The following is a 57,671-nucleotide window of genomic DNA, read 5'->3' as shown; positions in this document are numbered from 1 at the left end:
ATCTGCAAGATCCGATCGCCGATGCGTCTCGGGCTATTTTGGATGGCCACATCGTGCTATCACGGGAACTTGCTGATGCGGGCCATTATCCAGCGATCGATGTCGAGCGTTCGGTGAGCCGAGTGATGCCAGCCATTGTGAGCGAAGAGCACCTGATGATGTCCAAGGCGGTGAGGCAAGTGCTGTCGATCTGCCGCAAGAATCAGGATTTGGTATCAATCGGCGCCTATAAGCCCGGTACCGATCAGGCCATCGATCAGTCGTTTGCCTTAAAGCCTCGATTGGATGGCTATATGCAACAGTCAATGAAAGAGGCCGTCCCCTACGAGATGTGTGTCAACATGTTGCGTTCCGTATTGAGTGGGCAATAGATAGCGATTACAACAGCGAACAGCCATTGCTAAATAGATGGTGGAAGAATTTGCCAGGAGAAAGTGATGGCAGCCGATAGTGCACTAGAGCTGATTTTAACCCAGAGCGCAGATGCAGAGCACAAAGCCTCGCTGGCACTGAACCAAGCCCGTATCGAGCGCGAAAACTACTTGCAGCAACTGCAGCAGATAGAAAAATACCGGTTGGATTATTGCCGTCAATTATCAGAACGGGGCCAACAGGGGTTAACTGCCAGCGCATACAACCATCTGCAAAAGTTCTTAAATCAGCTTGATGAAACCTTGGTTAAGCAGAGGAGTGCGGGTGCTCATTTCGACCAGCAGGTCGAACAATGCAGTCGGCATTGGCAGGAAATGCGCAAACAACGGCGCTCCATAGAGTGGTTAATCGACAAGAAACAGACAGAGCGGCAGCGCTTGCTGGATAAGCAAGAGCAAAAAATGATGGATGAGTTTGCCACTATGCAATATGCCCGTCGGCTAATGGGTCACTAACGGGGGGCGTGTTAGCCTGTTGCTCGAATGAGGGTTGAGCAAAGACTCATATATTGGCGCATTTTTTGCATTGTTAACCGCCATAGGCCACTGTCAAAGCGCGATCTTCATTATGTTTTTATCTCAAATATTCAAAACGGATACCGTTCCGGGAGCATCAAAGTCCTCTGCGGCGACTGAAGGCCAGCCGGGCGAATTGGACGCTGTGCCGGAAAAGGGCTTTAGCCAAACTCTGCAAGGGGCTATGGGTAAAGAGCCAACAGCGGAATCGGCTGCACTGGACTCCGAGGCGAAAACCACAGGTGAAGATAGCAAAGTGTCTAGCACACAAAAGCCATCGATGGGGACGAGTGAAACCATTGATGATGTAGCACAGCATATTGATAAAAAAGAATTAATTAAGGATGGCAGTCAGGAGATTGAAGGACTGGCTGAATCGGGTGGCAAAAAGGCCGGGGACCAAACCGGCAGCCAAGCGGACGATGCGTTATCCGGTGATGATGCGGTTGCAACCGCAGTAGCTGCTCAACTTGCAGGATCATCGATAGCCAACACTGATAACGCCAAGTCATCCATGAGCGAAGGCGAAGAGCTCCTTCAGCGTTTATCAGCATCACACAGTCAACTCGCGGGCACAGATGGCAAGTTGTTGCCGCCTGATGCAGAAGCGTTAACCAAAGAGGCAATGACCGACAAAGGCAGCGCTGATGGTAAAGAGACAATATTTGGTAAAGACGCGGTTAGCAAAGACGCGGTGGGTAAAGATATCGCCATGGGGAAAGACCCTGCTGGCAAAGCTGCCATTGGGATTGAAGGGCTGGTGGCACAAGAGAAAGATGGCGCGGTACTGGCCGATGGCAAGCCGGTAAAAGGCGAGCAGGCGGGTAAAGTTGCCTTATCAGGGATGGCGTTGACCAATGGCGAGCCTGCCGAGCTTAAAACCGTTCAGGGAAAGTCAGCATTTCATTCATCGCCGAACAGCGAACTAGCGGCTTTGATGGGGCAATCATCTTCATCCGAGACATTGAAAGGGTCGCAGCTAGCGAAAGGCAGTGTGGGGGTACTGGCTGCGGCTTCGCTCGATGATGCTTCAAGCACCAAGGGGGATGCCTTGAAAGACGGTTTAATCGCGAGTCAGGGTGAGATTCACGGGCCACATACCGCGCACCGAACGGCGGCGGGGATATTGGTGACCGAGGGTGAAAAGCCAGGAACGACTCAACCTCCTTTGCTGTTGAGCAAAGAGCAAGGCGGGGAACAATTGGCGGACAGGGTTCAGATGATGATGTCGAAGAACCTTAAGCATGTTGATATCCGTCTTGATCCGCCAGAACTTGGCAAGTTGCAGATCAAATTATCGATGAATAACGATCAGGCATCGGTGCAAATTACTGTTGCCAACCAACAATCAAGGGATCTGGTTGAGCAAGCGATGCCGCGTCTGCGGGAACTGCTGCAGCAACAGGGATTGCAGCTAGCGCAAAGTACGGTTCAGCAGGATAGCAGTCGTCAGTTTGCGGGTGGTTCGCAGCAGCAACCCAATGGTCAGCCAGGCTCTTCGCATCAGTCCGGCTCTTCTCATCAGAATGGTGAACAAGTCTCAGGCCAGGCAGCCGCCCATGAGTTGACTGCTGGCAACAACAACCCGGGCAGTAGTGCGGATTTGTGGATGACGGCACCAAAAGACGGTGTTGATTATTATGCCTAGGTGTTCTGTCTGTTAAACTGGCCGAGTACGAAAATGAATAAACACAAAGGACGAATTATAGATGGCAGATGAAGCACAACCAGGCGGTAAGAAAAAGCTCATTATTATTGCCGTGCTGGCCGTTGTTCTGCTTGCAGGAGGCGGCGCTGGAGCATGGTTTTTCTTCAGTGACTCATCGACGGAGCCTGAAACCGCGCAGTCCGGCTCGGCGACCCCATCAGCACCGGCGGTGGTGGAATCAGCCTACTATGTTATTTTGCCCCAACCTTTTATTTTCAATGTTAGTGGTGACGCGCGTGACAGGTTGGTGCAGGTCAAAGTTCAGCTTATGGTCAGGGGGGATAGCAATGAAGCTGTCGCCCGTCAGCATATACCGCTGATAGAAAGTACGTTGTTGCAGACATTTGGTGCTGCAACGGTTGAGCAATTGAGAACGCCGACAGGACGATTGGATCTTCGTAGCCAGTCGTTGGCGGCGGTCCAAGAGGCTCTGCTCAAGGTATCCGGGCGACAAGCTGTTGAGCGGGTACTGTTTACTGGTTTTGTAATGCAATAGGTTTTATGTGAGTGACTTATTAACTCAGGACGAAATTGACGCCCTCTTACACGGTGTTGACGATGTCGATGATGATGATGACGGTGGCCAGAATGAAACTGGCGTTATGGCTTTTGATTTTTCATCACAAGACAGGATAGTCCGTGGGCGGATGCCCACACTGGAGCTGATTAACGAGCGCTTTGCCCGCCATATGCGGATCAGCTTGTTTAATATGTTGCGAAAAACAGCCGAAGTTTCTATCAATGGGGTACAGATGCTCAAGTTTGGCGAGTATCAGAATACCCTGTATGTCCCGACCAGTTTGAATATGGTGCGCTTCCGCCCGCTGAAGGGCACTGCACTGATCACCATGGAAGCCCGACTGGTCTTCATTTTGGTGGAGAACTTCTTTGGTGGCGATGGTCGTTTCCACGCCAAGATTGAAGGGCGTGAATTTACGCCGACTGAGCGTCGCATTGTTCAGATGCTGCTGAAGCTGGTGTTTGAGGATTACCGCGAGGCATGGTCACCGGTGATGGGGGTCGAATTCGAGTACCTCGACTCTGAAGTGAACCCGACGATGGCCAATATCGTCAGCCCGACCGAAGTGATTGTCGTCAGCTCGTTCCATATCGAGGTTGACGGCGGCGGTGGTGACTTCCATGTGGTGATGCCTTACTCCATGGTTGAGCCGATCCGCGAATTGCTCGATGCCGGTGTCCAGAGTGACAAGATGGATACCGATGTCCGCTGGAGCAAGGCGTTGCGTGATGAAATCATGGATGTGCCGGTGAATATGCGGGCCAAGTTGCTCGATGTTGACCTGACCCTGCGTGACTTGATGGAGCTTCAGCCGGGGGACGTGATCCCGATTGATGTGCCGGAAGCGGCAACGGTCTTTGTCGAAGACTTGCCAACCTACCGCGCCAAAATGGGTAAATCGGGTGAGAACATCGCACTGAAGATCACCGAAAAATTAAAGCGTCCGGATATGGTAAAAAGCGATTTGGCTTTCCTCGATCGCGATGAACTAGGCTCGGCACTGTTGAACCTTCACAGTGACGATACAGACAATTAAGGACGAGATCCGAATAGGTACAAACATGTCTAATAATGATCAACAAATTGCCGACGATTGGGCGGCGGCTTTGGCTGAACAGGCCAGTGATGAAGGGGCGCAGCCGGCGCCGCTGGAAGAGCTGACCGATGAATCGGCTCCGATTGGCGAAGATGAACGCCGCAAACTCGATACTATCTTGGATATCCCGGTGACCATCTCGATGGAAGTTGGCCGGACGCAAATCAGTATTCGAAACTTGCTGCAACTTAACCAGGGCTCAGTCGTAGAGCTCGATCGTGTCGCCGGTGAATCACTGGATGTGATGGTTAACGGTACCCTGATTGCCCACGGCGAAGTCGTGGTGGTCAATGACAAATTCGGTATTCGCCTGACTGATGTGATCAGTCAGACCGAACGGATCAAGAAGTTGCGTTAATGGTGGCGCCTGAATTGAATTTGGCGACCACGCTCGCTTCGCTGTTGTTGGTCTTGGCGGTTATCGTTCTGTTGGCTTGGCTCATCAAAAGGATGAAGCTACCCGGTTTGCAGGGCGGTGATAGCGCCATTCGTATTTTGCGCCAGCTGCCGGTTGGCCAGCGTGAACGAATCGTTCTGTTGCAGGTCGGTGAAGAACAGATGCTGGTCGGGGTGACCCAACATAATATTTCGCTGCTTGGAAAACTCGATAATCCTATTGTTTCCGAGCAAGGTCAGGATGGCGGAGAATTTGCCAGCCAGCTGGGAAAGCTGTTGAGAAAAAATGATAAGAACTAATTTCATTGCCGCCTTATTGGCGGCTTTTTCGCTTTTGTTGGTGTTTCCTGCTGCGGCAGAAACGGCAGCGGGTTTGGCTGAAGGTGCTGCTGCTCAGCCGGGCGCGACATTGAGCGAGATGCAAAACGAAGCCGGTTCAACCGCGATGGCACTGACCCGAAGCGGGGGAAGTGGTATCCCGGCTTTCTCGGTGACGGTAAACCCAGATGGCAGCGAGGATTACTCGGTTACCCTGCAAATCCTTGCCTTGATGACCGCATTGGGATTCTTGCCGGCCATTGTGATCCTGATGACCTCCTTTACCCGGATCGTGGTGGTCATATCGATATTGCGTCAGGCGATGGGCTTGCAACAGACACCGTCGAATCAGGTCATTATCGGTATCGCTATGTTTATGACATTTTTCGTGATGTCGCCGGTGCTCGACAAGATCAACACCGAAGCGGTGCAACCTTATATCAACGAACAAATGAGTGCTGGCCAAGCGTTGGAAGCGGCTCAAGATCCGCTACGGCAGTTCATGCTCAAGCAGACTCGAGTCAAAGACTTGGAAACCTTTGTCGAGATGTCGGGCTCGAATGCCACCGATCCGCAGGAAGTACCGATGACGGTACTGATCCCGGCCTTTGTGACCTCAGAGTTGAAAACGGCGTTCCAGATAGGCTTCATGTTGTTCTTGCCCTTTTTGATCATTGATTTGGTGGTGGCATCGGTATTGATGGCCATGGGTATGATGATGCTCTCGCCGATGATCGTTTCTTTGCCGTTCAAGTTGATGCTGTTTGTGCTGGTGGATGGCTGGAACTTGATCCTATCGACCTTGGCTGGGAGTTTTGGTACGTGACGCCGGAGTTTTTTGTCGAAATCTTCCAAGATGCACTCTATATGGTACTGATCATGGTCTGCGCCATTGTCGTGCCGGGCTTGCTGATTGGCCTGGTGGTCGCGGTCTTCCAGGCAGCAACGTCGATTAACGAGCAGACCCTGAGCTTCTTGCCAAGGTTGGTCGTGACCTTGCTGGCCCTGATGTTCTTCGGCCATATGATGACCCAGATGCTGATGGATTATTTCCACCAGATGATTGATTATATCCCGCAACTGCTGCACTGATGATGAATTATCCTGCACCCCTGCTATTGGAGTGGCTGGCAACGATTTTTTGGCCGCTGACCCGGATCTCATCGATGATGATGGTGATGACATTTTTTGGTGCCCGCTATGTCGCACCTAAAATTCGTCTCTATGTTTCCTTGCTGTTTACCTTTGCACTGTTACCGGTCTTGCCGGTTGCCCCGGTCGATATTCCCTTGATGTCGCTGCAAGGCTTCATCACCACGGGTCAGCAGGTGATCATCGGTGTGGCGATGGGGATGGTGACCACCTTTGTCACCCAGACCTTTATTCTACTGGGACAGATCCTCGGTATGCAGTCAAGCTTGGGTTTTGCCTCTATGGTTGACCCGTCTAACGGTCAGAATACCCCGGTGCTGGGTCAGTTCTACATGTTCCTGGTGGTGATGATTTTCTTGGCCACAGATGGCCACTTAATGATGCTCAAGCTGGTAGCGATGAGTTTCCATACCTTGCCTGTAGGCAAGTCGATGCTCGAAGCCGGTGATTACTACCAGATGGCGCAGTGGTTCGGCCATATGTTCAAGTTTGCCCTTAGCATGGCAATTGCTGGTGTGGTGGCCTTGTTGGTGGTCAATATGTCGTTTGGTGTCATGACCCGGGCAGCGCCGCAGCTGAATATTTTTGCCCTCGGCTTTTCATTTGCCCTTTTGCTGGGTTTTGTGATCAGCTGGTTCTTGATTGCAGGTATTTTGCCGCACTACGAAACGATCTGGCAGGTAGGTGTCGAGCAAGTGTGTAGTTTAATTCGGCTAGATTGCTAGGCAGAGGCGCTAATGGCAGAGTCTGACGGACAAGAAAGAACCGAAGAGGCCACGCCCCGAAGGCGGGATCAGGCCCGCGAAAAAGGACAGGTTCCCCGGTCGAGGGAGCTGGCATCAATTGCTGTGCTGGTGGCTGGCGCCGTCGGTATGATGTGGTTTGGTGAGGCGCTTGGCCGCGGTATCGGTGAGGTCATGACAAGACTGTTCAGCCTAACCCGAGAGGAAGTCTTCGATCTATCACAGCTGTTTGGCTTGATAGTGTCGGCTCTCGGTAATGTGCTGTTTCCGTTATTCATCTTTTTGCTCTTTGTGTATGTCGCCGCTTTTATTGGCGCCACGGGCCTTGGTGGGATCCGCTTTTCGTCACAAGCGGCAGCCCCTAAGCTGTCCAAAATGAACCCGATCAGCGGCTTCAAGCGGATGATGGGCAAGCAGAGCTTGGTTGAGTTGATTAAGTCGATCCTCAAAGTTCTGTTGGTGGTTGGGGTCGCCTTCTTCCTGCTCAAGGCCAGCTTGACCGATTTCTATCAACTTAGCCGCGAGGTGTATCCACAAAATATTGCTCACGCACTGGATATTTTACTCAATTTCATTTTTTTGATCAGTTGCTCCCTGTTAGTTGTGGTTGCTATCGATATCCCGTTCCAGATCTGGCAGCACAATGAACAGCTCAAGATGACCAAGCAGGAAGTGAAGGACGAATTCAAGGACTCGGAAGGTAAGCCGGAAGTGAAGGGCCGTATCCGTATGCTCCAGCGTGAAATGGCACAGCGGCGAATGATGGCGGATGTCCCTCAGGCCGATGTGGTGATCACCAACCCGGAGCACTTCTCTGTCGCACTGCGCTATGACTCCAAGATTGACTCGGCACCGGTGGTCATTGCGAAAGGAACCGACTTCTTGGCATTGAAAATCCGTGAAATCGCCAACGAACACGAGATCGAAATTGTCCCTGCGCCGCCACTGGCGAGGGCCCTATATCACACCACCGAACTCGAGCAGCAGATCCCTGATGGGCTATTTGCCGCCGTGGCACAGGTACTGGCGTATATTTACCAGCTCAAGCAGTACCAGAAAGGGCGTGGGCGCAAGCCAGCCTTATCCAAGGAAGCGTCGGATATCCCTAACGAGTTTCGTTACTAACCTATCCAGGTTGATTAACCACCAACCACACATTTCTGCTAAAAAGGTCAAGAAAATGACACTAATTTAAGGCATGATAATTGCTAATCAATTAAATGTCGGTTGCTTTTTGTTTGCCGGTGAAAACGGTACAATAGAGATACCAAATTCTTATAACTACCCCTCGCAGATCCTACTAGATACAGTGTCGTCGCAGTGACTACCGGTATATTGAAGGTGTCTTGGTTTAGCGGGAACAGAACCATTACAGACATTGCATGAAGCTATCTTTACCCTTTACCGATAAGTTCAATCCTGCTCGTTTACAGTCGATGCCTGCGATAGGTGCGCCTGTCTTGGTATTGGCAACGTTGGCAATGATCATATTGCCGATGCCGCCAGTACTGCTGGATATGGCTTTTTCCTTCAATATCGCGCTTGCCCTCGTGGTACTGCTGGTGACGATTTATACCCGTCGTCCACTTGATTTTGCAGCCTTCCCGACAGTATTGCTGATAGCGACTTTGCTCCGCTTGGCATTGAACGTTGCTTCTACCCGAGTCGTATTGCTTTATGGCCACGAAGGACCGGATGCTGCCGGTCAGGTTATCGATGCGTTCGGCTCGGTGGTGATCGGGGGTAACTATGCGGTTGGTTTGGTGGTTTTCCTGATCTTGATGATTATCAATTTCATGGTCGTGACCAAAGGTGCCGGCCGAATTTCCGAGGTAAGTGCCCGCTTTACCCTTGATGCCTTGCCGGGTAAGCAGATGGCCATCGATGCCGATTTGAATGCCGGTTTGATTGACCAGGATCAGGCCCGTACCCGCCGTTCCGAAGTCACCAAAGAAGCGGACTTCTATGGTTCGATGGATGGTGCCTCCAAGTTTGTGAAGGGGGATGCCATTGCCGGTATCCTTATCCTGTGTATCAATATTATCGGCGGGCTGGTCATTGGTATGAGCCAGCATGGCCTTGGCTTTGGTGAAGCGATTGAAATCTACAGTTTGCTGACCATCGGTGACGGCCTTGTTGCCCAAATTCCTTCCTTGCTGTTGTCCATTGGTGCCGCCATGATGGTGACGCGTCAAAATACTGACGAAGACATGGGCCAGCAGATGATTTTCCAGATGTTCAACAACCCGCAGGCGTTGATCATCACCGGTGGGATCCTGTTTGTGATGGGGATCGTGCCGGGCATGCCACATATACCGTTCTTGTTATTGGCTGCGCTAATTGGTGGGGTCGCTTATTGGCGCATCAAGTCACAGCGTGAAGCGGCTGAAATCAAAGAGCAAGCAGCCTCGACCGATGTGGTGGCGCCACAGCAGCCCAAAGAGCTGTCTTGGGATGATGTCAAACCGATTGATGTCATTGGCCTCGAAGTGGGCTACCGGCTTATACCTATGGTCGACAAAGACCAAGGCGGTGAGCTGCTGGAGCGGGTGAAAGGGGTGAGGAAGAAACTGTCTCAGGACTTTGGTTTCTTGATCCCGGCTGTCCATATCCGCGATAACCTCGAGCTGCCACCCAATACCTACCGCATCAGCTTGATGGGGGTTGCCTGTGGTGAGGCCAATATCCACCCTAACCGTGAGTTGGCGATCAACCCAGGCCAAGTGTTTGGTAACGTGGACGGCGAGCGCACGATTGATCCGGCTTTTGGTCTTGAAGCGGTATGGGTCAACGACTCTCAACGCGAACATGCCCAAGCGCTCGGCTACACCGTCGTCGACTCTGCGACGGTGCTGGCGACCCACCTCAGCCAGATCTTGACTAACCGTGCAGCCCAGCTGATTGGCTACGAAGAAGTCCAGAATCTGCTCGACTTGCTGGCCAAGTCTGCGCCTCGCTTGGTTGAAGGCTTGGTGCCGGATCAGCTTAGCTTGGGGGTCATCGTTAAAGTACTACAGAACCTGCTTAATGAGGCGATTCCCATTCGGGATATTCGGACCATCGTGCAGACGCTGGCAGAATACTCCAGCAAGAGTCAAGATCCTGACATTCTGACGGCGGCAGTCCGCGTCAGCTTGAAACGATTAATTTGCCAGGAAATCAATGGTATAGAGCCGGAATTGCCTGTTATTACCCTCGTTCCAGAGTTGGAGCAAATCTTGCATCAAACTATGCAGTCTTCCGGCGGCGAGTCGACCGGTATTGAACCTGGCCTGGCTGAGCGCCTGCAGCGTTCACTGGTCGATGCGACCCAGCAGCAAGAACTGAAAGGCGAACCTGCCGTGTTGCTGACATCGGGTGTACTAAGGCTGACACTCGCGAAGTTTGTAAAAAACACAATTCCGTCATTACGTGTGTTGTCTTATCAGGAAGTACCTGATGAGAAACAGATCCGTATTGTCAATGCAGTAGGGAATTCATAATGGCGGTAACGGCGATGACGATGATGGAGATGGTCTTAGGGCTATCAACACCTCACGGCCTGAAATTACGGGAAGGTCACATTGAAAATTAAACGTTTTTTTGCCAAAGATATGCGTGCAGCACTCACCCAAGTTAAGGAAGAACTGGGTGCGGATGCGGTCATCATGTCGAATAAAAAGGTCACCGGTGGGGTGGAAATTGTTGCAGCGCTGGACAGTGAGGATCCTCGCGGCCAACTGTCGTCGGCTGCCAGCAAAACACGCGAAGAACTCGCCGAACGGCTTGATAGTGCCAAGCGCCAACTGGCTGATGATAAGGTCCAGCTCCAATCACCATCAAGCCGGTTTGCCAAAGTGCTAAACAACTTTACCGGCCAGTCTGGTGATGCCGAGCAGAACAGTGGCCAAGGCAATGAAGCCGATTCGTTGTCAGCACTGTTGCAGCGTCAATCCAAGCATTATGGTGATGAGCCGCGTTATGGTCGACACGAAGAGCCCCAGCGTCGTCAGCCTGACTCTTATTTCAATAATCCAGCTGCTCGTCAGCAACCAAGCCGACACGCAAATCACCAGTCAGGCCGTCAACAAGCGGGTCGTCAGCCCAGCCGCCATCAGCTCGATATCGGTGATTATCGTCGCCCGGCGGTACCTCAGGCTGAGCCTCTGCATGCCTCCCGCTCTACAGGCCGTAGCGCTGCTGGCCATAGTCCAGCAGAGAGCCCATTAGAATCACACCGCTCAGAATCTCGATTTGGTTCACCGCAGCAGCCGAAAAATCGTTTGGATCCAAGCCGCTACGATCCCAAAGCGCGCAACCATAGCACCGATGAAATCGATGCGATGCGTAATGAAATGGCCTCGATCCGTCGTCTGCTCGAGCATCAGGTTTCTGGCTTAATGTGGCAGGAAATGGAGCGTCGCGAGCCGATGCGAGCGATGATGATCAAACGGTTGGAAAAAATGGGGTTGTCGCAGGAGCTTTCTGATCAGCTGGCATGCTACATCCCTGAAGATGTGCCAGCGAACGAAGCATGGCCAGCCCTGCTGAACCTGCTTTCTGACCAGATTATTACCACCAAAGACAGTATTTTGGAAAACGGTGGCGTTGTCGCACTGCTTGGGCCAACAGGTGTGGGGAAAACCACCACGATAGCCAAGCTGGCTGCACGGGCAGCGATGGAGTTTGGCCCCGATCAAATCGCCATGGTGACAACCGATACATTCCGTATCGGTGCGCATGAACAATTGGCAACTTACGGACGAATTATGGGCTGTCCGGTCAGAGTGGCTAAAGATGCCGAGGAATTGGCCGATATATTACATCAGCTACGTCATCGTCGTCTGGTTCTGCTTGATACCGCTGGGATGGGACAACGTGATATCAGGCTATCGGAGCAACTCGACACCCTTATGCAAAACAGTGGGTCGCAAATCCGCAGCTATTTGGTGTTGCCTTCGACAGCACAGCGCCGGGTGCTGCATGAAACCATTGAGCATTTCCGTCGTATTCCGCTATCGGGCTGTGTACTGACCAAGCTGGATGAATCATTGAGTTTGGGTGAGGTGATCAGCGTGTCGATACAACACGCACTGCCAATTGCCTATCTTGCTGACGGGCAACGGGTACCGGAAGACATTAAGATCGCCACGGGGAACTATCTGGTTGCTCGGGCAAATGAATTACTTGAACAAGAGTTAAGCCAGCAAACCCACTTCTGGAGTAGCGAAAGCGCTGAGAACCAGGGGGCAGACTTTTATGACTGAGAGCGCCATGTACGATCAAGCTAGCGGTTTACGCCGTATGACCCAGCTAACCTCAACCAAAGTGATTACCGTGACTGGCGGTAAGGGAGGCGTGGGGAAAACCAATGTGACCCTGAACATGGCGATTTCAATGGCTCGCCAGGGTAAGCGGGTTATGGTACTCGATGCCGATCTCGGATTGGCGAATGTTGATGTAATGCTTGGCTTGCGTGCCGGGCGGAACTTATCGCACGTGCTGTCAGGGGTGTGCGAACTTAAAGATATCATTGTCGAAGGCCCATACGGGGTGAAGATTGTTCCGGCAGCTTCCGGTACCCAGAATATGGCTGAGCTGACCGCCGCCCAGCACATGGGGCTGATCCGGGCGTTCAGTACCCTTGAAGACGATATTGATGTATTGCTGGTCGATACCGCCGCAGGCATTTCGGATATGGTGCTGAGCTTTTCCCGCGCTGCCCAGGATGTGGTTGTGGTGGTTTGTGATGAGCCAACCTCGATCACCGATGCCTACGCCATGATTAAGATCCTCAGCCGCGAATATGATGTCCAGCGCTTCAAAATTGTGGCGAACATGGTGCGTAGCTACCGAGAGGGGCGTGAGCTGTTTATCAAGCTGACCCGGGTGACCGAGCGCTTCTTGGATGCCAACCTTGAATTGGTGGCGTGTATTCCACTTGATGATCGGGTTCGCCAGTCGGTGAAACGTCAGAAACTGGTGGTGGAAGCTTTCCCGCGCAGCCCGGCAGCATTGGCACTGGGGGCTTTGGCCAACAAAGCAGCCATGTGGCCGGTCCCGCAAAGTCCTGGCGGTCATCTGGAGTTCTTTGTTGAAAGGCTGTTGGTGAATACCCGACAGCCTCGGGAGGTGCCGCTCAGTGAATAAGGCATTAACCTATGGGCGCTACCAGCAGAGTCCACAGGCCTTTATCGAACGCTACTCGTCATTGGTTAAGCGGATTGCCCATCACCTTATGGGCCGTTTGCCGCCGAGTGTGCTGTTGGAAGATCTTATTCAGGCCGGCATGATTGGCCTGCTTGAGGCCCAGCAGAACTATGACCCGACCAAGGGCGCGAGTTTCGAAACCTTTGCCGGCATCCGTATTCGCGGCGCCATGCTGGATGATATCCGCCGCGGGGACTGGGTTCCCCGCTCTGTTTATAAAAACAACCGACGTATTTCTGAAGCCATTTCGGTCCTTGAAGGCACCCTCGGCCGGGATCCCAACGATCAGGAAATTGCGGCATATCTCGAAATGACGCTAGAACAGTACCACCAGGCCTTAAATGATGTTAATTGTGGTCGTTTAGTGGGTATGGATGATCTTGGGGTTGCGGAAGACACGGTCGCAAATGAAGAATCGGTTGAAGAAAATCTTCCCTTTCAGGGGGTTGTGGATGATAATTTTCGCCAATCCTTGGCCGGAGCGATTAAGACCCTGCCTGAAAGAGAAGCATTAGTTTTGTCCCTGTACTATGACGAGGAGCTAAACCTCAAAGAGATAGGGGCGGTTATCGGGGTGAGTGAATCCCGAGTTTGCCAGATTCACAGTCAGGCGATGCAACGTTTGCGGTCCAAGTTGACTGCGTGGACTTCGTAATAAACACACTATAAAACACTGATAATTCAGTGGGGGCAACTTTGAATAAAAACATGAAAATCCTCATTGTTGATGATTTCTCAACAATGCGCCGAATCGTAAAGAATTTACTGCGTGACCTGGGCTTCAACAATACCCAGGAGGCGGATGATGGATTGACTGCGCTACCGATGCTGAAAAAGGGCGGTTTTGACTTTGTCGTGACCGACTGGAACATGCCGGGCATGCAGGGTATCGATCTACTCAAGCATATCCGTGCCGATGCCGAACTCAAGCATCTGCCTGTGCTGATGATCACTGCGGAAGCCAAGCGTGAGCAGATCATTGAAGCTGCCCAAGCCGGTGTTAATGGCTATATCGTGAAGCCATTTACTGCAGCAACGCTGAAAGAGAAGCTTGATAAAATCTTCGAGCGTATGCAGTAAAACACTTTTCGGGCATCAAAGGACAATAATAACAATGATTACACTCGAACAGGCGAAACAGCTTGTCAGTCTGCTTGAATCCGGCGATCAGGATGGAGCAAATACACTATTTACCCGCTTGGTGTCAGATAGTCGTGATCCCGTCTTTGAAGAAGTGGGCAAATTAACACGCCAACTTCATGATTCGTTGGCTAATTTCCGCCTTGATCCCCGTGTTACCGATTTAGCAAAAACGGAAATCCCTGATGCACGCGACCGATTGTCTTATGTGATAGACAAAACCGAGTCCGCCGCCAATAAAACCATGGATGCTGTCGATAGCATCCAGCCTGTGGCAGATCAGCTCGGGGATACCTTACAGCAGGTTTATCCAAGATGGCAGCGTTTGATGGGCGGACAGATCGCACTGAATGAATTCAAGTCGCTCTGCCACGATATCAACGGGTTACTCACTCAGGTCGAGAGTGATAGCACGATACTGCGTACCCAGCTGACTGAAATTCTCATGGCTCAGGACTTCCAGGATCTGACCGGCCAAATCATCCGCAGGGTGATAGAGCTGGTTCATGAGGTTGAAGATCAATTGGTAGAAATTCTCAAAGCGTTTGGCATGGAACAAGAAGACCGAACCGACTCGCTGCGTGAAGAGCGGATCCTTGCTCCTGAAGGACCTATCGTCAACAGCGACAGTCGCGAGGATGTCATGTCCACTCAGGATGATGTTGACGATCTGCTGTCGAGCCTAGGATTTTAAGGGAACAATATGAGCTTTGATTTAGACGAAGATATCCTACAGGATTTTTTGATTGAAGCAGGGGAGATCCTCGAACTGCTCTCGGAGCAGTTGGTTGAGCTAGAACGCAGTCCGGAAGACTCGGAACTACTCAATGCGATTTTCCGTGGCTTCCACACCGTAAAAGGTGGTGCAGGGTTCCTTTCCCTGACCGAGCTGGTCGATGCCTGCCATGGCGCCGAGAATATTTTTGACTTGCTGAGAACCGGCAAGCGTAGCGTCACATCGGAACTGATGGATGTGATCCTCGAAGCGCTGGATACCATTAACGTGATGTTTGGCCAGGTGCAAGAGCGCGAACCTGTCGATCCGGCTGAGCCGTCGTTGCTCGAAGCCCTGCACCGATTCAGCCTGCCGCCATCAGAACAAGAGTTGGCCATGGCCAATGCTGCCCCGATGAGCGCCCCGGAAGTGGTTGTTGAAGCCGCGATCGAGTCTGCGGTGGCTGCGTCAAGCATAGAACCGGTCACGGCACCTGCCAGTGTGCCTGCTGCCGTATCGTCGAGTGACACGGCCATTGCCGGTGATTCGGTTGATGATATTACCCAGGATGAATTTGATCGTCTTCTTGACGAGCTACACGGTAAAGGGCGAGGTCCTTCTGATGCGGTAACCGATCAGGCGACGGCACCTGCTTCCCTTTCCCCTGTTGCGGACACGGATATCGTCAACCAAATTCAGTCAGAAAATGGCGACATCACCGATGATGAGTTCGAGCGTTTGCTCGATGAACTGCACGGTACCGGTAAAGGCCCCGGAAGCAGTGATTTCAGCTCGCCAGTGGCAAATGAGCCTGTCCAAGCTCCTGTAAATCAATCGCCTGTGACTCAAGCGCCGGTTAATAGCGGCAGTGACGACTTGATGACCGATGATGAGTTTGAACGTCTGTTGGATGAGCTTCATGGGGCGGGTAAAGGGCCGTCTGAAGATGAGCTCGAAATGGCCACCAAGTCGGTAGCCGATATGCTAGGTGATAGCAATGTTCAAGCGCAGCCCCAAGCGCAAGCACCGGTTCAGACTCTAAATCCAGTACCGAATCAAACGCAACCCGAGCCAGCTCCAGCCGCGCCTCAGCCCGTTGCTGAGCGACGCGCTAAACCGGCTGCAGGTAAAGAAAAAAGCAAGGCTGGCGACGCAACTGTACGGGTTGATACCTCGACGCTTGATACCATCATGAATATGGTCGGTGAGCTAGTCTTGGTGCGTAACCGTTTGGTCAGCCTCGGCCTGAATACCAACGACGAAGAGATGTCCAAAGCGGTTGCCAACCTTGATGTGGTCACTGCAGACCTGCAGGGTGCGGTAATGAAAACCCGAATGCAGCCAATCAAGAAAGTCTTTGGTCGTTTCCCTCGCGTGGTTCGTGACTTGGCGCGTAACCTCAGTAAAGACATTGTGCTGGAAATGCGCGGTGAAGAGACCGATTTGGATAAAAATCTGGTTGAGGCGCTTGCCGACCCGTTGGTCCACTTGGTACGCAATTCGGTTGACCATGGTATTGAAATGCCAGATATCCGTGAGAAAGCGGGTAAACCAAGGGTAGGGACGGTATTGCTGTCTGCTTCCCAGGAAGGCGACCATATCTTGCTGACCATTGAGGATGATGGCGGCGGTATGGATCCGGATAAGCTACGTGGTATTGCTGTTGAGCGTGGTGTGATGGATGCAGATGCTGCGTCACGCCTGACCGATAGCGAATGTTATAACCTGATTTTTGCTCCGGGCTTCTCGACCAAGAAAGAGATCTCCGATATCTCTGGCCGCGGTGTCGGCATGGATGTGGTGAAAACCGGGATCAGCCAGCTGAACGGCTCAATATCGATTGATTCCGCATTGGGCAAAGGCACGCGGATTGATATCAAGGTACCGCTGACGTTGGCGATTCTGCCAACGCTGATGGTGGGTGTGGCAGAGCAGCCATTTGCCCTGCCGCTGGCAAGTGTTAATGAGATCTTCCACCTTGATTTGCGCAAGACCAACACCGTTGATGGCCAGTTGACCATTATTGTGCGTGATAAGGCGATCCCGTTGTTTTACTTGCAAGACTGGTTGTCGGGTGTCGGCGTACCGCAGCGCGAGCGTGACCATGGCCATGTGGTGATTGTTCAGATCGGCCACCAGAGAATTGGCTTTGTGGTGGACACCTTGATTGGTCAAGAAGAAGTGGTGATCAAGCCGCTGGATGAGTTGCTACAGGGTACGCCGGGAATGGCGGGTGCAACGATCACCAGCGATGGTCATATTGCGTTGATCCTTGATGTGCCGAACTTGCTTAAGCATTACGCTGGTCGTTAATCAAAAAAACAATAAGACCTAAATGGCTTCCCTATGAACGGGAAGCCATTGCCGTTATAAAAAAACTCATAGAAAGCCTGTTCAAAGGCGCAAGGTTTGTCATCTACAGGATAAATTAACATGGCAGTAAAAGTATTGGTGGTGGATGATTCAAGCTTTTTCCGCCGGCGCGTTAGTGAAATTCTCAATGCTGATCCAAGGTTGGAAGTAGTCGGCAATGCTGTCAACGGCAAGGAAGCGGTCGAGATGGCGGCACGCATGCATCCTGACGTGATCACCATGGATATTGAAATGCCAGTGATGGATGGGATCACCGCTGTGCGTGAAATCATGCAGGCTAATCCGACCCCTATTTTGATGTTCTCCTCGCTGACTCATGAAGGGGCGAAAGCAACGCTTGACGCCCTTGATGCCGGTGCGCTGGATTTCCTACCAAAGAAATTTGAAGATATCGCCCGCAACCGGGATGAAGCGGTTGCCCTGCTACAAAAGCGGGTGTCAGAGCTTGCCCGCAAGCGGGTTTTGATGCGCCGTCCGGTACGTACGGCAATGACAGCAACAACAGGAGCTGGGCGCGAATCCTCTCGTGAGCCTGCTCGTGCGCTGTCGACACGCAATACGCTGACCGGCAGAAGTGTGCCGTCGCAGGATGGTGCAAAGCCTTCCGCTCAGCTATCAGCTTTGCGTCAGCCCGCCTCTCGTCCTGCTGCGGCCAAGCCCGCTGCCCGTTTCAAGGCTTCAGGCAAAAAATACCAGCTGATGGCCATTGGTACGTCGACCGGTGGCCCGGTCGCATTGCAGAAAATTCTTACTGCATTGCCAGCCAACTTCCCGTTGCCGATTGTACTGATCCAGCATATGCCTGCGACATTTACTGCCGCCTTTGCTGCCCGGCTCGACAACCTGTGCAAAATTGGTGTAAAGGAAGCGCAAGATGGCGATGTACTGAAACCGGGGATGGCTTACCTTGCTCCGGGTGGTATGCAGATGATGCTGGACGGCCGTCCAGGCTCGGCACGACTGCGTATTATCGATGGCGGTGATCGGATGAATTACAAGCCGTGTGTCGATGTCACATTCGGCTCTGCCGCTAAGGTCTATCACGACAAAGTACTGTCGATGGTATTGACTGGCATGGGGGCTGATGGCCGAGAAGGTGCGCGAATGCTCAAAAGCAGCGGTGCAACGATTTGGGCGCAGGATGAGGACAGCTGTGTCGTTTACGGTATGCCTCAGGCGGTAGCCAAGGCGGGGATCTCATCAGAAGATCTGCCGCTCGAGCGTATCGCCGAGCGTATTACGGTAGAGCTTGGGTTCGCGTAGGGAGTGTACCTTGATAGTCTGGAGTATTGCTAACCAGAAAGGGGGCGTGGGCAAAACCACGACCACCGTCGCTCTGGCTGGATTGCTGAGTGAACGTAACAAACGGGTGCTGCTGGTGGATACCGATCCGCATGCATCGCTGACAACATACCTGAACTTTGATGCCGATAGTGTGCCAGCTAGTTTGTTTGATTTGTTCCAGTTAACCGAAATCAAGCGCGATACGGTCAAACCGGTGATCCTGCGCACCCAGTTTAACAACATCGATATTATTCCTGCCCATATGTCGCTGGCGACTCTGGACAGGGTGATGGGTAATCGCGGCGGTATGGGCTTGGTCCTCAGAAAAGCGCTGCAGTGTTTGGCTGACGATTATGATTACGTGCTGATTGACTGCCCACCGATTCTTGGGGTCATGATGGTCAATGCACTGGCGGCCAGTGATCGTATATTGATCCCGGTGCAGACCGAGTTTCTTGCGATGAAAGGTCTTGAGCGGATGATGCGCACCTTGGAAATCATGCAAAAATCACGTCGTTCGCCGTTTAAGGTCACGATTGTGCCTACCATGTATGACAAGCGGACGAGGGCGTCGCTGCAGACCCTGCAGGAGCTGAAATTACGCTTCCCAGACCAGGTCTGGGCATCGGCAGTACCGATCGATACCAAGTTCCGAGATGCGAGTATCAAGCATATGCCACCGTCACTATACTCACGCAGTAGCCGTGGGGTTTTTGCGTACAAAACGCTATTGAATTATTTGGGGCGCCTGCAGCAGGATGACCGATAACAGCCGTTTATCCAGCACTCAGGCGCTGGAAGATTATTTTGTTGATTTACTGCTAGAGCCCGAGCTTGAGCCAGAGCCGGTTCCTGAAACAGTGTCACAGGAAGTAGAAGCCGACATCGCCGAGGCCGCTGCGGATGCTGTTTCAGAGCTAGATGACGAGGTAGCCGCTGAAGAGGATCCCAGGCCAGATTGCCAGATATCTCAAGATGCTGGGGTGCTGACAGCCCGTCCTGAGCCGCAGCAGAAACTCATACCTGTAGCCAAGCCGTTCGACTTTGCTAGCTTGGACGATAACGCTGAGCAGGCCGGGCGCAGTATGCCATCGCCAGTGTTGGATAACGTTCAGCGCCTATTGAATCAGGTCAGCCGGAATACCCAGCTTAGCGAAAGCGATGATGTAAAAGGCTATGTAAAAGGCGATGTAGCAGAAGGTGTGGATGCACCAACTGACGCTGAACACCGTCACATTGATGACGAGCTAGCCGATGAGTGGCAGCAGGTCATGGCGCACGACCAGGCGAATGAACTGACCCTTATTAAGCCCCAAGAGCAGGTAGAAGAGCCCGTTGTTTCTCACATCGAGGCTGTACATATTGAAACTGTGCACATTGAAGCCGTGCCTGTCACAGAGAGCACACTGGAGACCGAACCGGAGACTTTACCTGAGACGCAGACCGGAGAGGAGCTACCGCCTGATCTGTGGACCCAGCAAGTCCATCAGGGCAATGATTTTCAGGCCCTGTTCTTCGAAGTTAACGGGGTGACGTTTGCAGTCCCTTTGACCGAGTTGGGTGGGATCCACCAACTTGGCGAGATGAACCGCTTGCTAGGTCGGCCGGCATGGTACTTAGGACTAATGAGCAGTCGCGATCATCAGCTTGATGTGGTTGATACTGCATGCTGGGCGATGCCCGAAAAACTTGAGGGCGAAGAGTACCGCGAGCAGTATAAATATGTGGTGGTCTTGGGGGATAGTTCGTGGGGGCTCGCCTGTAATGCCTTGCTCGGTACCGAAACCTTATCCGAACACAGTGTCCGTTGGCGCGAGAAAGCCGGTAAGCGTCCTTGGCTAGCGGGCATGGTAAAAGAAAAAATGTGTGCGCTAATTCATGTTAGTGAGCTAATTACCATGCTCAAAGCAGGATTAGATGTTAATACCAAACTTAGGCAATCATGTTAGGCTCCTGTATCATTGCAGGTGCTAACGCGTTGAATGCAGAAAAATAGATCAAAGAGGAAACAGCATGTCACAGGTGAGTGTCGCTGAAATACAAAAAGAAGACAGCAATGATCAAGTCCTGCAGTGGGTGACCTTCCAGCTGGAAGATGAAACCTACGGTATTAACGTGATGCAGGTGCGTGAAGTGCTGCGCTATTCTGAAATCGCGCCAGTACCGGGTGCACCCGATTACGTGCTGGGTATTATCAACCTTCGCGGTAATGTTGTAACCGTTATTGATACTCGCTCCCGTTTTGGCTTGATGCCGGGTGAGATCTCAGACAATACCCGCATTGTGATCATCGAGGCTGAAAAGCAGGTGATTGGTATTCTGGTTGATAGCGTTGCAGAAGTGGTTTACCTACGCAGCTCTGAAATTGACAGCACGCCGAGTGTTGGCACGGAAGAGAGCGCCAAGTTCATTCAGGGTGTGAGCAACCGTGATGGCCAGTTGTTGATCCTGGTTGATCTCAATAAGCTATTATCAGATGACGAATGGGACGAGATGGCGTACCTATAATGCTTGAAGTGTTGTTGCAATGGCTACCGCTGGCCTTGTCGTTGTTGGCGATTGTGCTCGCATGGTTGATGGTAAGGCGTGAGCGTCTTGCGCGTCAGGCCCTTGAAGCCAAATTTGCAGCGACCGAGCTGGTATTGAAAAATGCCCGCCAGCAGCAGGAAAGTTTGGTGAAGCAATTTAACGAACTGCGCGCGGGGACCATGGGAATGAGTCAGAAGCTGGGTGATATGGCCCGGCATCTTGAAGAGCTATCTGATCGCCAAGGCGAATTGGCGATGCAGGATCCCGATAGCCGGTTATACAGCCGTGCCAGCAAAATGGTCGAGCTGGGCGCAGACGTCAACGAGCTGATGAATGAGTGTGATCTACCTAAAGCAGAAGCAGAGCTGCTGCTACGGCTTCAGCAGATGCATCATTCTAGACGCTAGGCGCCGTTTCACCATGACTAAAAAACCCTTCGATGACCGAAGGGTTTTTTTGTTTGGGGGAGAGGTTCTTGGAAGAGAAGGACCTAGGTACTGGGAAGAGCGAAAAGTAACAGCAAGAGCTTGATACAAGAGTGCTTTCAGAAAGGCAGGCACCCAGCACCAGAGTTAAGATGCTTAGAGAGTCTCGTTTAGATACTACTGTTCATAGATTTGGGTTTTGCTTTTTGTTATTTTCTCGAAACTAGGCTCTATCATCTAGGTTCTGCTCTTCTCTAGGAACTCGATTCAGCTCTTCCCCGCTTTTCCCAGGAACCAGGAACCAGGATCTAGACCCCGCTCCTAACTTGTAACCACTCTTTTCATAACTTACATAATTGTTAATAACGATAAAATTAGCCCGGTGAATAAAGTTGCTATTTTTATTGTCTTAAAAAATAGCAACTTGGGATGAAAGTGTGCGCCCCTGTACACCTTTTGCTATTTTTAAAACTTCTTATGGCACTTTTTTATGATTTGCTTGTCAATACGGATCGGTGATTGTTGGGGGCTGCGGCTGCTCAGTATGGAAGTCACAATTACAGCCCTTAGTCTCTAACAACAGGGAGGGGCGCTGTGATATTATGCGAGGCAAATTGTTACACCTAGGATGCATCATTTTTATGTTGTCTGTTGAAGAGTTAAGTTGTACCCGGGACGAAAGGGTATTGTTTGAAGACCTGTGTTTCTCGGTCTCGTCGGGTGAGCTGGTTCAGATCGAAGGCCACAATGGTGCCGGTAAAACGACCTTGTTGCGGATCCTGGCAGGACTTGGGCGTGCAGATGATGGGCGGGTTTGTTGGCTTGATGAAGATATCGAGTCGGCACGAGAAGACTATCATCAAGAACTTTTGTTCTTGGGTCACCAGACCGGCGTTAAGCGAGAGCTGACAGCGTTTGAGAACTTGGCCTACTTCCAGTCGATGCACCTGTGTAACGAGAAATCTGATTTAGCTGGCACGCCTCAGGTGTCAGGTGAAGACATTTTGTGGCAGGCATTGGCCCAAGTTGGTTTGGCGGGTCGTGAAGATGTACCCGCCGGGCAACTCTCTGCAGGTCAGCAACGCAGGGTTGCCTTGGCAAGGCTGTGGTTGAGTAATCATAAATTATGGATTTTGGATGAGCCGTTGACAGCGATTGATAAGCAAGGTGTGAAGGTACTGGAAGGTTTGTTCCTTGCCCATGCAAAACGCGGTGGAATTGTCGTTTTGACCACGCATCAGGATATGTTCACTGACAGTGATCAGCTACGAAAAATCAAGTTGGGGCGGTAACTGACGATGAGTGCGATATACCATGTTATACGTCGTGAGCTTCTGATCGCCTTTCGCCGTCAGGCCGAGATATTTAATCCGCTGTGGTTTTTTATTATTGTCATCACCCTTTTTCCATTAGGTGTTGGGCCTGAGCCAAATCTATTGGCACGAATCGCGCCGGGTATTGTGTGGGTTGCTGCGCTTTTGGCCGCTTTATTGTCGATGGAGCGTTTGTTCCGTGATGATTTTGTCGACGGTTCACTGGAGCAGATGCTGTTGATGCCAACGCCGCTGCCGATTCTGGCTTTTGCCAAAATGCTGGCACACTGGTTGCTGACGGGATTGCCTCTGATTTTGATCAGTCCGTTATTGGCAATATTACTCTCTCTCGAGTGGGAGACATGGAAGGCGGTGGTCCTGACCCTACTTATCGGGACACCGACGTTAAGCTTTCTGGGGGCGATTGGGGTCGCCCTAACGGTTGGATTGCGCAAAGGTGGCGTTTTATTGAGCTTGCTCATATTACCGCTCTATATACCTGTGCTTATATTCGCGACATCAGCGATTGATGCGGCCAGTTTGGGCGTGGCATATAACGGTCAGCTGGCACTGATGGGAGCGATGTTGGTGGCATCGGCGACACTTTCTCCCTTCGCTGTCGCAGCTTCACTACGCATAAGTGTGCAATAACTGATTACAATTAACTAAGATTTGTCCTGTCTCACGAGAATGGATCTCGTGAGACAATTTGAGCAAGAACAAGGAAGCTGACGATAGCCAGTTCTTTACCCCTTAAGGAGTATTTAGGTTGGCGCAGCATTTTGGATGATGGGGGTTATAAAGCCCATTGAGACCAGATGCTTATGCCTAGGAAGCCTAGGTAGAGAATCGTCAAAACGATAAGCAACGCCTTAGGCGAGCCAGAATTGGAATTTGAGCCAAGTGTTGTTTTGATAATTATTCTTATTAAATGAGTTGAGCAGAATTATGTGGAAGTGGTTACATCCCTACGCGAAAGCTGAGAACTGCTACCGTTTGTGCGGTACTTTACTGCCTTGGTTTTCAATCATCGCTTTGTTATCTATTCTGATTGGTACGGTCTGGGGGCTGATGTTCGCCCCGACGGATTATCAGCAGGGTGACAGTTTCCGTATCATCTACCTGCATGTACCTTCGGCTATCTGGTCGATGGGCGCCTATATGTCGATGGCGATTGCTGCCTTTATCGGCTTGGTGTGGCAGATCCGCCTCTCGAATATGGCAGCCCTTGCCATGGCACCGATTGGCGCGGTGTTTACCGCCATTGCATTGTTAACCGGTGCAGTTTGGGGTAAGCCGATGTGGGGCGCATGGTGGGTGTGGGATGCCCGTTTGACTTCAGAGTTAATTCTACTGTTCCTTTACTTAGGTGTGATTGCGCTTTACAACGCTTTCGATGATGAGAAGACGGCAGGTAAAGCAGCCGGTATTCTGGCGATTGTCGGTGTGATCAACCTACCTATTATTCATTTTTCGGTAGAATGGTGGAACACCCTTCACCAAGGCGCCACAATCACCAAATTTGCTAAACCATCGATTGCGACCACCATGTTGTGGCCGTTGTTGCTCAATATTCTTGGTTTTGCCTGTTTCTTTGGTGCGTTGACCATGGTGCGTCTGCGTAACGAAATTATTGCCCGTGAAAGCCACCGCCCTTGGGTGCGTGCCCTGATGAAGTGAGGCCATTATGCATTTTGACTCTTTTAGTGACTTCTTGGCGATGGGCGGGTATGCCCAATATGTTTGGAGTGCCTACGGGATCTCTTTTGCCGCCTTGCTGTGGCTGATGATTTCGAGCCTGACTACCAAACGTCGCCTAGCGGCCGAGATCAAGAATAAGATTGCGCGTGAAAAGCGCATTAAAGAAGCTGAAAAACTGGAGAACACATTATGAACCCGAGACGTAAAAAGCGCCTGACGTTGGTGTTGGCGCTGGTCGTTGGCCTCGGTGCAACCGTTGGATTGCTGCTGTATGCATTGAACCAGAATATGGATCTTTTCTATACCCCAACAGAGCTTGTCCATGGCAAGAAAGATGGTACAAAACCTGAAGTGGGCCAGCGTTTGCGCATCGGCGGTATGGTCGTTGAAGGTTCAGTCGTTCGTGATCCTCAGTCTTTGCAGGTAACGTTTGATGTGGCTGATGTTGGCCCGGCAGTAACGATTAAATACGATGGTATCTTGCCGGATCTATTCCGTGAAGGGCAGGGTATCGTGGCTCAGGGTGAATTGGTCAATGCGACGACCATCCATGCTCATGAAGTATTGGCGAAGCACGATGAAGAATATTTGCCACCCGAAGTAGCAGAAGCGATGGAGAGAACTCACGCACCGCTTCAGTATACCGACGAACAATTGCAGGGTAGTGCTCAATAATGATTGCAGAAATAGGCAACTTTAGCCTGATTGTTGCACTGGGATTATCCATCCTAGTCAGCATCTATCCCCTATACGGTGCTGCCGTGGGGAATCAGGCGCTCATGCGAATGGCCCGTCCGCTAACGTATGGTATTTTCGGCATGATCCTCGTGTCGTTTGTCATCCTTAGCTGGTCATTTTACATCAATGACTTTACCGTAGTGTATGTCGCGAGTAACTCAAACTCGTTGCTGCCTTGGTACTACCGTCTATCGGCAGTGTGGGGTGGCCATGAAGGGTCATTGCTACTTTGGGTACTGATCCAAGCTGGTTGGGCGGTTGCGGTTGCAGTATTCAGCCGTGGTATGCCGCTGGAATCATTGGCACGCGTACTGTCTGTGATGGGAATGATCGCGATTGGCTTCTTGCTGTTTATCATCGCGACCTCAAACCCGTTTCTGCGTACTCTGCCTTTCTTCCCGGTTGATGGCCGTGACTTGAACCCGCTTCTGCAAGATCCGGGTCTGATCATTCACCCACCATTGCTGTACATGGGCTATGTTGGCTTCTCGGTCGCGTTTTCTTTTGCAATCGCTTCTCTGATGACTGGCCGTCTGGATACCGCTTGGGCGCGTTGGTCTCGTCCTTGGACAATCGCTGCATGGTCATTCCTGACCTTGGGTATCGCACTAGGTTCTTGGTGGGCTTACTATGAACTTGGCTGGGGTGGCTGGTGGTTCTGGGATCCAGTTGAAAATGCGTCATTTATGCCATGGCTTGCCGGTACAGCGTTGATGCACTCGCTGGCCGTGACCGAAAAACGCGGTACGTTCAAAGCATGGACGGTACTGCTGGCGATTTCAGCGTTCTCATTGAGCCTATTGGGTACTTTCCTTGTTCGCTCAGGCGTACTGGTATCGGTACACGCGTTTGCGTCCGATCCGGCTCGAGGTATGTTCATCCTTGGCTTCTTGGTTGTGGTCATCGGCGGCTCACTGCTGCTTTACGCACTTCGCGGCGGACAAATCCGCTCTCGTGGTAACTACAGCCTGTTCTCCCGTGAAAACTTGTTGCTGGCTAACAACCTATTGTTGGTAGCAGCACTTCTTGTGGTACTGATTGGTACCTTGCTTCCTTTGGTTCACAAACAAATTGGTTTGGGCTCGGTGTCGATTGGTGTGCCGTTCTTCAATACCTTGTTTACCTGGCTGATGATCCCGTTTGCTTTCATTCTGGGTATCGGTCCGCTGGTTCGCTGGAAGCGCGATCAGCTTTCTAGCGTCAGCAAGCAGATGACTATCTCTGCCATTGTAACCATCCCGTTCGCCTTCCTATCGGTATGGTTGTTCACTGAAGTTGTTGAGCCAATGGCGGTTCTTGGTATGGCAATGGCGGTGTGGATCATTGTTATGCACTGCTTCGAACTGTACGAGCGAGCGACTCACCGCCACACCCTGTGGAAAGGTTTGGGCAAGCTTGGCCGCAGCCACTGGGCGATGGTACTGGGCCATTTAGGCTTGGCAGTGTCTGTTATTGGTATTGCCTTGGTGTCGAATTACGATATCGAGCGTGACGTACGCATGGCACCTGGTGAGACCGTACAGGTTCAAGGGTATGACTTCCATTTTGCTGGCCTGCGTGATGCTGACGGTCCGAACTACGACGGTTACATTGCCGATTTCAACATTACCCGTAACGGTAAGCGTGTAACGACCTTGCATGCCGAGAAGCGATTCTACTCTGTTGCTGGCTCGATGATGACTGAAGCGGCGATTGACAGTGGTGTTACCCGTGACCTATATGTTGCGATGGGTGAGAAGCTAACCGACGGTGCTTGGGCTGTACGTATTTACTTCAAGCCGTTTGTTAACTGGATTTGGTTCGGCTCAGCCTTGATGGCGCTGGGTGGCGCATTTGCTATCAGTGATAAGCGTTACCGCTTCCGTAAAAAAGCCGAAAAGGGGCAGCCAGCTGATGCAAAGGCTGAGAAGTTAGCGAAGCAGGAGGCGAAGGCAAACTGATGAACAAGAAGTTACTTTTTATTCCACTGGTCCTTTTCCTTGGCCTGGTTGTGATGTTCATGATCCAGCTGAGCCGCAATGCTGACGGCGACGATCCAACTAAGTTGGAATCGGTATTAGTCGGTAAGCCTGTACCTCAGTTCAAGCTTGAAGACTTGGTTGAAGCCGGCAAGCTCTACGAGCAGGACATCTTCAAGGGTGAACCATTACTGCTGAATGTCTGGGCGACCTGGTGCCCTACGTGCTATGCCGAGCACACTTACCTTAATCAGCTTGCTAGTGAAGGCGTGAAGATTATCGGCCTCAACTACAAAGATGAGCGCCTAAAAGCGGTTCGTTGGTTGAACGAGCTGGGTAATCCTTACCTGCATAGCCTGTTTGATGGTAATGGTATGCTAGGTATGGATTTGGGGGTTTACGGTGCGCCGGAAACCTTCCTGATTGATGCCAACGGTATCATTCGCTACCGCCATGTTGGTGATGTCAACAACCGTAACTGGAACGAGACATTAAAGCCGATGTACGAAGCGTTGATTGAGGAGGCGCAGGGATAATGATTATTTCTTGTCGAATGACCCGTTTCTTCACTGGGCCGATTTTAGCTTTGGCGATGGTGCTTGGTGGAACAGCGTTGATCACAACGTCCACTCCGGTCCAGGCATTTACTGATGTATACGATTTCGAGTCGGCTAAGCAGGAAAAAGATTTTCAGGATCTGACTGCAACGCTGCGCTGCCCGAAATGTCAGAACAACAACATTGCTGACTCCAATGCGGCGCTGGCGCTAGATATGCGTCAGAAAACCTACGAATTGCTTCAGGAAGGTAAGAGTAAGCAGGATGTGGTGGATTACATGATTGCCCGCTATGGCAATTTTGTGACTTATAACCCACCGGTGATGGCGTCTACCTTGATCCTATGGTTAGGACCTCTGTTCTTTATCGTTGTTGGTTTCACTATTTTGGTGATGCGTTCGCGCAAAAGCACTGAAAAAGTGACAGACACCGATCTCCAAGGCGATGAAGAAGATCGTCTGAAAGCCCTGATGACTGAACTGGGGACTGAAACCGGAACCGATGCTGATGATGTTTCTAAGCAGACTAACCAAGACGGTAAGGTGAAATAATGACAATGTTTTGGGTAATTTCCGCCCTCTTGGTACTGGTTGCGATGGTCATTTTTGTCGTGCCAATGTATACCGGCAAAGAGCAAGATGAAGTCGCCAGCCGTGATGAGCTGAACAAAGCTTTCTTCAAAGATCGTATGGACGAACTGAAAGAAGAAAGCAGCGAAGGCTTGGTCGAAAACAAAGATGAACTCGTGGTTGAACTGCAACAGTCGCTACTTGATGATGTGCCAGCCAATACCGAGCAGACTAAAACCCAGGTTAGCACCACCATGCTGATCCCGGGGCTGATTCTGCTAGTCGGTGTGAGCTTCGGTATGTACATGAAGGTAGGTAGCCTGGACAAAGTGCAAGCATGGAATGAAACGGTAACCCGCCTACCGGATCTATCTCAGCGCTTGATGGATGAATCAAATCCGCTTAGTGATCAAGAGATGGACGATTTGACATTGGCACTGCGTACCCGTCTTCACAGCAACCCAGATGATGCGACAGGCTGGTTGCTGCTGGGCCGTATTGGCATGGCGAACCGTGATGCTGAAACTGCTCAAGATGCGATGAACCGCGCTTACCGCCTTGACCCAAGTAACCCTGAAGTGATGCTGAGCTTCGGCCAGACACTGATGATGATTGGGGATCCGGCACAGAGTGAGCGTGCGCGTCTGCTGCTTCGCAGCGTACTGCGTGTTGACCACACCAACATCCGAGCGTTGTCGCTATTGGCTTTCGACTCGTTTGAAAGCGGTGACTTCAAGCAGGCGATCAACTACTGGAGCATGATGCAGCAGATCATCGGAACCGATGACCCGCGTGCAGAAATGCTGGATCGCAGTATTGCCCGTGCCCAGTCTCAGCTAGATCGCAGTCAAAATACCGCAACGTCGGTTTCGGTTACTGTCGATTTAGACCCGAGTGTTGAGTTACCTGAGCAAGGCTTAGTGTTTGTGTCGGTTCATTCTGCGGACGGCGCGCCGATGCCAGTGGCTGCACGACGTGTGCCTTTGTCAGCATTCCCGTTCACTCTGACCCTGGATGACAACGACAGCATGATCCCAGAACGTCCGATGACCTCGCTGCAGGATATGATCATCAAAGCCCGTATCGATACCGATGGCAATGTGATGACCCGCAACGGTGATTGGTACGGTCAGAGTGACGTCATTTCTTTAGGTGGCTCGACAAACGTATTGATAAATACAAAATACTAATAAAATCTACGACTTGAGGTGGTAGATATAATAAAGGCCAGATACTATTAGTATCTGGCCTTTTTTTTAGGCCGCAAAAGGATATTGCAAATATCAGCCCCTAACCAGTAGCGCATATCAAGCAGTGTTACCGGTTTTGTGTCAACGTTAGCTATTAACTTACGCTATCAATCAGTCGATAGCATAAAAATGCTAGATGTTTGCGGTTGCTGGTATTACCATTTAGCGCGGTTTTAGCCTGATATGCCATGGAAAGAACATTGAAAAAACACCTATTAACCCTTGCCATTTTATTAACCCTGACAGCGTGCGCCCAGTCTCCTGATGAACAGTCTCCTGAAGAGCTGACGCTAGACGGACAGGCATCGCAAGTGTCGAGTAACATTGAATCCTCAGCCACAGCAGATACTGCGGTTGATGGCTCGGCAATGGACGAATTCGCCGGTGCTGATGTCGATGCCGATTACGACGAAGATCTAGCCGCTGTACTAGAAGAAGTTGAGCAAGGCGAAGGCGAGTATGCGGTGCCGGGTGTTTATGATCCGTTTGAAGGCTTCAACCGTGCCATGTGGGATCTGAACTATGACTATCTTGATCCGTATCTAGCGCGTCCGGTGTCACTGGCTTACGTTGATTACACACCATCGTTCATGCGAACGGGTATCAAGAACTTTCTGGCTAACCTCGATGAGCCAGCCAGCATGGTCAACAGTATTCTGATGCTGAACGGCGAAGAGGCCGTGCGCCACTTCAACCGTTTTTGGATCAACTCTACCTTTGGTGTCTTGGGTTTGATTGATATTGCGTCGGCTGCTGATATTCGCAAACCGGCGGATAAACAGTTTGGCGACACCATGGGCAAATACGGCGTTGCGAATGGCCCATACTTTATGTTCCCAGTTTACGGTCCACTGACACTACGCGAAGGTGCCGGTGATATTGTCGACGGTCTATACCTGCCGTTAAGTGCGTTGAACTTCTGGCAGAGCCTAGGCAAGTGGATGTTCGAAGGCATGGAAGACAGAGCCGCCTTGGTTAAGCAAGAAGCGATTCTGAAAGACTCGCCTGATGCGTACATCTTCACCCGTGATGCCTACATCCAGAACAAGAATTTCCGCGCCACCGGCGGCAACGTCGAGGAGACGGAGCAGGAAGACGAAGCGTATCTGGATGATTTTATGGATGAAATAGACGAATATTAGAGTGGGATCCTAGAACCTAGATAGAGTGGCCCTGGGAAGAGCGGGTCCTAGGGCCTAGGAAGAGCGACCCTGGGAAGAGCAGGTCCTGGGGTCTAGGAAGGGCGAAAGCAGGGTTCTAGGAAAAAATGGCCCTGGTTCCTGGGAAAAGATTAAGAGCAAAAGAGCTTGAAAAGCTGTACATTCTCTCGAATCTGCTTGCAGTACCCAGTACCCAGTACCCAGTACCCAGTACCCAGTACCCAGTACCCAGTACCCAGTACCCAGTACCCAGTACCCAGTACCCAGTACCCAGTACCCATGGAGGGGGGGATGGAATACCAAAAACTCCATATTTGGCAGGAAAGTTTTCAGATAGCGGTGACCGTTCATCGATTATTTGTTTCATGCAAGGATTTTGGCTTCAAAGATCAAATAAGCCGGTCTTCTGTATCTGTTCCTTCGAATATCGCCGAAGGCGAAGAACGAGAAACACGTAAGGAATCTGTCCGTTTCTTATATTACGCTAAAGGATCATGTGGTGAGTTAGTTACACAGCTACTGTTGGCTAAGGAGTTTGGTTATATCGATAAAAGTGAAGCCGATGAATTGGTAGTAAGAGCTAACCTTGTTAGCCGCAAAATAGCTAGTTTAATCAAATTTCGAAGTGGACAGGTAAAAGAATCTAGCGGAATTTATGATGTCTCTGAGTTTGCTATCGCCGGGAAATATCAAGATTAGAAAAAACAGATTGTTCTTGATAATATCGCTGCATTCGTAACTAATACTACAGGACCCAGGACCCAGGACCCAGGACCCAGGACCCAGGACCCAGGACCCAGGACCCGCTCTTACCCTATGCCCCACAAAAACACAGACATTATCAACATCTTCAACCAAACCTTCATCGACTCATTCAACACCGAGTTGATCCTTGGTGGTGATGAGCCTATTTACCTTCCAGCAGATGAGCAGTATCCGCATCATCGGGTTATTTTCGCCCGTGGTTACTTTGCTTCGGCACTACATGAGATTGCCCACTGGTGTATTGCCGGTCAACAGCGCCGTTTGTTGGAAGACTACGGTTACTGGTACGAGCCTGATGGCCGAACCGCTGAAGTACAAGCCGAATTTGAAAAGGTAGAAGTAAAGCCCCAAGCCGTAGAATGGATCCTTGCCGCCAGCTGTGGTTTCCGCTTCCAAGTGAGCTGTGATAACCTAAGCGGCAATTGTGAGCCAGACCGAGTAGGGTTTACAAACAAAGTACGCGAGCAGGCGTTGGTATACCTCCAAGAAGGCATGCCAGCCAGAGCTAAAACTTTATCAGAAGCATTGCGAAGCCACTATGGCGTTGAACCGTTAGTCGCGGGGATGTTTGAATAGAAAGAGCGGGAACGGGGAATAACGGGTCCTAGGGCCTAGGAAAAGCAGAAAAGCTTGACTTGAGTACTTGATAAAGGAAACTATTTACCCAGTACCCAGTACCCAGTACCCAGTACCCAGTACCCAGTACCCAGTACCCAGTACCCAGTACCCAGTACCCAGTACCCAGAACTTAATACTAACTTGATTCTGTTATATATGGCGTAGTAATTGGGGCTTTGCTCTTCCTAGGCCCTAGGACCCAGAATCCCGGACCCAAAAAATATTATGATCCATCAATACGAAGAAACACTACTAACCCTCATCGACCAGATGGTTGAAACCGCATCAGACGATGAACTGTTTGCTGGCGGTTACCTGCGTGGCCACATTTCACTGTCTGCCGCGAACTGCGAGTTAGAAGGGGTGTCAACCATCGAGGCTATGAATGCCAAGGTTGAAACGAGCATGGCTGAAGCGCAGTCCGAGCTGAACCCAGCAGATCAGTTAATTGTCAAAGATATGTGGCAACAACTTCAACAGCAAGCTATCTAATTGATATTTAAGTTTATACAAAAAATCGGCATTTCAGTATGCCGATTTTTTTAATAAAAATAATATGCAATGTGACTATTATTAATTATTTGCGCTTAGATATTTGCGTTTGTAATCAGAGGATTTTGCAAAAACAATAATTGGTAGTGTTACAAACAAAAATCCAGCTGCAAAAATTAGATTCTCATTTGCTAATAGCTGATAACAGCTAATTGCAAATATTACCATAACAATCAATAGATTAGTTATGTGTATAATTGGATGGTTCACTGAAAAGTGAGCATATGTCCTAAACATGCCCTCTCCCTCTTAATTTGTCTTCTGTCGTCAAAAAAATGTATTTTTAAATATTTGCTGTCAATATATTGACATTTTTATTATTAATATATGATAGCTCATATTTCGAATTCATGTCGCTAAGCTAAAGAAATTTACGCACAGTGTCACACTTTTGAGACGATGATTAAGATTCTATAAGAATTAATAAGAACCAAATTGAGTAGCTTAAGAATAACTTAAATTGATTTTTACCTTTATTTTATAAACTTAATAGTAAAAATCCTGTTATATTTAATCCGAAAGCTAATAAATAAAACATCATAGGTTGAATTATTTTTATAGCGATAATTGATCGAGGCGAATAAATGCTGGTACGCCTATTGATGACTATGAACGGTGTTTTTTGATGGACTACTTTAGCTTTTCCTAGGTATTTGATTTCAGGTTCTGCTCTTTAGCTTCTGCTCTTTCGTGGAACTAAGATTTAGTTTCAAGGATTACAAAAAAGCGAGAGCATCACACTCTCGCTTTTGCTTTTCATACTAGGAACTAGGTTCCAGGATCTAATTTTCTGCCTTTCTCGAATACCATGGAGATCTCGCATCCGTTACACCAAACAGCTGGTACTTACGACTCAGCATCTGGCCACCATCGCGAGTCAGTGGTAACCAAGAAATAGTTGCGCGGTTGGTACTTGGCTTAACGGTCATCACATCGAACGGAATGGATATGTAGAAACCTTTGGTGTAGCTACCTTCACCGTATTCATCGGAAGACAAATCTGTAAAGGTAGCAAAGGCTCCTGCGGTAATACCGCTATCAAATTGCTTTGAGAAATCAACAGTGACACCGATATCTTCAGTCAGGTATTGGCCCGCGCTAACCTTGAATAAAGTATTTGGCAACCAATCCCATTGTGGCTGATAGTAGCCGGTAAAATGACCAGTCATCGCCCCCGTTTGAACTCGGTACGGACGATTAGTAATCGGGTCAAATTGATCTTCTTCAGTAAAGAACCCGAAGGCAGAATCAGGATCGCGCTGCACCACATAGTTAACATCCATACCGACTGCCCAGTTTGCACCTAATGGACGATACAACAACTCACCGCCGACACCACCAAACATCATTTCAAGGTAACCGCCATACGCTTGGCTGTACCAGTTATCGCCTAACTTATCCATCCAGGTAAGCTGTAGGTTATCAAGGCGAACAGGGTTATCACTGATATATTGGCGAACTAAGGTACGAACACGCTTCAAGTCAGTGCCATCAGGTGGCACGTCATATAAGAACTGGTCGTAATTGTCATAGATATTGAAGTAAACCGAGCCGCCGAGTTCAAGGTTATCAGTAAACCAGTAGTTTGCACCGGCATTGATACCGATATTGAACATGTAAAAATCTTCGGAGCCACCGATAGACTGCTGTAATGTTGGCGATAGGCTGACATCCCAGCGTCTGCTTGGCTCGGCGACCAATTGACCTTCCGGCTCATTTGGCACAGAAGCCGAACTGCTGTCTTCGACGGCCGCACCGATGTATTCTACATTGGCAACTTGGCTGAACTTTTCTGCATCAATTCGGGTTTCGGTAATCGCTTGATGATTGCTGGTTTCAATCAACCGATACTCAGCAACATCTGGGCCTCGGTTCGCTAATACGGTTGCAGCTCGTACATGTGCCTCATTTCGATCGCGGTATTTATTCTGATCGGCACTGACCGTAACACTCTCATTATCGTAGTGAATAGTCGGGTTCTTATAGCCCGCAATAGTATGCAGCTCGTCAGCAAGAACCTGCCATTCCGCATCGGTAAGCTCAGGCTCGTTTGATGGGCTTTGGCTTCGAGGAGCATAGTTCGGGGCTGGCTCATCTTGCCAGCCTGACTTCAGGCTGTTGAAGTTGGTATATAGATTGAAGCCAAATGTCCACGTGTTGCCGCGTTCATAACTTAGGCGTAAATCCCCCCAGTTACCGAGCCGGTATAGTGCGCCATAGTTAAACTTGCTGTCTTGCGGCATTTCAATATCGCCGCGTGTCACTGGGAAGTCACTTTCATAGTCGTTAGCGTCATATTCCAGTTTGAAGCGTAATGGCTCCCAGGGGCTTTGATACTCTAAGCCGCCATAAATAGACATAGGGCCACTGAAGAAATTATCAAAGTTTGCCGTACCCCATTGACCACCAGTTTCGCGCTCACAGAAACGGTCGGCTAAATCACAGAAGGGGTTGGTGACATTACCGCTGTTACCCATGTAACCCCAAGCAACACCAAGGGTGACATCTACGGGGCCAAATTGTTTGTTAGCGGCAATAAACTCACCATCAAATAAGCCTGTTCCCCCAAAGTCACGTACACCAACAGCGACTTCGGGTAGCCAGTAACTTTCTTCCCATAGGCGAACTTTAAAGTCGATCCCTTTATCCGTGTATTTACTGTCACCACTAAAGTCAGGGTTGTCACTATAAAGTAAGTCTTGGACTAAGGTGTAACGAATAGTGGCTTCAAACCAAGAGAAAAGTTGCAATGAGGCATTATAGTGATGGTATTCATTGTTATAGGTCGCACCGAAATTAAACTCACCTGCTGGATTCATGCGTGCGGTCGGCATTTGCATTAAGCCGACCCCACCAAAGTCGGATTGTGAGGGTTTAAATACCGGATAACTAAATTCATCGGCATTCGCTGAAAACACAGGCAACATAGCCAATGCAATGGCAGAAAGTGTGAAGTAGCCAAAAGGTGCTTTATGAGCGGTGTTGATATCCTTAATTGTCATGATTACAGCACCTTGTTCCTTAGCAAGTTAATCATTTCCTGATTGAGCGACATATAGTCACGCGGTAAATCGCTATAGCCGATAAAAATGGTTGCACCCGGGGCAATGTCCATATGATTTTGATTCCAGTAAGCAACCGGGTGTTGCTCGACAGTGCCATCTGGCTGAATAACTACTGCATAATCTTTTTGCTGATTGTCAATTAATGCGGTTTTATCTAGGTATTGCTTTGCCGACAAACGTGGCTGCCAACGGACTAAGGTTGGTTTTTGTGTGGCGCCAATGATCAAAACACTCTTGGGGCGATTCGGTAAATAGAGGTGATACTCACCACTAAGTAGAGGGTTTAGTTTTTTGTTTAACCGAATGGCATCAAAATCAAGCGGGATAAATTGCCTAGTGTATATGATGTTATCGCTTATCCATCGTTCATTGGCCCTAAGGCTCGCTTTTACTGCAAAGCTGGTCGGCTCTTTATCAACAAGCTGGTCGATGAGTTTAAGAACCCTTGATTTGTTCTCTGGTTCTGACGCAGAGCTTAGAGTACTCCCGAGCCAGAAAATGTTATTGGCGCGAAGGGGGTTACGTTGGCCACGACTATTATCTGTTAGCTGAGTGGCAATATTATCACTAATGACTTGGCTTAACCGTACAGGCTCTAAGTAGCCTAAAGACCATGCTTGAGCTTTATCAGGGCTGTAAATAGCGACACTCAAAGTTTTCTGAGAGCTATTCGCAGCAAAAGAAGGTGAAACAAACAAGGCTACCATTAATAGTGATGGTATTGCTCGTTGAATAAATCTAAAAGCACTCACGATATTATCCCTAGGCAAATGGTTTAAGCAGGATCAGTTCGATATAAGGCAGATTGGGAGCCAGTTTTTGTTTACTTTTAATGACTGCTCCGTTATTTGGATCTATCCACCAGTGGTTGTCGTACTTAATATCAAGCGTGGGGATAGAGACATGCTCGATATAATGCTTGGTTAGTTTTATGGTGTCGTTGATATCGAGGTGCTCGTCAGCAAAAAAGGTGAATTCACTTTTGACCGGATAGCCAAAATGATACCCAGGTTGCCAATCAATAGTATGCTGCCAATGGGGTGGGGTAGAGGCTAAGTGTAGCCCAAGTGCTAGTGGGTCTGCGTAGTTACTACGGCTGTTGACTAGATTACCTGATGGTAAGTTGAGGGTTTTGACTATCCGACCGTTTTCTGTGATAAGCATCCCTTTGTCAGCAGATACCCACTTAAGCTGAGTATGTGATGGCTTTAACGAGCTTGAATTCGATAAACCTGTTAAGTCGGTTAAACCAAGCGTCGTACTATTTTCAGCAAAAGCCAGTACCATAAAAGCCTGTGGGCCATCATCAACACGGGCATACATACTTGCATAAGGCAGCTGGTTGATTTCTTTTGCACTTAAGGCGATATCTTTATCACCAAAAAAGGCAAGATTAACGGTATCGTTAACATCATTAAACTTCTGGCTGCACCCAGTAAGCGCTAATAAGAGAAGTAATGCAGTGGAACATTGTCGAAACATGGAGATAGCATCCAAATTGCTCAATCGAGATAAGGTAGAGTGTTTCAAAATAAGGTGTCAGAATAAGGGGGTAGCTGTCTAGTTGCTGTTGAGTAAACTTCTAGTTAATTAACAAAATTAACCGCGCCAGAAAGCGCGGTTAAACACAATCAACTCAAACTTTAGCTGGTTAAAGAGTTACTGAGTAGCTGTTGCTGTGGTTGTTGTGCTGTTGCTACCGCCAGAATCAGCAACTGCAACACCAGCAACAGCAACCGCTGCACCTACTGCAACGGTAGTTGCAGTGATACCGCCCGCAGCTGCAGCTGTGCCTGCTGTCGTACCCGCTGCAGCGCCAGTTGTTGAAGCTGTTGCTCCTGCTGTTGAAGAAGCCGTACCACCTGTTGAGGCGGCTGTAGAGCCTGTTTCAGTCGCTGCGAAAGCTGCACCACTAAGTGATAGCGCAGCAATCATTGCCAAAGCTGTTTTTTTCATCCCATTCCCTTACTTGTTGGTCAAAAGTAACAGTTACGTATATAAAAAAATATCAATCAAGCGATTCCCGCCTTCTATGCAATGATATTGCGATTAACACAAATCCGCAATGCATCTAGCTAATTGTCATAAAAGAGTTTTCTTTTTTCTTAAACTAAGGAGTGACAAAAAGTGAAGCTACTCCCAAAAATAGTGAGTAACTTACTGATAAAGATTACCTTGAGGAGGATTTAGATGTGCTACTTGGGTCCTAGTGATTTTATAACGTTTTTGAAAGCTTCTGAATGGTAGGTAAATTTTTAAAAATCAATGGTTTAAGTGTGTTCATTGAAGCTTTGTGAAAGTAGGCTACAAAATTCATATTCCTATCAACATAAAAAATGTGTAAAATCATCAACCATATTTGAGGACACTATAGCGTCATCTTCTAAGTTGAAATGAACTGAATCTGTTGGCCACAGTGTTGGCCAACTTTGACATTTCGACGTAACAAACTTGCGGTAGTGCATCTCGCACTCAAAAATTGACGGTCATTAGGAACCACAACCTAAGGGCGGTAGCATGCCCAAACCACTTTGGTCGCCAAGCCAACCGTTATCACAATTCGAATAGTTCCTCTTACTTGAACCTTGAACTTCCGTTCATCTTTAGCTCGTAGCTGATCCAACCAACGGTAGTCTTACTTTTTATTTTTCATGCTCTAGTTTGCTCTTGATCCATCTGATCGCTGACAGCTAGTTTTTGTTTCTTCTTCAACTTTTTCGAAAACAAATATGCATTTCACAAAGAAGCTCCTTATACCGGCAATGGCAACAGCCATGCTGGCGGGTTGTACAGTGCCCGGTTCAAACTTAACAATAGATAATAAAAATGTCGTTGCCTCTCAACAAGAAAGGGACAGTAACATTTCCGAACAAGTGAATGTCTACCCGTTAACAGCTAGTGCGGTCAGGCAGTTTAAAGCGCCAGCTGTATACTCAAAGGCAAATTCAGCGTTAGATGCTGAAATTGCTCGCTATCAGTACCGCATTGGCCCTGGCGATATCTTAAATATTACCATTTGGGATCACCCTGAACTGACCATTCCTGCGGGCTCTTACCGTAGCTCAGCTGAAGCGGGTAATTGGGTGCATGCTGATGGTTCAATCTTTTACCCTTATATTGGCTCTGTACATGTAGAAGGTAAAACGGTTACCCAAGTACGGGACGAAATTGCTTTACGGTTGGCGGAGTTTATAGAAAGCCCACAAGTCGATGTAAATGTTGCATCATTTCGCTCGCAAAAAACCTATATCACTGGTGAGATCAACAAGCCGGGTCAGCAGCCGATTACCAATGTGCCGCTTACAATGCTTGATGCTATCAATCGTGCTGGTGGGTTAGCTGAAGATGCAGACTGGCGCAACGTGACATTGACTCGAAATGGGGTAGAAGAAAATGTCTCGCTGTATGCCCTAATGCAGCGTGGCGATTTAACTCAAAACCGATTATTACGCCCAGGCGATATTGTTCACGTACCACGAAACGATGCACAGAAAGTGTTTGTGATGGGTGAAGTGAATAATCCACAGTTACTGAAAATCGATCGTAGCGGTATGAGCCTAACCGAAGCGTTGAGCCATGTTGGCGGTATCAACGAGTTAGAAGCCGATGCCACCGGTATATTCGTCATCCGTGGCAATGAGCTATCAACCAATGATGAAAGCCAGCCATTGGCAAATATTTACCAGTTAAATATTAAAGATGCTTCAGCCTTGGTTATTGGCACTGAGTTCGAGCTGCAGCCATACGATATTGTGTATGTAACTGCTGCGCCTATCAGTCGCTGGAACCGTGTTGTTCGTCAGCTATTGCCGACCATCACTGGCTTTAATGAGCTAACCGAAGGTGCGCTACGAGTACGTAATTGGCCGTAGGCATTATCGTTCCTAGTACCTAGTACCTAGTACCTAGGGGAAAGACTAGAGAAAAGCTGTATGTTGAAGTGCCTTAGTTACTTGAGGCAGCAAATTTTAAATCTTAGGATCTAGGTTCTAGGATATACACGAAAACTTAGACGTATTTCTATGACTGCTACCCACAACATAAACAATACCCAGACTGATTCTGATGAAATCGATTTGGGCAAGCTGTTCGGTGTATTGTTAGACCACCGCTGGATAATTATTTTAACCACCTTTCTATTTGCCACCGTTGGTATAGCTTATGCGCTGTTAGCTACGCCTATCTATAAAGCCGACGCATTAGTGCAGGTTGAAGATAAAAGTTCAGGTGTACCCGGTCTTTCCGATATTTCAGAGATGTTTGCCTCCGAGTCCTCTGCTGATACTGAGATTCAAATTATCAAATCTCGCATGGTTTTGGGTCGTACGGTTGATAAGTTGAATCTCACTGTCAATGTTGAACCAAAATATTTACCTGTAATTGGTAAAGGTTTAGCTAGGCTACAAGGTGAAAATAATCCAGTCGCGATTATTTCGAAGCTGGAGCTTCCACACTCGTTAATGGGAGAGAAGCTTCTATTAACAGTTGATAATGATCAAAGCTACATCTTGTCTTTTGATGGTGAAGCTTTGCTATCTGGTCAAAAAGGAGAGATGGCAGAGTCAGGAGATATCTCCATTCTAGTTTCTGATTTTATCGCCTCTCATGAAACAGAATTTACTGTTGTCAAGCGTGCACGCTTAGTTACCATAAGCGAGTTGCAAGCAAATGTTAAAGTTTCTGAGCAAGGTAAGAAAACCGGTATTCTTAGATTAACTCTTGAAGGGGAAAAGCCTGCAAAAATTCAGACTATTTTGAATAGCATCACTGAAGATTACTTGATGCAGAATATTGACCGTACTTCAGCAGAAGCAGAGAAAAGTCTTCAGTTTTTACGTGGCCATTTGCCTGATATTAAGCAACAGTTGGATCAATCGGAAGCGAAGCTCAACGCTTACAAGCTTGAAAATGATTCGGTGGACTTAGCCCTAGAGGCTAAATCGGTACTGGATACCATGGTTACGGTAGAAGCACAGCTTAATGAGTTGACGTTTAAAGAGTCAGACATTGCCCAGCGTTTCACCAAGAGCCACCCAGCTTATGTTTCTTTGCTTGAGAAACGCCGCACTTTAGAAGGTGAGAAAGCGCGGATTGATCGTATGGTCTCTCGTATGCCAAAAACCCAGCAGGAAGTGATTCGCTTAAGCCGAGATGTCGAAGTTAATCAGGCGATTTACTTGCAGTTGGTTAACAAGGTTCAAGAACTAAACGTCATGAAAGCCAGTGCGGTTGGTAATGTTCGCATCCTTGATAACGCCGAGACATTGGAAGAAGCCGTTAAACCTAAAAAGTCTATCATCGTTATAATTGCTACTATGTTAGGTGGCGTATTGTCCGTGGCTTTTGCGTTGGTGAAACAGGCTTTCCATCGTGGTGTAGAAAATCCAGATGAAATCGAAGCCATTGGTTTACCAGTTTATGCCAGTGTACCTATGTCGGATTGGCAGATTGAGCTGGAGAAAAAGCAAAAGGGCAAAAAGCAGCTATCGGTACAAGATACTTTGCTGGCTGTGTCAAACCCTGCAGACTTATCCATCGAAGCATTACGTAGTCTGCGCACCAGTTTGCATTTTGCCATGATGGAAGCAAAGAATAACATTCTTATGATTTCTGGCCCAAGTCCAGGTATCGGTAAATCATTTGTCTCTGCCAACATGGCGGCAGTCGTTGCAAAATCAGGCCAGAAAGTGTTGGTGATTGATGCCGATATGCGCAAAGGTCGAATGGAAAAACAGATGGCAGTATATCCTAAACCTGGCCTGTCTGATTTCTTAAGCGGTCAAACTACCATTGAAAGTTTGATAAAACAGCCAGGTGTTGAAGGTATGGACTTTATAGGCCGTGGTGATGCGCCACCAAACCCATCCGAGCTATTAATGCACCCACGCTTTAAAGAATTGATGGATTGGGCTTCAGAAAACTACGATTTAGTCATTGTGGATACCCCGCCAATTTTGGCGGTAACTGATCCTGCTATTGTTGGTACCCATGCAGGTACTACACTGCTAGTTGGCCGATTCGGCCAAAATGCAGTTAAAGAAATTGAAGTAACCAAGCAGCGCTTTGAACAAAACGGTATTGAAGTGAAAGGTTTTATTCTTAATGCCGTTGTTCGTAAGGCAAGCAGTTACTACGGTGGTAACTATGGTTACTACAACTACAGCTACAGCAGCGAAAAATAGCAATTAAGTTACAAGCAATTAGCTTTCAGCTGTCAGAATCACCTGATAGCTGATAGCTGATAGCTGATAGCTGATAGCTGATAGCTGATAGCTGATAGCTGATAGCTGATAGATTTACTTCAATTATTTCTCCAAACCATAATTTAATAAGCTCGTAGCTCGTAGCTCGTAGCTCGTAGCTCGTAGCCCTTAATTTATAGCTTGCAGCTTATAGCCCTTAACTTATAGCTTGCAGCTCGTCTGTTCATCCAAGTTAGAAGACACTTATGGAAATCTCTCAAGCAAGAATGACCCACCTCAAGCAACTTGAGGCCGAATCCATTCACATTATTCGTGAAGTGGCCGCAGAATTTGATAACCCTGTGATGCTTTACTCGGTTGGTAAAGATTCTGCGGTTATGCTGCACTTAACTATGAAAGCCTTCTTTCCTGCAAAACCACCATTCCCTTTAATGCATGTGGATACGACATTCAAATTTAAAGAGATGATCGAATTTCGCGATAAAATGGCAAAAAAAGTTGGCATGGACTTAATTGTCCATAAAAACCAGGAGGGTATCGATGCCAACATCAACCCATTTGATCATGGTAGCGCCAAATACACTGACGTAATGAAAACGCAGGGCTTAAAACAAGCGCTAGACAAACACCAATTTGATGCTGCTTTCGGTGGTGCACGCCGTGATGAAGAAAAGTCCCGTGCGAAAGAGCGAGTTTACTCTTTCCGTGATAAAAATCATCGCTGGGATCCGAAAAGTCAACGTCCAGAGCTTTGGAATATTTTCAACGGAAAGGTTAATAAAGGCGAAAGCATCCGTGTATTCCCACTGTCAAACTGGACTGAGCTTGATATCTGGCAGTACATCTACCTAGAAAATATAGAAATTGTACCACTGTACCTTGCAGCTGAACGTCCAGTGGTAGAACGTGATGGTACGCTAATCATGGTTGACGATGAACGCCTACCATTAGCGGAAGGCGAGCAGCCAATGATGAAGAAAGTCCGCTTTCGCACCCTAGGCTGCTACCCACTAACTGGTGCCGTAGAGTCTGAAGCGACAACCCTTCCAGAAATTATTCAAGAAATGCTTCTTACTAAAACCTCCGAACGCCAAGGACGCGTCATCGACCACGACTCCGCCGGCTCAATGGAGAAGAAGAAGATGGAAGGTTATTTCTAAATTTCCAAAGGAAATTTAGAGCGGCTTGAAAGCTAAAAGGCTAGAAAGCGGGAAAATAAATGGATTTTGAAAAGTTGGATGTATGGAGAAAGTCTTCTAGATTATCAGCTGACTTATATCTCTACTTTAAAAGTTGCAAAGACTATGGATTTAAAGAACAAATAACACGTTCAGGCTTGTCTGTTCCAAGTAATATCGCTGAGGGAATGACAAGAGAAACAGAACGAGAAAAATATCGGTATCTCTCTATAGCAAAAGGCTCTTGTGCTGAATTAAGAACCCAAATCTATATTGGTATAGAAGTACAATATATAGAAAAAGAAATTGGGAAAAATTGGCTTAATCAGACAAGGCTTATCGCAGCCATGCTTGAAGGTTTAATGAAAAAATTAAAACCTAAATAGCATTCAAGCATTCAAGCATTCAAGCATTCAAGCATTCAAGCATTCAAGCATTCAAGCATTTAAGCATAAACACAGAATTTAAGATTTTATTTGGAATAAAAATATGTCCAACCAATCCTCCCTAATCGCTTCTGACATCGAAGCGTACCTAAAACAACACGAAAACAAAGATCTTCTACGTTTCCTAACGTGTGGTAACGTAGATGACGGTAAATCAACCCTAATTGGTCGTTTGCTGCATGACTCAAAAATGATCTTTGAAGATCATATGGCTGCAATCAAAAACGACTCAAAAAAGTTTAATACTACAGATGGTGAGTTTGACTTAGCCTTGTTAGTCGACGGCCTTCAGTCTGAGCGTGAGCAGGGTATTACTATTGATGTCGCTTATCGTTATTTCTCAACCGATAAGCGCAAATTTATCATAGCAGACTGCCCAGGACACGAGCAGTACACCCGCAATATGGCAACCGGCGCATCAAACTGTGATTTGGCCATTGTAATGATCGATGCCCGTAAAGGGGTGCAAACCCAGACCAAGCGTCATTCTTACATTGCATCACTACTGGGTATTAAGCACATTATTGTGGCGGTAAATAAAATGGACTTGGTGGATTACAGCCAAGGCACTTACCGTCAAATTAAAGCTGATTACAAAGCGTTTGCTGAGCAGTTGAATATTCCAGATGTCCGCTTTGTGCCAATTTCTGCACTACGTGGTGATAACGTGGTAGATCGCTCTGCACAAATGGATTGGTACCCGGGCGCAACTTTGATGCAGCTTTTGGATACTGTGAAGATTAACGAAGATAAAAATCTAGACGTTTTCCGCCTACCAGTACAGTACGTGAACCGTCCAAATCTCGACTTCCGCGGTTTTTGCGGCACAATTGCCGCTGGTGTGATTAATGTCGGTGACAATGTAGTTGTTTATCCTTCAGGTAAAACCTCGTCGGTTGCACGTATTGTAACAGCGGACGGTGACCTAGACAGCGCTTTTGCAGGTCAAGCTATCACTCTAACCTTAGAAGATGAAATTGATATCTCACGTGGTGATGTGATTGTCAAAGCAACAGAAGATACCACCAAGGTGCCAACCACCACTAACAACTTCGAAGCCACTATTGTATGGATGAACGAAGCAGAGCTTCAGCCAGGCAAAGAGTATGAAATCAAAGTTGGTTCAAAGAATACCTTTGGTCATATTGAAACAATCCAGCATCGTATTAATGTTAATAGTCTAGAGCAGCATGACTCGACAGAACTGCAACTCAATGAAATTGCAAGTTGTGTGATTGAAACAGCAAGTCCAGTGGTCATTGATAAATATCAAGATATCCACGGTACCGGTTCTTTGATTATCATTGACCGCCTAACCAATGTGACGGTTGGCGCTGGTATGATTACGAATAAGAGTCTGAAATCTGACAGCTCAGAGCTTCAAACTCGTGTATATACTGAAGCAGAGTTAGCTCTTAATAAATATATATGTGATTTCTATCCTGAGTGGAAATGTAAAAAGGTGTGTAAAAATGGTTAAAAAATATCTACGGCTATTTTTTACTCCTGAACAGCGACTATATCTTGCTAAAAAAATCGGGCTAGTTGAGAGTTATCGTTCACATTTCGATGAAACTGAAACGATTTTTATCCATATACCTAAAGCTGCAGGCATGTCTATTGTTAATGCATTATATAGTGTTGATAATTCTAGTCATCTTTGCTTTAGAAGCTTTCTAAAAAAAGATCCAGATAAATTTAAAAAGTATTTCAAGTTTACTATAGTTAGAAACCCTTATGAAAGAGTCATATCAGCTTACTCTTATTTAAAAAAAGGGGGAATGCATGATATAGATAAATTCTGGCATGATAAATATTTAAAAGATTACTCTAATATAAGTGAGTTTATTGAGTTTGGACTAGAAAAAGCTGTAAAAAGTAATGCTGAACATTTTATACCACAGTATAAGTATATTTATGATGATAATGAACAATTGATGGTCGATTTTGTTGGGAAGATTGAGCACATAGCAAATGACTTTGAGTTTATTTCTAGTCATTTCATGGGAAACAAGAAGCTTGAAAAAATTAACACTTCTAAACATGATAAAATCACTTTAAGTGAAAAAGATAAAGATTATATTTTTCGTGTTTACAAAGAAGACTTTCGATTGTTAGGTTATGAGAAGTAATATGAAAAGCGTTTTAATTGTTAATTATAATACGGCTGGTGATGTAATTGACTTAATAAAGGTGTTGCTATCTGGATGTATTAAACCAAATAATATTTTTGTTGTTGATAATTTATCAACCGATAATTCTGTAGAAATTTTAAAGCGGGAGATGAAGAAACTAAGTTTAGAGGGAAATAGGGATTATGTTAATGTTAAAGAAAATGAAATTATAGGTTTAGATTCAATTGGATACATTAAGGAGTCTATTACCTTAATAGAAGCAAATGAAAATAGAGGATTTGCCGCTGGAAATAATATTGTTTTAAAACATTTAACTAAAGGGAATGATAATGACTACGTATGGCTTCTCAATCCTGATACAACCCCGGATAAAGATGCATTAAGAGAGCTTAGCTCATGTGAAAAAGATCATAAGCTGGCTATTATAGGAGCTGTGATTCTGAATGGTACAAGAAAAATCCAGTGTATAGGAGGTAGTAAACTGATTAAAGCTTTAGGGGTTCCTAAAGGAATAGGATCAGGTAGTGATTATAAGAGCATTAAAGATGTCAAAAATAAGTATAATAATAAGCTGAGTTCAATAGACTTTATTAGCGGTGCTTCAATGTACTTTTCAGTTAAAACTCTAAAAGTAATAGGTTTAATGCCCGAAGATTACTTCTTATATTGGGAGGAATCTGACTGGTGTACATCAGCCAAAAGAAAAGGTATTAATCTTTTAGTTAACTTAAATGCTATTGTATGTCATGAAGAAAGTAAGTCTGTCGGTCTAAGAAGCTCTTTTCAATATAAAATTGACATGAGAAATACATTAAAATATTACAAGAAATATTTTAAGGAATATTATATTTTAATTATTTTAATTAAGCCATTTATCAACTTAGTTAGCTATATTAGAAAAGAATCATCTATTTCAATTAAACCTTTGTTATGGTCATATCTGGGTATAATCGGAAAAATATGACTTTATACAATGCCTTTTGGCAAAATATTATCAATATTTTAGGTGTTGGCTATTTAATTATAGCATTAGCCARCTTAACAATTACAAAGAAAAAATATAAATTTTTATATTTTTTACCTGTAATTATGGTTTTCGATATACCTATTAACCAAATAGATCATGCTATTAAGCCTTTTTTTCCATTTCGAATATGGTTTCTATATGTAGCAATTATATTAATGATTTACTTTAAAGAGGTATTAAAATTAATTATAGATTATAGAATACCAATAGTATCTATACTATCATTATCACTGATTCAACTTATAATACAGCAAGATCTTTCGTTATTGAGAGGTTGGGCTAAAGTGATTGTGATATACTTTCCTGTAATTATTGCTACTGTTCTTTATTCAAAAAAACTATCAGCATATAATAAGCTGGCGAGTTTAAAACATGCGGCATTGTTAATATTTATACTATCAATAATACAGGTTTTAAGCTTTAATGTCCTAGGTGTAAACCTTTTTCTACTTGAGCTGTTTCATAAACCCAGCGCGACATTAACTGAGCCTGTATGGTCTGGTATTATAATGGGGGCGCTCCTATTGTTGATATCAAAAAGAATATCCTCTAAAGCAAATTTAGTACGTTCACTTAGCTTATTAATGTTGGGTTCTAAAGCGGCATTACTTTTTTTCTATTTATCAAAAATAAAATTAAGTGTAAAAAATATAGTTTTGCCAATTTTCATTATGGCTGTAATTGCATATATTGCAATTACTTTTGATTTTATCTCACTTGATAATTTGATTGAATCCATAATAATTCATTCGGGAAACTGGTTTGTCGCATTAGGCATTATTGAAAATATGTCTTGGCAAGAACTGGTATTTGGGATTGGCTTTGGTCAAGCAAATGTATTGTTAGCACAAAATGATATTCTGCAATATGTGAATTTTTTATCTTTGGGAACAGATTCTGAGTTTGACTTTTCTAGGCTAGAGTCAACGATGGGGGGAGATATTGCCAATTTACCACTTGAGCTAATTATATCTGTTGGTTTCTTAGGTACATTTATTCTGTCAATTTTATTTATATTTAAGTACAAGGCTCTAAGCAAATTGCAGAAGCAATGTTGTGTATATTTCATTGCTATATCATTAATTCATCCGTTTTACTTTATAGGGATTGGAGTGTTTTACGTATCTTTAGTTTTGACTGAGCGAGAAATATTATGAACTTATTTGTTCCATTACTAAGTATAAAGTATCATGGAGGAACAAGAGTAATCTGTGAAATGCTAGATTATTTTAAAAAGCATAATGATAATGATAATGTTAATGTTCTCGTACTATGTCCAAAAAATAGTATACAAACTGATTTTTTGACAGATAGTGTAGATGTTAAGGAAATAGGTATAAAAAAGTATAGATTTATTCCTAAAATCATGCATCAATTGCTATTTATGGTGTGTTTTATATATTTTATTAGAAAAGAAAAAGGTGCAGTACTAGCAAACTTTTTTATAACTTGGTACCCATGTTTTATCGCACATAAATTTTTTGACTTTAAATTGTACTATTTCATCCAAGGTTTGGAAGGTTTATATAAGGGGGCTGTTGGAAGAAATCTTAATAAATTATGTACATTAACATATAAATATAAGAAGCAAGCAATAATACCTGCTAATTTGTTTTTGAAAAATGAAATTAGAAATTATAACTCTTCTTCCATTGTTAGTTTCGATTATACAGTAGGTCTGAATAATAAATTCCTTAATGAGTTTAAATATGAGGAGAGAGCTGTTGACATTTGTTACTTTGGTAGAAGTGAAAACTGGAAACGTATAGATCGTTTTTTTGATCTTTTAAGAATTTTCGATGATAAGCATATACATATAACAGTTTCTTTTATTTCACAGGATAAGTTGGCGATCAATTTGGCTCGTGATTTTTTAAGTGAGATTGATTCAAGTTTTATTGAAGTTGTTTTTCATTCTCCCTCATGTCAGGATGAACTAATCACTAAGATTAGAGAATGTAAAGTGTTTTTTGGAACATCTGAGTGTGAAGGTTTTTACTTGCCACCATTAGAGTCTATGTCTCAATTTACGCTGCCTATTTTATTTGATTGCGGCGGACCAAGATTATATATTAACCATAAGTCCAATGGCTATTTTGTTGATGAAATAGAAGATGCATTTAATTTGATTTATATGATAAAAAGAAATGGGTTGAAGGATTTAAATTTTCTTGATATGAAAAAAACCGCTCAATATTATTCTTCGGATAAGTCAAACAGACAATTTTTAGATTATATTGTTTTGGATTTAATTAATGATTAAAAATAAAGTACATGTCGTTATTGTTGATTTTTTTAAAGGCGAGAAATTACTTGACTTACTTAAATGTTTAGATGAACAGGATGCTGTTTTTATTAATGTAATAGTTATTGATAATAGCATGTCTGATGACAATTTTAGTGTTTATTCAAGTTTTACTTCAAAAAGCATAAATATAGAATTCTATCAGTCACCATGTAACTTAGGTTATTCAAAAGCATGTAACATAGGTGCGACTAAGGCATCTTCTGATTCAGATTTTATTCTCTTTCTTAATCCAGACATATATATAAAAGATAGTAGGCTGATTAAAGAAGCTATAGATTCATATCTTAGTTTGAATAATGTTGGATCTCTTGGTGTTTCACAAGAAAACCCTGACGGTACATATGAAAATGTTGCCCGGTCATTTCCACAAATTTCATCTTTAATTGTGAAGAGAGTTCCATTACTCAGTAAGATATTTAGTGATAAGCTTAGTAAATACTTGAGTGTTGAGAATACTTATAATATCAATTCACAATTACAGCCTGTTGATTGGTTGCAATCTTCTTTTCTGCTTATTGATATAAAAACTTGGACTGAGCTTGGAGGCTTTAACGAGCGTTATTACATTTTTATGGCGGATGTGGATATTGGCAAACGAATTCAAGATTTTATGAAATATTCGTATCTTGATAGAAGTTTAGTTATTTCTGCTGATGGAGTTAGGAGTAGTAACGGAGGTTTAAAGAATATATTTAGCAGTAAAGTACTACGATTACATATAATTGATGCAATTAAGTATTTTTTATCTAGGAAAAATAATTGAAAATTCTAATTTCAGGTGGAGCTGGGTTTATTGGTAGCGCAGTTGTTCGATATATACTTTCTAATACCAATGATAGCGTTGTTAATGTCGATTCTCTTACTTATGCAGGTAATCTTGAATCAATTCCTGATGTTCTTCAAAGTAAACGATACTGTTTCGAACAAGTCGATATTTGTGATTTTGAAGCACTTAAAGCTGTATTCGAAAAGTATCAGCCAGACGCTGTCATGCATTTAGCGGCGGAGTCGCATGTTGATCGCTCGATTGATGGGCCTGCACAGTTTATTCAAACCAATGTTGTTGGCACCTTTAATATGCTAGAAGTTGCTCGACAGTATTGGAATGAACTACCGGCAGAAAGTAAATCTGCATTTCGATTCCATCACATTTCTACCGATGAAGTGTATGGTGATTTAGAAGGGACAAGTGATTTATTCACTGAAGAAACCTCTTATGAGCCAAGTAGCCCGTATTCAGCCAGTAAAGCCGGGTCTGACCATCTAGTTCGTGCATGGGGTAGAACATACGGTCTTCCAGTGCTAGTAACAAACTGTTCCAATAACTATGGGCCTTATCATTTCCCTGAGAAGCTGATTCCTCATATGATTTTGAATGCGCTCTCTGGCAAACCATTACCTGTTTACGGAGATGGAAGTCAAATACGTGATTGGTTGTTTGTTGAAGATCATGCTAAAGCTCTCTATAAGGTTGTTACTGAAGGTGTTGTCGGGGAAACCTATAATATTGGTGGGCATAATGAAAAGCGCAATCTTGAAGTAGTCGAAACCATTTGTGACTTACTGGAAGAGCTAGCTCCTATTAAACCTCAAGGCCTTGATGCTTACCGTGACCTTATTACTTTTGTGACGGATCGCCCTGGCCATGACGTTCGCTATGCTATTGATGCATCAAAAATACAGCGTGAACTTGGTTGGGTACCTGAAGAAACATTTGAATCGGGTATTCGTAAAACCGTTGTGTGGTATTTAGAAAATACACAATGGTGGAAGCGCGTTCTATCGGGCGATTATCAGCTAGGTCGTCTTGGAAATGAAGAGGTTAAATAATGGCAAAGTATAAAGGTATTATTCTTGCTGGCGGCTCAGGTACACGGTTACATCCTATTACTATGGGTGTCTCCAAACAAATGTTGCCCATTTATGACAAGCCGATGATTTATTATCCGCTTTCAGTTTTGATGTTGGCGGGAATTCAAGACATTTTGGTTATCTCAACTCCCGACGATTTACCAGGCTTTCAGAAATTACTGGGTGATGGTGGTCGTTTTGGTATTAACTTAGAGTATGCTGTTCAACCAAGCCCAGATGGTCTGGCTCAAGCATTTATCATTGGTGATCATTTTATTGGCAATGATAATGTCAGCTTGGTTTTGGGGGATAATATTTTCTATGGCCAGCATTTTTCAGATAAGCTCAAGCAAGCTGTCAACCGTGAAGCTGGTGCAACCGTGTTTGGGTATCATGTGACTGATCCAGAGCGTTTTGGTGTGGTTGATTTTGATAAAAATGGTGTGGCTACTAGTATTGAGGAAAAACCAGCACAGCCAAAATCAAACTATGCCGTAACAGGTTTATATTTCTATGATAATGATGTTCAAGCTATCGCAAGAGATATTAAACCTTCGCCACGCGGCGAACTAGAGATAACAGATGTCAATAATATCTATCTCCAACGTGGCGATCTTCATGTTAATCTGCTCGGTCGTGGTTTTGCTTGGCTGGATACAGGTACCCATGATTCACTCATTGAAGCCAGCCAGTTTGTTCAGACAATTGAGCATAGGCAAGGTCTTAAGGTTGCTTGCTTGGAAGAGATTGCACACCAACAGGGATGGCTATCTACTGAAGAGTTGCTATTGGCTGGCGAGCGATTGAAGAAAACAGGCTATGGCCATTATTTGATCAAAGCGGCTGAGGAGTTTTCTTTTTCATGAAAGTGATTGATACCAATATTCCGGAAGTGAAAATTATTGAACCACGGGTTTTTGGTGATGACCGTGGTTTTTTCTTAGAAACATTTCAGTCAGAACGTTATAAAGCTGATGTCGGTATAGAACAGGACTTTGTTCAGGATAATCACTCTCGCTCGTCAAAAGGCGTGTTGCGTGGGCTGCATTTTCAAAAAAAGAAACCACAAGGTAAGTTAGTTCGTGTTGTACGTGGTGAAGTATTTGATGTGGCTGTAGATATTCGTCCAGAGTCACCGACGTATGGTCACTGGGAAGGTGTTATTTTATCTGAGTTTAATAAAAAGCAATTTTGGGTACCGCCGGGTTTTGCTCATGGTTTCGTTGTGCTATCTGACACTGCTGATTTCGAGTATAAGTGCACTGATTTTTATGATCCATCCGATGAAGGTTGTATTCGTTGGAATGACCCGGATCTTAGCATTGAATGGCCTTGTCTAGATCCAATTTTATCAGACAAAGACGCCAAGGCCGATTGGTTTAGAGATTTACACAAATAAGAGAATCCTATGAAAGTATTGGTTACCGGTGCTAATGGACAATTAGGGCGTTGTTTGCAAGATCGTATTGTCTATTTTGGTTTTGATGGCATCTTTACTGATTATGAGCAACTCGATATTACCAATTTTGATACGGTCAATCAGTTTGCAGAACAATATCGCCCCGATGTGATCATAAATGCGGCGGCTTATACAGCGGTTGATAAGGCTGAAAGTGAATACGATATTGCTTACGCTGTAAATGCTAAAGGTCCTCATAATCTAGCGCTTGTCGCAAGTAATATGAATATTCCGCTTTTGCATGTTTCGACAGACTATGTTTTTGATGGAAATGCAACTACACCGTATCTACCTGGTTCATTAACATCACCAAAAAGTGTTTACGGTGAAACTAAGCTTGCTGGTGAAGAGTTGGTGGCTGAAGCTAATAGTAAGCATGTTATTGTTCGTACTGCTTGGGTATTTAGTGAATACGGTAATAATTTTGTCAATACGATGCTTCGTCTTAGCAAGGAGCGTGATGAGATCAAGGTTGTTGCTGATCAGTATGGATGCCCCACTTACGCGGGTGATTTGGCCAATGCGCTATTATTAATTGTTCAAGAACTTGAACGGTCAAATACCTATATCCAGTATGGTGTGTTTCATTATTGCGGTGACTTACCAACCAGTTGGCATGGTTTTACTTCGGCAATTGTTGATGAGGCTTATACTCAGAACATTATTGAGAGCAAGCCGATTGTGTCTCCTATCTCTTCGAGTGAATATCCAACGCCGGCTAAGAGACCTTATTATTCCGTACTATGCTGCGATGACTTTCCTGTTAAAGTAGAGCGTAACTGGCGTTCAAGCTTAAAGCATGTTGTCGAAAAAGCATCGAATTAAAAAATGAGACTAAGCTGCAAAACAGGCAGCTTAGTCGTTTTCGTGTCTATGATTATTTCAAACATAAAGTCAAAGCTCTCAAGTAGCGATACTCGTGAGTTGGTAATTGGTAGTGGTTTAGCTTTTATTGTTAAGGTGTTTTCTGCTGCAGGTGCTTTTTTTCTTAATTTATTAGTTGCAAGACATTTAGGAGCAGAAGAGTCCGGTTATTTCTTTCTTAGTATGACAATTGTTTTACTTCTCTCTGTGATTGGTCGTCTTGGCACAGATAATGCTATAGTTCGCTTTGTCGCTACATTTATGGCTGACAAAGATAATGAACAAATAGCAAGGTTCTATGGGTTATTGATTAGAATAATTGTACCTGTTTTATTTCTATCTTCTTTTACTGTTTTTTATTTTTCTGACTTTGTTTCAGATTTTATTTTTAATAAACCAAAGTTAAGTCAAGTGCTAATGATTATGGGGTTAAGTGTGATCCCATTATCTTTAAGCCAGCTGAATGGTTTCTTTTTACAAGGTGCAAAACATGTAGTACCAGCAATGTTGTTTAGTTCTGGTGCTATGGCTATTACTGTTTTATTGTCTGTGCTTTTGGTTGAACCAAACTCTGCTGTTGAAGTTGCTAAGTTATATTTACTCTCATCTGTGATTGTTTTCGTTATTTCCACTTTAACTTGGCGAAGTAAAGTAACAAAGGTTATTAGCTTTAGACCCATTTCTTTTTCATCGCAGTTAACATCGGCAATGAAATCTCTTTTTATTATCATGTTGATGGCACAAGTAACTCAATGGGCAGGAGAGCTTATGCTTGGCCTATGGGCTGACTCTAAGGATGTAGCGCTATTTGCGACAGCGGTTCGCACGGCAATGCTCACTAGTTTTATTTTAATCTCAGTCAATGCCATTGCTGCCCCTAAGTTTGCTGCTGCTTACAAAAATAATGACTTCGAATCCATTGAAAAAACTGCTATTAATTCAAGTAAACTGATGACATTGATGGCATTGCCATTGATTATCTTCATGCTTGTTTTTTCTGAGTGGATAATGGGCTTATTTGGTGATGAGTTTGTTGAAGCTGCTAATATACTCAGATTGTTAGCATTAGGACAGTTTGTAAATGTTATTACGGGTTCTGTTGGATATTTGCTACAAATGACAGGATATGAAGCAATTTTAAAGCGTAATGTCATTATTGCGTCGATGATTGTACTTATTGGTGGACCATTGTTGATTCCAACGTTTGGCATTTTTGGTGCTGCTATCGTTACGTCATTGTCTGTCGCTACACAAAATTTGATGAGTTACTATCAAGTAAAAAAATTACTCGGAATTAATACGTTTAAAATTTATTGAGGCGTAATATGAAATATCAAAAGGGAGTTTTACAAAGTCGCCAAACAACAGTTGCCATGTTTACCCGCTTTGCGGATTCAATGGTAATACTTGCTAGCTCTGTTTGTGTGGCCTTTTATTTTGTTGAATTGACCGATGCCGCTAATTATTTAGCAGCCTTTATTGCGATGATGTCTTTTTACGCAATATGTGAACTTCAACACTTTTATGTGTCGTGGCGTACAACACCATTTCGCATGGAAGCGTGGCGCTTAAGTGTCAATTGGCTGTTCGCTTTTTTGGTGGCCAGCAGCGCAGATTCCATGCTGGGCTTTGATATGTTCTCGTCCATTTCGCACCAGCTAACGTGGTTTGGTGTTACCTGGGGTGTCTTATTGTTGTACCGTCGATTATTAAAAATGATACTGCGTGTTGCACGTGGTCGCGGTTATAATACAAGGCAAGTTGCTATTGTTGGCGCCGGACGTTTAGGCCAAGAGCTAGCGAAACGAATAAATCGCTCGCCTTGGATGGGGCTAAACATTGTGGGGCATTATGATACATCAGATTATGTTAAATCTGAGCACCCAGAGCCAATTGCAAGTGTATTAGGGGATTTAGAGCAGTTAGTTTCTGATGCAAAAGATGGCATTATTGACAGGGTTTACATTGCGTTGCCAGTTTCAAAGCAATCATATATCGCTAGCTTGGTGAATGAGCTAGCTGATACCACCTGTTCTGTGATGTATCTTCCTGATGTATTCACTTTTGAGCTATTGCACTCAAGAAGTGATAATTTGGGTGGTTTACCTGTGATTAGTATTTATTCTTCACCAATGGATGGTTCTAACCGTATTTTGAAGCGGGTTTTCGATCTTGTGGTTGGTAGTTTTATCCTGCTGTTAATTTCAGCTCCAATGCTGGTGATTGCATCTGCAATTAAGTTTACATCAAAGGGTCCGGTGTTCTTTAAACAGCACCGTTATGGCATTGATGGACGAGCGATTAAAGTTTGGAAGTTCCGTTCGATGAACGTAATGGAAAATGGTGATAAGGTCACACAGGCCAAGAAGGGAGATAATCGGCTGACGCCTATCGGAGGCTTCTTGCGCCGCACCTCCTTAGATGAGCTGCCTCAGTTTATTAATGTTATTCAAGGAAGTATGTCGATTGTTGGACCTCGCCCTCACGCAGTTGCTCACAATGAGGAATACCGCAAGTTGATAAATGGTTACATGCTACGTCACCTTGTCAAACCTGGTATCACTGGTTGGGCTCAAATAAATGGCTGGCGTGGTGAAACTGATACCTTGGATAAAATGGAAAAACGCATTGAGTTTGACTTAGATTACATCCGCAACTGGTCTGTATTTCTTGATGCCAAAATCGTTTTCCTCACTATTTTCAAAGGCTTCATCGACAAAAATGCTTACTAAGATCTCAGCTATCATTTCAAAGTGTTGACTCTACTTCAACACTTGTTATTTTCTAGCTTTCTAGCTTTCTAGCTTTCTAGCTTTCTAGCTTTCTAGCTTTCTAGCTTTCTCAGTTGCTAACTTTACTCTATATACTATGAACGAAAATATTGTCTGGCATGACCAAGTCATTAGCCATGAAGCGCGTGCAGTGCAGAAAAAACAAAAACCTGTCATCCTTTGGTTCACTGGATTAAGTGGTTCAGGTAAATCAACCATTGCTAATGCAGTTGAAAAAAAGTTGTTCGATAACAATTGCCATAGCTACTTATTAGATGGCGACAATGTACGCCACGGCTTAAATAAAGATTTATCATTTAGTGATCTTGATCGCATTGAAAATATCCGTCGTATCGGTGAAGTGAGCAAACTGTTCGTTGATTCGGGCTTAATTGTGTTAACAGCCTTTATTTCCCCTTTCATCGGCGATCGCCGGCTAGTCCGTGAATTGGTTAATACCGATGAATTTGTTGAAGTGTATATCGATACGCCGCTAGACGTTTGTGAGTCTCGCGATCCGAAGGGCTTGTACAAAAAAGCCCGAGCAGGCGAGATCAAGCTCTTCACAGGTATTGATTCGACCTATGAAGCACCAGCCTCTCCTGAAGTCCATGTCAAAACGGCTGAGTTGTCGATTGAAGAGTGTGCGGACCAGGTTGTGGGTTACCTGGTAGAGAAAGGCTACATCATGGTGTGATCAGCTTTAAGCTGTCAGCGATCAGTTAAATGCGAAGAGCTTTAAATTGATGTTGAAACTCTAACTTATCGTCAATATTATTTTTCTAGGATCTAAGGGACCCCATGTCAATCCACTACGACATTTTCAATGGTGATGCTGACGGCATCATTGCTTTGCTTCAATTACGTTTAGCTGAGCCGAAAGAAAGTACATTAATCACTGGTGTGAAGCGCGATATTAAATTGCTTAAGCAAGTTGAAGCTAAAGCTGGTGATAGTGTCACCGTGTTAGATATTTCAATGGAAAAAAACAGCGAAGACTTGCAGCGCCTTCTTAATTCTGGTGCATCTGTATTTTATGCCGACCACCACCGTGCAGGTGACATTCCTGCAGCTGAGTTACTAGAGCCTCATATTGATCTAGACGCTAATACTTGTACTAGCTTAATCGTTGATAGTCTGCTTAATGGCCAATATCACTCATGGGCTATCGCTGCGGCGTACGGTGATAACCTGATTGCGGTAGGTGACAAGTTAGCGGATAAAGCTGAACTTTCTCTAGGTGAAGCATCTTTACTTAAAGAACTTGGCACACTGATTAACTACAACGGATATGGCGCAACCATTGATGACTTGCATTTTGCGCCAGCAGATTTATATCAGAAGCTACTACCTTATAGCTCCCCGTTTGCCGTCATAGAAGACTGTGGGTCACCCTACCATGCTTTGAAGTTAGGGTATGAAAGCGATATGAATAATGCCCTAGCCCTTGAGCCTATTACCAATGTGGCTACTTGTACTGCATTTACAATGCCAAATGAAGCTTGGTCTAAGCGCATTAGTGGCGTATTTGGTAATGAGCTAGCCAATAAATCTCCAGATAAAGCCCACATTGTATTTACTGAAAATGCTGACGGAACATTGACTGTTTCACTTCGCGCGCCACTGAACAATAAGCAAGGTGCCGGTG

At 46.0% G+C, this 57,671-nt stretch carries 58 protein-coding genes (2 of these 58 only partly in view); 54 read left to right on the top strand and 4 right to left on the bottom strand.

The window, feature by feature from the left end; all coding sequences use genetic code 11:
• From fliI to L4D79_RS18345, 36 genes are all read left to right on the top strand, one after another.
• Positions 1–371: the 3' portion of a flagellar protein export ATPase FliI gene (gene fliI / locus L4D79_RS18520; protein ID WP_428653046.1), read on the top strand. Its footprint begins 952 nt before the window's first position; the window shows 371 of its 1,323 coding nt (coding positions 953–1,323); its start codon lies off the left edge, out of view; its stop codon occupies positions 369–371.
• Between the two features lie 66 nt (positions 372–437).
• Complete coding sequence (gene fliJ, locus L4D79_RS18515; protein ID WP_428653045.1) at positions 438–887, top strand: flagellar export protein FliJ; 450 nt, start codon at positions 438–440, stop codon at positions 885–887.
• Between the two features lie 112 nt (positions 888–999).
• The gene (locus L4D79_RS18510) at positions 1,000–2,595 is read left to right on the top strand and encodes a flagellar hook-length control protein FliK (RefSeq protein WP_428653043.1); all 1,596 of its coding nucleotides are present in this window, start codon (positions 1,000–1,002) and stop codon (positions 2,593–2,595) included.
• A 61-nt stretch (positions 2,596–2,656) separates the two neighbouring features.
• Positions 2,657–3,151 (top strand): flagellar basal body-associated protein FliL, encoded by a 495-nt coding sequence (gene fliL / locus L4D79_RS18505; protein ID WP_428653042.1) that lies wholly within the window; start codon positions 2,657–2,659, stop codon positions 3,149–3,151.
• Between the two features lie 7 nt (positions 3,152–3,158).
• Positions 3,159–4,211, top strand: a complete 1,053-nt coding sequence (fliM, locus tag L4D79_RS18500) for a flagellar motor switch protein FliM (protein ID WP_428653041.1) — start codon at positions 3,159–3,161, stop codon at positions 4,209–4,211.
• Between the two features lie 25 nt (positions 4,212–4,236).
• Positions 4,237–4,629, top strand: coding sequence for a flagellar motor switch protein FliN (fliN, locus tag L4D79_RS18495; protein ID WP_428653040.1), 393 nt, complete (start codon positions 4,237–4,239; stop codon positions 4,627–4,629).
• The gene (gene fliO, locus L4D79_RS18490; RefSeq protein WP_428653039.1) at positions 4,629–4,967 is read left to right on the top strand and encodes a flagellar biosynthetic protein FliO; all 339 of its coding nucleotides are present in this window, start codon (positions 4,629–4,631) and stop codon (positions 4,965–4,967) included. The genes fliN and fliO overlap by 1 nt, the downstream gene beginning before the upstream one ends.
• Positions 4,954–5,811 (top strand): flagellar type III secretion system pore protein FliP, encoded by an 858-nt coding sequence (gene fliP, locus L4D79_RS18485; RefSeq protein ID WP_428653038.1) that lies wholly within the window; start codon positions 4,954–4,956, stop codon positions 5,809–5,811. Before fliO ends, fliP begins: the two co-directional genes overlap by 14 nt.
• Positions 5,808–6,077, top strand: coding sequence for a flagellar biosynthesis protein FliQ (gene fliQ, locus L4D79_RS18480; RefSeq protein WP_428653037.1), 270 nt, complete (start codon positions 5,808–5,810; stop codon positions 6,075–6,077). The genes fliP and fliQ overlap by 4 nt, the downstream gene beginning before the upstream one ends.
• A gap of 2 nt (positions 6,078–6,079) precedes the next feature.
• Complete coding sequence (gene fliR, locus L4D79_RS18475; protein ID WP_428653080.1) at positions 6,080–6,862, top strand: flagellar biosynthetic protein FliR; 783 nt, start codon at positions 6,080–6,082, stop codon at positions 6,860–6,862.
• Between the two features lie 12 nt (positions 6,863–6,874).
• Positions 6,875–8,005, top strand: a complete 1,131-nt coding sequence (flhB, locus tag L4D79_RS18470; protein WP_428653036.1) for a flagellar biosynthesis protein FlhB — start codon at positions 6,875–6,877, stop codon at positions 8,003–8,005.
• 257 nt (positions 8,006–8,262) lie between these two features.
• Complete coding sequence (gene flhA / locus L4D79_RS18465; RefSeq protein ID WP_428653035.1) at positions 8,263–10,362, top strand: flagellar biosynthesis protein FlhA; 2,100 nt, start codon at positions 8,263–8,265, stop codon at positions 10,360–10,362.
• 81 nt (positions 10,363–10,443) lie between these two features.
• On the top strand, positions 10,444–12,126 hold the full coding sequence (flhF, locus tag L4D79_RS18460; protein WP_428653033.1) for a flagellar biosynthesis GTPase FlhF: 1,683 nt from the start codon (positions 10,444–10,446) through the stop codon (positions 12,124–12,126).
• Complete coding sequence (locus tag L4D79_RS18455; protein ID WP_428653032.1) at positions 12,119–13,009, top strand: MinD/ParA family protein; 891 nt, start codon at positions 12,119–12,121, stop codon at positions 13,007–13,009. Before flhF ends, L4D79_RS18455 begins: the two co-directional genes overlap by 8 nt.
• Positions 13,002–13,724, top strand: coding sequence for an RNA polymerase sigma factor FliA (locus tag L4D79_RS18450; protein ID WP_428653030.1), 723 nt, complete (start codon positions 13,002–13,004; stop codon positions 13,722–13,724). Before L4D79_RS18455 ends, L4D79_RS18450 begins: the two co-directional genes overlap by 8 nt.
• Before the next feature lie 53 nt (positions 13,725–13,777).
• Positions 13,778–14,149, top strand: a complete 372-nt coding sequence (gene cheY / locus L4D79_RS18445; protein ID WP_039467413.1) for a chemotaxis response regulator CheY — start codon at positions 13,778–13,780, stop codon at positions 14,147–14,149.
• A 34-nt stretch (positions 14,150–14,183) separates the two neighbouring features.
• Complete coding sequence (locus tag L4D79_RS18440; RefSeq protein ID WP_428653029.1) at positions 14,184–14,903, top strand: protein phosphatase CheZ; 720 nt, start codon at positions 14,184–14,186, stop codon at positions 14,901–14,903.
• Between the two features lie 9 nt (positions 14,904–14,912).
• Positions 14,913–17,237 (top strand): chemotaxis protein CheA, encoded by a 2,325-nt coding sequence (locus tag L4D79_RS18435; RefSeq protein WP_428653028.1) that lies wholly within the window; start codon positions 14,913–14,915, stop codon positions 17,235–17,237.
• Between the two features lie 120 nt (positions 17,238–17,357).
• Entirely contained in the window at positions 17,358–18,560 is a 1,203-nt protein-coding gene (locus L4D79_RS18430; RefSeq protein WP_428653027.1) for a protein-glutamate methylesterase/protein-glutamine glutaminase, read from the top strand.
• Between the two features lie 10 nt (positions 18,561–18,570).
• Positions 18,571–19,350, top strand: a complete 780-nt coding sequence (locus L4D79_RS18425) for a ParA family protein (protein ID WP_428653026.1) — start codon at positions 18,571–18,573, stop codon at positions 19,348–19,350.
• Positions 19,340–20,530 carry a chemotaxis protein CheW gene (locus L4D79_RS18420; protein WP_428653025.1) on the top strand — a complete coding sequence of 397 codons (1,191 nt, stop codon included), beginning with the start codon at positions 19,340–19,342 and terminating at the stop codon, positions 20,528–20,530. The genes L4D79_RS18425 and L4D79_RS18420 overlap by 11 nt, the downstream gene beginning before the upstream one ends.
• Positions 20,531–20,594: 64 nt before the next feature.
• The gene (locus L4D79_RS18415; RefSeq protein WP_107299340.1) at positions 20,595–21,089 is read left to right on the top strand and encodes a chemotaxis protein CheW; all 495 of its coding nucleotides are present in this window, start codon (positions 20,595–20,597) and stop codon (positions 21,087–21,089) included.
• Positions 21,089–21,517 carry a DUF2802 domain-containing protein gene (locus L4D79_RS18410; RefSeq protein WP_428653024.1) on the top strand — a complete coding sequence of 143 codons (429 nt, stop codon included), beginning with the start codon at positions 21,089–21,091 and terminating at the stop codon, positions 21,515–21,517. Before L4D79_RS18415 ends, L4D79_RS18410 begins: the two co-directional genes overlap by 1 nt.
• A gap of 659 nt (positions 21,518–22,176) precedes the next feature.
• Complete coding sequence (ccmA, locus tag L4D79_RS18405) at positions 22,177–22,827, top strand: cytochrome c biogenesis heme-transporting ATPase CcmA (RefSeq protein WP_428653023.1); 651 nt, start codon at positions 22,177–22,179, stop codon at positions 22,825–22,827.
• A 6-nt stretch (positions 22,828–22,833) separates the two neighbouring features.
• Entirely contained in the window at positions 22,834–23,499 is a 666-nt protein-coding gene (gene ccmB, locus L4D79_RS18400; RefSeq protein ID WP_428653022.1) for a heme exporter protein CcmB, read from the top strand.
• Between the two features lie 297 nt (positions 23,500–23,796).
• A complete protein-coding gene (locus L4D79_RS18395; protein WP_428653021.1) occupies positions 23,797–24,528 on the top strand; it encodes a heme ABC transporter permease in 732 nt (243 codons plus the stop codon).
• Between the two features lie 7 nt (positions 24,529–24,535).
• Complete coding sequence (gene ccmD, locus L4D79_RS18390; protein WP_428653019.1) at positions 24,536–24,742, top strand: heme exporter protein CcmD; 207 nt, start codon at positions 24,536–24,538, stop codon at positions 24,740–24,742.
• Positions 24,739–25,224, top strand: coding sequence for a cytochrome c maturation protein CcmE (ccmE, locus tag L4D79_RS18385; protein ID WP_428653017.1), 486 nt, complete (start codon positions 24,739–24,741; stop codon positions 25,222–25,224). Before ccmD ends, ccmE begins: the two co-directional genes overlap by 4 nt.
• Positions 25,224–27,227 (top strand): heme lyase CcmF/NrfE family subunit, encoded by a 2,004-nt coding sequence (locus tag L4D79_RS18380; RefSeq protein ID WP_428653016.1) that lies wholly within the window; start codon positions 25,224–25,226, stop codon positions 27,225–27,227. Before ccmE ends, L4D79_RS18380 begins: the two co-directional genes overlap by 1 nt.
• Positions 27,227–27,781: a DsbE family thiol:disulfide interchange protein gene (locus L4D79_RS18375; RefSeq protein WP_428653015.1), complete on the top strand. Its 555-nt coding sequence runs from the start codon at positions 27,227–27,229 to the stop codon at positions 27,779–27,781. The genes L4D79_RS18380 and L4D79_RS18375 overlap by 1 nt, the downstream gene beginning before the upstream one ends.
• Positions 27,782–27,798: 17 nt before the next feature.
• Positions 27,799–28,353: a cytochrome c-type biogenesis protein gene (locus L4D79_RS18370; protein ID WP_428653079.1), complete on the top strand. Its 555-nt coding sequence runs from the start codon at positions 27,799–27,801 to the stop codon at positions 28,351–28,353.
• On the top strand, positions 28,353–29,561 hold the full coding sequence (gene ccmI, locus L4D79_RS18365; protein WP_428653014.1) for a c-type cytochrome biogenesis protein CcmI: 1,209 nt from the start codon (positions 28,353–28,355) through the stop codon (positions 29,559–29,561). The genes L4D79_RS18370 and ccmI overlap by 1 nt, the downstream gene beginning before the upstream one ends.
• A gap of 260 nt (positions 29,562–29,821) precedes the next feature.
• Entirely contained in the window at positions 29,822–30,763 is a 942-nt protein-coding gene (locus L4D79_RS18360) for an MlaA family lipoprotein (RefSeq protein ID WP_428653013.1), read from the top strand.
• A 309-nt stretch (positions 30,764–31,072) separates the two neighbouring features.
• Positions 31,073–31,480, top strand: coding sequence for a four helix bundle protein (locus tag L4D79_RS18355; RefSeq protein WP_428653011.1), 408 nt, complete (start codon positions 31,073–31,075; stop codon positions 31,478–31,480).
• A 117-nt stretch (positions 31,481–31,597) separates the two neighbouring features.
• Positions 31,598–32,122, top strand: a complete 525-nt coding sequence (locus tag L4D79_RS18350) for an elongation factor P hydroxylase (protein ID WP_428653010.1) — start codon at positions 31,598–31,600, stop codon at positions 32,120–32,122.
• A 267-nt stretch (positions 32,123–32,389) separates the two neighbouring features.
• Positions 32,390–32,656, top strand: a complete 267-nt coding sequence (locus L4D79_RS18345) for a YfcL family protein (RefSeq protein ID WP_428653009.1) — start codon at positions 32,390–32,392, stop codon at positions 32,654–32,656.
• 842 nt (positions 32,657–33,498) lie between these two features.
• Here L4D79_RS18345 and L4D79_RS18340 read toward each other — a convergent pair.
• The 4 genes from L4D79_RS18340 to L4D79_RS18325 all read right to left on the bottom strand — a co-directional run bounded on the left by L4D79_RS18340 (position 33,499) and on the right by L4D79_RS18325 (position 37,737).
• The gene (locus L4D79_RS18340; RefSeq protein ID WP_428653008.1) at positions 33,499–35,718 is read right to left on the bottom strand and encodes a YjbH domain-containing protein; all 2,220 of its coding nucleotides are present in this window, start codon (positions 35,716–35,718) and stop codon (positions 33,499–33,501) included.
• A gap of 2 nt (positions 35,719–35,720) precedes the next feature.
• Positions 35,721–36,551: a capsule biosynthesis GfcC family protein gene (locus tag L4D79_RS18335; RefSeq protein ID WP_428653006.1), complete on the bottom strand. Its 831-nt coding sequence runs from the start codon at positions 36,549–36,551 to the stop codon at positions 35,721–35,723.
• Complete coding sequence (locus L4D79_RS18330; protein ID WP_428653004.1) at positions 36,544–37,263, bottom strand: YjbF family lipoprotein; 720 nt, start codon at positions 37,261–37,263, stop codon at positions 36,544–36,546. The genes L4D79_RS18335 and L4D79_RS18330 overlap by 8 nt, the downstream gene beginning before the upstream one ends.
• Before the next feature lie 177 nt (positions 37,264–37,440).
• Positions 37,441–37,737, bottom strand: a complete 297-nt coding sequence (locus L4D79_RS18325) for a hypothetical protein (RefSeq protein WP_428653003.1) — start codon at positions 37,735–37,737, stop codon at positions 37,441–37,443.
• 773 nt (positions 37,738–38,510) lie between these two features.
• Between L4D79_RS18325 and L4D79_RS18320 the strand changes: the two genes are divergently transcribed.
• From L4D79_RS18320 to L4D79_RS18235, 18 genes are all read left to right on the top strand, one after another.
• The gene (locus tag L4D79_RS18320; RefSeq protein WP_428653002.1) at positions 38,511–39,653 is read left to right on the top strand and encodes a polysaccharide export protein; all 1,143 of its coding nucleotides are present in this window, start codon (positions 38,511–38,513) and stop codon (positions 39,651–39,653) included.
• A 150-nt stretch (positions 39,654–39,803) separates the two neighbouring features.
• Positions 39,804–41,963, top strand: a complete 2,160-nt coding sequence (locus tag L4D79_RS18315; RefSeq protein WP_428653001.1) for a polysaccharide biosynthesis tyrosine autokinase — start codon at positions 39,804–39,806, stop codon at positions 41,961–41,963.
• Between the two features lie 266 nt (positions 41,964–42,229).
• On the top strand, positions 42,230–43,144 hold the full coding sequence (cysD, locus tag L4D79_RS18310; protein WP_428653000.1) for a sulfate adenylyltransferase subunit CysD: 915 nt from the start codon (positions 42,230–42,232) through the stop codon (positions 43,142–43,144).
• A gap of 59 nt (positions 43,145–43,203) precedes the next feature.
• Positions 43,204–43,548: a four helix bundle protein gene (locus L4D79_RS18305; protein ID WP_428652999.1), complete on the top strand. Its 345-nt coding sequence runs from the start codon at positions 43,204–43,206 to the stop codon at positions 43,546–43,548.
• A 103-nt stretch (positions 43,549–43,651) separates the two neighbouring features.
• A complete protein-coding gene (gene cysN, locus L4D79_RS18300; protein ID WP_428652998.1) occupies positions 43,652–45,088 on the top strand; it encodes a sulfate adenylyltransferase subunit CysN in 1,437 nt (478 codons plus the stop codon).
• Positions 45,081–45,740, top strand: coding sequence for a sulfotransferase family 2 domain-containing protein (locus tag L4D79_RS18295; RefSeq protein WP_428652997.1), 660 nt, complete (start codon positions 45,081–45,083; stop codon positions 45,738–45,740). Before cysN ends, L4D79_RS18295 begins: the two co-directional genes overlap by 8 nt.
• A gap of 1 nt (position 45,741) precedes the next feature.
• Positions 45,742–46,707 carry a glycosyltransferase family protein gene (locus tag L4D79_RS18290; RefSeq protein ID WP_428652996.1) on the top strand — a complete coding sequence of 322 codons (966 nt, stop codon included), beginning with the start codon at positions 45,742–45,744 and terminating at the stop codon, positions 46,705–46,707.
• Positions 46,704–47,927 (top strand): hypothetical protein, encoded by a 1,224-nt coding sequence (locus L4D79_RS18285; RefSeq protein WP_428652994.1) that lies wholly within the window; start codon positions 46,704–46,706, stop codon positions 47,925–47,927. Before L4D79_RS18290 ends, L4D79_RS18285 begins: the two co-directional genes overlap by 4 nt.
• Positions 47,924–49,033, top strand: a complete 1,110-nt coding sequence (locus tag L4D79_RS18280) for a glycosyltransferase (protein ID WP_428652993.1) — start codon at positions 47,924–47,926, stop codon at positions 49,031–49,033. The genes L4D79_RS18285 and L4D79_RS18280 overlap by 4 nt, the downstream gene beginning before the upstream one ends.
• Positions 49,026–49,841, top strand: coding sequence for a glycosyltransferase (locus L4D79_RS18275; RefSeq protein WP_428652992.1), 816 nt, complete (start codon positions 49,026–49,028; stop codon positions 49,839–49,841). The genes L4D79_RS18280 and L4D79_RS18275 overlap by 8 nt, the downstream gene beginning before the upstream one ends.
• A complete protein-coding gene (gene rfbB / locus L4D79_RS18270; RefSeq protein WP_428652990.1) occupies positions 49,838–50,908 on the top strand; it encodes a dTDP-glucose 4,6-dehydratase in 1,071 nt (356 codons plus the stop codon). Before L4D79_RS18275 ends, rfbB begins: the two co-directional genes overlap by 4 nt.
• Positions 50,908–51,795 (top strand): glucose-1-phosphate thymidylyltransferase RfbA, encoded by an 888-nt coding sequence (gene rfbA / locus L4D79_RS18265; RefSeq protein WP_428652989.1) that lies wholly within the window; start codon positions 50,908–50,910, stop codon positions 51,793–51,795. Before rfbB ends, rfbA begins: the two co-directional genes overlap by 1 nt.
• Positions 51,792–52,328: a dTDP-4-dehydrorhamnose 3,5-epimerase gene (gene rfbC / locus L4D79_RS18260; RefSeq protein ID WP_428652988.1), complete on the top strand. Its 537-nt coding sequence runs from the start codon at positions 51,792–51,794 to the stop codon at positions 52,326–52,328. Before rfbA ends, rfbC begins: the two co-directional genes overlap by 4 nt.
• A 9-nt stretch (positions 52,329–52,337) precedes the next feature.
• Complete coding sequence (gene rfbD / locus L4D79_RS18255) at positions 52,338–53,213, top strand: dTDP-4-dehydrorhamnose reductase (protein ID WP_428652987.1); 876 nt, start codon at positions 52,338–52,340, stop codon at positions 53,211–53,213.
• A 48-nt stretch (positions 53,214–53,261) separates the two neighbouring features.
• A complete protein-coding gene (locus L4D79_RS18250) occupies positions 53,262–54,569 on the top strand; it encodes an oligosaccharide flippase family protein (RefSeq protein WP_428653078.1) in 1,308 nt (435 codons plus the stop codon).
• An 8-nt stretch (positions 54,570–54,577) separates the two neighbouring features.
• Complete coding sequence (locus tag L4D79_RS18245) at positions 54,578–55,984, top strand: undecaprenyl-phosphate glucose phosphotransferase (protein ID WP_428652986.1); 1,407 nt, start codon at positions 54,578–54,580, stop codon at positions 55,982–55,984.
• Positions 55,985–56,120: 136 nt separating this feature from the next.
• On the top strand, positions 56,121–56,720 hold the full coding sequence (gene cysC, locus L4D79_RS18240; protein WP_428652985.1) for an adenylyl-sulfate kinase: 600 nt from the start codon (positions 56,121–56,123) through the stop codon (positions 56,718–56,720).
• Positions 56,721–56,830: 110 nt separating this feature from the next.
• Positions 56,831–57,671, top strand: the 5' portion of a protein-coding gene (locus L4D79_RS18235) for a DHHA1 domain-containing protein (protein WP_428653076.1). The gene runs 116 nt beyond the window's last position; 841 of the gene's 957 nt are visible here — the first part of the coding sequence; the start codon lies at positions 56,831–56,833; its stop codon lies beyond the right edge, outside the window.

Source organism: Photobacterium satsumensis, from assembly GCF_050336935.1.
GTDB classification, from domain to species: Bacteria; Pseudomonadota; Gammaproteobacteria; order Enterobacterales; family Vibrionaceae; genus Photobacterium; species Photobacterium satsumensis.
Note: the sequence above shows the minus strand (reverse complement) of the source record. Positions and strands in the feature narration are given on the sequence as shown.

Excerpts from the sequence above, each read along its gene's own strand:
- fliJ (WP_428653045.1), top strand. The coding sequence starts at position 438 with ATGGCAGCCGATAGTGCACTAGAGCTGATTTTAACCCAGAGCGCAGAT.
- L4D79_RS18510 (WP_428653043.1), top strand. The coding sequence starts at position 1,000 with ATGTTTTTATCTCAAATATTCAAAACGGATACCGTTCCGGGAGCATCA.
- fliL (WP_428653042.1), top strand. The coding sequence starts at position 2,657 with ATGGCAGATGAAGCACAACCAGGCGGTAAGAAAAAGCTCATTATTATT.
- fliN (WP_428653040.1), top strand. The coding sequence starts at position 4,237 with ATGTCTAATAATGATCAACAAATTGCCGACGATTGGGCGGCGGCTTTG.
- fliO (WP_428653039.1), top strand. The coding sequence starts at position 4,629 with ATGGTGGCGCCTGAATTGAATTTGGCGACCACGCTCGCTTCGCTGTTG.
- fliP (WP_428653038.1), top strand. The coding sequence starts at position 4,954 with ATGATAAGAACTAATTTCATTGCCGCCTTATTGGCGGCTTTTTCGCTT.
- fliR (WP_428653080.1), top strand. The coding sequence starts at position 6,080 with ATGAATTATCCTGCACCCCTGCTATTGGAGTGGCTGGCAACGATTTTT.
- flhB (WP_428653036.1), top strand. The coding sequence starts at position 6,875 with ATGGCAGAGTCTGACGGACAAGAAAGAACCGAAGAGGCCACGCCCCGA.
- flhA (WP_428653035.1), top strand. The coding sequence starts at position 8,263 with ATGAAGCTATCTTTACCCTTTACCGATAAGTTCAATCCTGCTCGTTTA.
- L4D79_RS18455 (WP_428653032.1), top strand. The coding sequence starts at position 12,119 with ATGACTGAGAGCGCCATGTACGATCAAGCTAGCGGTTTACGCCGTATG.
- cheY (WP_039467413.1), top strand. The coding sequence starts at position 13,778 with ATGAAAATCCTCATTGTTGATGATTTCTCAACAATGCGCCGAATCGTA.
- L4D79_RS18440 (WP_428653029.1), top strand. The coding sequence starts at position 14,184 with ATGATTACACTCGAACAGGCGAAACAGCTTGTCAGTCTGCTTGAATCC.
- L4D79_RS18435 (WP_428653028.1), top strand. The coding sequence starts at position 14,913 with ATGAGCTTTGATTTAGACGAAGATATCCTACAGGATTTTTTGATTGAA.
- L4D79_RS18430 (WP_428653027.1), top strand. The coding sequence starts at position 17,358 with ATGGCAGTAAAAGTATTGGTGGTGGATGATTCAAGCTTTTTCCGCCGG.
- L4D79_RS18420 (WP_428653025.1), top strand. The coding sequence starts at position 19,340 with ATGACCGATAACAGCCGTTTATCCAGCACTCAGGCGCTGGAAGATTAT.
- L4D79_RS18415 (WP_107299340.1), top strand. The coding sequence starts at position 20,595 with ATGTCACAGGTGAGTGTCGCTGAAATACAAAAAGAAGACAGCAATGAT.
- L4D79_RS18410 (WP_428653024.1), top strand. The coding sequence starts at position 21,089 with ATGCTTGAAGTGTTGTTGCAATGGCTACCGCTGGCCTTGTCGTTGTTG.
- ccmA (WP_428653023.1), top strand. The coding sequence starts at position 22,177 with ATGTTGTCTGTTGAAGAGTTAAGTTGTACCCGGGACGAAAGGGTATTG.
- ccmB (WP_428653022.1), top strand. The coding sequence starts at position 22,834 with ATGAGTGCGATATACCATGTTATACGTCGTGAGCTTCTGATCGCCTTT.
- L4D79_RS18395 (WP_428653021.1), top strand. The coding sequence starts at position 23,797 with ATGTGGAAGTGGTTACATCCCTACGCGAAAGCTGAGAACTGCTACCGT.
- ccmD (WP_428653019.1), top strand. The coding sequence starts at position 24,536 with ATGCATTTTGACTCTTTTAGTGACTTCTTGGCGATGGGCGGGTATGCC.
- ccmE (WP_428653017.1), top strand. The coding sequence starts at position 24,739 with ATGAACCCGAGACGTAAAAAGCGCCTGACGTTGGTGTTGGCGCTGGTC.
- L4D79_RS18380 (WP_428653016.1), top strand. The coding sequence starts at position 25,224 with ATGATTGCAGAAATAGGCAACTTTAGCCTGATTGTTGCACTGGGATTA.
- L4D79_RS18375 (WP_428653015.1), top strand. The coding sequence starts at position 27,227 with ATGAACAAGAAGTTACTTTTTATTCCACTGGTCCTTTTCCTTGGCCTG.
- L4D79_RS18370 (WP_428653079.1), top strand. The coding sequence starts at position 27,799 with ATGACCCGTTTCTTCACTGGGCCGATTTTAGCTTTGGCGATGGTGCTT.
- ccmI (WP_428653014.1), top strand. The coding sequence starts at position 28,353 with ATGACAATGTTTTGGGTAATTTCCGCCCTCTTGGTACTGGTTGCGATG.
- L4D79_RS18355 (WP_428653011.1), top strand. The coding sequence starts at position 31,073 with ATGGAATACCAAAAACTCCATATTTGGCAGGAAAGTTTTCAGATAGCG.
- L4D79_RS18350 (WP_428653010.1), top strand. The coding sequence starts at position 31,598 with ATGCCCCACAAAAACACAGACATTATCAACATCTTCAACCAAACCTTC.
- L4D79_RS18345 (WP_428653009.1), top strand. The coding sequence starts at position 32,390 with ATGATCCATCAATACGAAGAAACACTACTAACCCTCATCGACCAGATG.
- L4D79_RS18340 (WP_428653008.1), bottom strand. The coding sequence starts at position 35,718 with ATGACAATTAAGGATATCAACACCGCTCATAAAGCACCTTTTGGCTAC.
- L4D79_RS18330 (WP_428653004.1), bottom strand. The coding sequence starts at position 37,263 with ATGTTTCGACAATGTTCCACTGCATTACTTCTCTTATTAGCGCTTACT.
- L4D79_RS18325 (WP_428653003.1), bottom strand. The coding sequence starts at position 37,737 with ATGAAAAAAACAGCTTTGGCAATGATTGCTGCGCTATCACTTAGTGGT.
- L4D79_RS18320 (WP_428653002.1), top strand. The coding sequence starts at position 38,511 with ATGCATTTCACAAAGAAGCTCCTTATACCGGCAATGGCAACAGCCATG.
- L4D79_RS18315 (WP_428653001.1), top strand. The coding sequence starts at position 39,804 with ATGACTGCTACCCACAACATAAACAATACCCAGACTGATTCTGATGAA.
- cysD (WP_428653000.1), top strand. The coding sequence starts at position 42,230 with ATGGAAATCTCTCAAGCAAGAATGACCCACCTCAAGCAACTTGAGGCC.
- L4D79_RS18305 (WP_428652999.1), top strand. The coding sequence starts at position 43,204 with ATGGATTTTGAAAAGTTGGATGTATGGAGAAAGTCTTCTAGATTATCA.
- cysN (WP_428652998.1), top strand. The coding sequence starts at position 43,652 with ATGTCCAACCAATCCTCCCTAATCGCTTCTGACATCGAAGCGTACCTA.
- L4D79_RS18295 (WP_428652997.1), top strand. The coding sequence starts at position 45,081 with ATGGTTAAAAAATATCTACGGCTATTTTTTACTCCTGAACAGCGACTA.
- L4D79_RS18290 (WP_428652996.1), top strand. The coding sequence starts at position 45,742 with ATGAAAAGCGTTTTAATTGTTAATTATAATACGGCTGGTGATGTAATT.
- L4D79_RS18280 (WP_428652993.1), top strand. The coding sequence starts at position 47,924 with ATGAACTTATTTGTTCCATTACTAAGTATAAAGTATCATGGAGGAACA.
- L4D79_RS18275 (WP_428652992.1), top strand. The coding sequence starts at position 49,026 with ATGATTAAAAATAAAGTACATGTCGTTATTGTTGATTTTTTTAAAGGC.
- rfbA (WP_428652989.1), top strand. The coding sequence starts at position 50,908 with ATGGCAAAGTATAAAGGTATTATTCTTGCTGGCGGCTCAGGTACACGG.
- rfbC (WP_428652988.1), top strand. The coding sequence starts at position 51,792 with ATGAAAGTGATTGATACCAATATTCCGGAAGTGAAAATTATTGAACCA.
- rfbD (WP_428652987.1), top strand. The coding sequence starts at position 52,338 with ATGAAAGTATTGGTTACCGGTGCTAATGGACAATTAGGGCGTTGTTTG.
- L4D79_RS18250 (WP_428653078.1), top strand. The coding sequence starts at position 53,262 with ATGATTATTTCAAACATAAAGTCAAAGCTCTCAAGTAGCGATACTCGT.
- L4D79_RS18245 (WP_428652986.1), top strand. The coding sequence starts at position 54,578 with ATGAAATATCAAAAGGGAGTTTTACAAAGTCGCCAAACAACAGTTGCC.
- cysC (WP_428652985.1), top strand. The coding sequence starts at position 56,121 with ATGAACGAAAATATTGTCTGGCATGACCAAGTCATTAGCCATGAAGCG.